Source organism: Sphingomonas lycopersici (assembly GCF_026130605.1).
Classification (GTDB): Bacteria; Pseudomonadota; Alphaproteobacteria; order Sphingomonadales; family Sphingomonadaceae; genus Sphingomonas; species Sphingomonas lycopersici.
Map to the genome: position 1 here is coordinate 57672 of NZ_JANFAU010000001.1, position 57671 is coordinate 115342.

Consider the following 57671-nt stretch of genomic DNA (forward strand, 5'->3'; position numbering starts at 1 on the left):
TGACACCCTCGTCCCGCAGCTTGTCGAATATTGCGGTCATCCGGCGGGAATCGATCTGCAGCAGCGCACCGGGAAGATGATGGATCAAACTGCGGTATCGTTCCTCACTCGCGCGCACTGCCCAGAAAGAGCGATCATCGGCGACAGTGCCGCCGACCGCGATGAAGACTATGTCGGGATGGGCTTCGTCGGTCGACACCTCCGCCCAACCATCCCGGAAGGCGATCGACGTGATCGGGCGGGACCTGGAGGCGCCCGGAGGGTAATCCGCCACAGCCGCGAGAATGAACTCAGCCCCGACCTGCCAGCTCTCGGGTGGGCAAAAGTCGGTGAAAGGTTGTCCGATCATCCGGGCGCGTCCTCCGGCGGGCCCGAGAAAATGGAGGTTGTTCTCGTCGATGTCGGCGATCGTCACGCCCGCCAGCAGCGCGTCAACCCAGTGGGTCGGACCATCGCCGCGCGAAATGGCCTCGATGACGGGACGCGCAGCTGACACATCGAGCGCCCACCACGCCGTCGTCTCGGCGAATTGCATTTCGCTATTCTCTGGCGGGACCAGGCGCCTGGTGACCTTATCGCCACTCCGATCGGCCTTCGCGGCCGAAACCCGTGCCGCCGTCATTATACGGCTCCCGGATCGCTAAGTGCCGTTCGCAGTTCGAACAGCAGCTCTTCATTGGCAACCGGCTTGGTAAACCAGGCGATCGCACCTTCTGACAACGCTCGCTCGCGAGTGACGTCATTAACCGAAGAGGTGATGAAAATTATCGGCATCGCGGAACCGCACGCCCGGAGCCGGCGCTGAAGCTCGAGGCCATCCATCACCGGCATCCGGACATCGGTGATGACACAGCGAAATTCCAGATGGTGTGCGTCGGCGAAGTAGGCCGCACCATTTTTGAACATTCGTGCCGACAGTCCCTCTACCTGCAGAAGATCGAGGAGAGCCTCTCCGACTGCCCGGTCATCATCCACGATTGCAATCACAGGCGGTTTGGACAAGCGAGCAGCCTTTACTGACACAGCCGGATCGGCTTTTACCGCATGTCGCTGACGCGTGGCCGGATTGGAACCATACCATGGTCTAGGTCCCCTTCTCGCGCAGCAGCGGCGAAAGCGTGTTCCAGACGCGGATGAGTTCGCCGATCGTTGTCACGTCCATCTTTTTCATCACGCTGCTGCGGTGCAGCTTGACTGTGACTTCGGTAATGCCGAGTTCGAACGCCACCTGCTTGTTGAGACGCCCCTGCGCGACGAGGCGGAAGACCTGGCGCTCACGCGGCGTCAGCGCCGCGTAACGATCCGCATATTCATTTCTTAGCCGGGCATCAGCACGTTGGGCGACGTCGCGTTCGATACCGGTGGTCACGGCGTCGAGCAGCGATTGATCCCGGACAGGTTTGGTCAGGAAATCAACCGCGCCGGCCTTCATCGCCTGCACCGTCATCGGAATGTCGCCGTACCCCGTCAAAAACACGATCGGCTTCGGATTCCCGGTTGCGGCGAGGTGCTGCTGCAGATCGAGCCCGCTCGATCCCGGCATGCGGACGTCGACGACGAGACAGCCTGGGCGTTCGGGCAATTCTGCTTCCAGCAATTCGCGCGTCGAACCGAAGGCTGCAGCCTCGATTCCAACCGAGAGCATCAATTCCTCGAGCGAGGTGCGGACAGCCTCGTCATCGTCAACGATCACGACCAGCGGACGGTCTTCATCGTCGGTCAAACCGTTCACGACGGATCCTCCTCACCGGCTGGCGCAGTTGGCGACTTCGCAAGACGTCCTTCGAGCCGGTTGCCGATCCAGGCCTGGACGTCGGACGAGAAGCCCGACGGCGCCTTCTCCGCAACCGCCTGACCGAGATCGGCAAGCGATTGTCCTGCCAGCGTATCACGCATCGCCTTTTCCGCGCGGAGCATGACGGCGTGCACCGAACACAGCCCCCTGGTCGCCCACCGTGGTGGCGATTGGTCGAAAAGTGCGCATCGTCCGCGGATCTCCTGGCAATCGAACAAGGGCTTCCTGCCTTCAATCGCGTCGACGATCTCGAGGAAGCTGATTTCTTCCGGTGGGAGCGCCAGAAGATACCCGCCCCGCGCGCCCTCCGACGCTCGGACGATCCCGGCCTTCTCGAGCTTCGGGAAGATCTTGGCGAGAAAGCTGTGCGAAATGCCCTGAAGGTCCGCGAGGTCCCGGCTGCTCAGCGGTTTGCCCGAGTCCACCAGCCACAACAGGCTGTGAATGCCGTATTCGACGCCGACCGTGATGTGAGCCATAACACGGATAATATCAGTCCGCGTTTCCATCTGCAATTCGAAACGCCGATGCGCCTCGACCCAGCCGCCTATCCTGGGCCTGCAGCACCGCCGCGGTGATCGACGTGGGTAGCGGCAAAGGCGTCTCAAAGCGCGCGACCAGGGGAAGAATGATAAGGAAGTGCACGAAATAATAGGCCGTCGCGACCTGCGAAACGATCAGGTTGAGCGGCTCGACCGGCGCGCCGCCACAATAACCGAGCGCGAAAATGCTGGGCATCAGGCCAAACCAGAAGAATTTCTTGAAGAGAGGGCGATAATGCCCCGATCGCACCGGCGAGACGTCGAGCCACGGCAGGAAAAAGAGCAGAAAGACCGACGAGAACATCGCCAGCACACCCCATAATTTAGCCGGCAAAATGAAATCAGCGGTAAACGAGCGCAGAATCGCGTAGAAGGGCCAGAAATACCATTCAGGGACAATGTGCGCAGGTGTCTGCAGCGGATTCGCCTGAGTATAATTATCCGGATGACCAAGAGCATTTGGCCAGAAGAAAATCAATGCGGCGAAAAGCAACATTCCAACGCCGAGGCTGAGTCCGTCCTTGGCGGTATAATAAGGATGGAAGGGAACAGTGTCCTGCGGCCCGCCGACCTCTACGCCCGTCGGGTTATTCGAGCCCGGAATATGGATCGCCCAAACATGGAGGGTCGCGACGCCCGCGATCACAAACGGCAGCAAATAGTGAAGTGCGAAAAAGCGATTCAAGGTCGCGTTGTCGGGGGTAAAGCCTCCAAGCAGCCAGGTCTGTATCGGCTTACCAACCAGAGGGATCGCTCCGAACAAGCCCGTGATGACTTGCGCCCCCCAATAGCTCATCTGCCCCCATGGCAAAACATAACCCATGAAAGCCGTGGCCATCAACAGCAGGAGAATAACGACGCCCATAAGCCACGCCATTTCGCGCGGCGCCTTGTACGATCCGAAATAGAGACCGCGGAGCATGTGAATGTAGACGGATATGAAGAATAGCGACGCGCCGTTCATATGGGCATAGCGGATCAGCCACCCGCTGTTGACGTCACGCATGATGTGAACGACACTATCGAACGCAAATCCCGTGTTCGCCGCGTAATGCATGGCAAGCACGATTCCCGTGACGATCTGTATGAGTAGCGCCGCGCCGTTGAGTGCGCCGAAATTCCAGAAATAGTTGAGATTTCTTGGAACGGGATAGCCCCCGCCAGTCGCATTGTAGATGAACCGCGGCAGCGGCAGCTTGCCATCGATCCAACGCATGACAGGATGCCTTGGCTGATAGTGTTTCGCCCAGGGAAAGCTCATCGGAACAGCCAATATTCCCGATTTTTCATTGATCAGGCCACCATCTTGCGCGGCGGCAGGAACGCGCCACCCGCTGCACCGGGCCACGGCGTGACCGTTTCGCCGCGTACGGCCCAGGTTCCGGATTGGTGGCGCAGCCGAAGTTCGTACATCACCGGCGGCGCTTCCGGACTCATCCGCCGATAGAGCAGAGCCACTGCATCGTCGCCCTGACGCTCGACATGAAGGATCCGATATTCCGTGGAGAGTGGAGCCTCTCCCGCGTCACGGCGCGACCTAAACTCGGAAAATACCTCTTCCCTGGTAAACCGCGTCACTTCACCCTCGCCGCTGAGGATCAGAAATGTCTGATCAGCGGTGTATAGCCGTTCCATACCGGCGAGATCATAAGCGCTTCCTATATTGACCACATCGGCAATGAAGCCCTCGATGGCAGGATCAATGATTGCGTCAACCACGATGAGTTACTCCAAATCGGATTCTAGTGATTTGATAATCCCCGGGATCACAGCAGTGCCATGCCGCCGTCGACACGAAGGTTGATACCGGTGATGAAACTGCTGGCGTCGGAAGCAAGAAATAGCGCGGCCTCTGCCAATTCCTCCGGTCGGCCGAAGCGGCCAAGCGGAATCGCGGCTGCCATTCCCGCTTCGAACTCCTCGAGCTTGTCCGGAGACACCCCGAGCTTGTTGACGATATCCGTGTCCGTCGGCCCGGGGCTCAGCACGTTGACGCGGATCCCTCGGGATTTGAGTTCGATAGCCCAAGTGCGCGCAAAAGCGCCCATCGCCGCTTTCGAGCCGGCATAGACGGCATGGCCGTCGAGAACCTTCTCGCTCGCGATCGAGCCGGTCAGGATGATTGAGCCCCCATCGCGCATCACCGGCAGCGTCTTCTGGACGCCAAAGAACGTACCGCGGGCATTTACCGCAAATTGCGCATCATACTCTTCCTCGGTCACTTCGAAGGAAGGGCGGATGGTGATGATACCTGCATTCGCCATGTAGATATCGAGACCGCCGAAAGTCGACGCGACTTGTGCCGCGACATGATCGTGGTGCGCGATATCCGCGACGTCGCCGACGATTCCGATCGCGCCTTCTCCGATCTCGGCGGTGGCTCTTTTCACGACGTCGCCGCGACGGCCGGTAATGGCAACCCTGGCGCCCTCCGCCGCGAAGCGCTTGGCGGCCATCAACCCGATACCGCTACTGCCGCCCGTGATGAGCGCTGTCTTGCCAGAGAGTAGTGCCATTTCTGGGGGCCTTTCAAGCTGTGAGCTCGAAAGATAGCGAGCGCCCTACCTCGCAAAACCTATGCGCAGGTCGAGCTTTTCTCCGATTAAGGACCAGGGCGCCTGCTCCTGATGGTCGCAATGAAACAGAACCTGTACGCGGTACGGGTCAATGCCGGCGCTCTACCTGTCGTTTGGCTGGCGGACGCGAAGCGACATTGCTGGACTGGCTGAAATTGGGGCAGGTGCTGCCGGGCAGCTATGCTTTGACCTGCGTGCCATCGTGGATGGCGTCGATTGCGTGCTCGACGATGAGATCGGCGGGATGCAACCACCCGAACACCTCGGTCACCCGTCGACGCTCATGCCGGTGGTGATATCCACCCAGGTCGCCTTGCTCCCAACCACCCTGGTCACGAACTGGCGCCGCTGATTATTGAAGAGAGCGCTCGGGGGAACCTTGAACGTCGGGTGCCTGCCGATGCGAAAGCGGATTGAGGGGCAAGGTCGGCATCGCAATTGCGGACCGAGCGTTTGAGCGGAGACGGCAAGGCGATCGAAAGGTGACGGTCATGGCGGAGCAGGATCGGCGAACGGCATTGGTGTCTGTCGCGAGCGTCGGGCTGGTGCTCGCTGGATGCGCGAAACATGACGCCGAGGACCGCGGCAAAGGCGGCGGTGACGAAGGCGAGGTCACCGCGAACGAGGATCTCATGCGTGAGCATGGCGTGCTGCGCCGCATCCTGATCGCCTATCGCGAAGTTGTACCGAAGCTGGTGGCGAATGCCGCGGCGGTCGATGCCGCGGCGCTCGCCTCCGCGACGACCTTGTTCCAGGCATTTGGCGAGCGCTATCACGAACAGATGCTGGAGGAGCAGCATATCTTTCCGATCGTGCGGAAGGCGGGCGGCGAAGCGGCCGGGCTGCTCGATACGCTGCTCGCACAACATCAGCGGGGTCGCGAGATCACCGCCTATATTCTCGACAAGACCAAATCCGGCCGGGTCGGCACCGGTGATGCCGAACCTCTGGCCAGAACGCTGACGGCGTTCGCCCGTATGTACGAGCCGCATGCCGCGCGCGAGGACACCATCGTGTTTCCAGCGTTCAAGAAGGCCGTAGGCGCCAAGGGCTATGAGGAGCTTGGCGACCAGTTCGAGGATATCGAGCGACGGACGTTCGGCGGTGATGGGTTCGATATGGCGACCGACAAGATCGGGGATATCGAGCGTCGACTCGGGGTCGGGAATTTGGGCTCGTTCACCGCGCCGAGTACTCGCTAGTAGCGTGCGCGTCTCTTTCCGCTGTGCGCCTAATTGCGGTCGTTCCGGCCTGGGACGCTCCTTCCCGAAACCGGGCCCCTTCCAGCGCATCCGCTCAAGCGTCCGGGGATTGAGGCCGATGTAATGAGCGACCTGCGCGGTGTTGAGAAAGGGATTTCCCCGCCGCGCGCGTTCCGCACGGGCATTGTCGTCGTCCATTTGCGCCTCCCTGGTATCACCAGCGCGGCGGCGACCCGCCGTCCGATCACCTTAGAGCGCACCTGGCAGGCCGCCGGGATGGTCGGATCTCACTCCCCTTCTGAAACCGACCGGATCAGATTTCACGCAATGCGCGGTCGAGATCAGGAGGCCGACCGACAACCAGGGCCCGGAATTGAACCACCGCTCGGACCACATTAGGTTCGCCAAGCGGGTGCCGTGAGATAGGGCCGCCCCTGTCGCCGGGGGTTCCGGCATCGAGAGCGGCCCGAAGTAGCGGGCTTTCTGTACAGGAAGATTCCAACACCCGCCCCTTCCTCCTGCGGCCACTCAGCCGGGGCGCCATTTCGCGAGGCGAATCCGGGAAAGCTTGCGCGGCGCCAGCATCCTCCTTGCGGGCGATCCCAAGCGACTCGATCGAAGGAATATAATTTCCCCTGAATTTACCAGCTTAGTAGGCGAAAACGACCCTTCGGCCGCCGGTCCCGCCAATCTGTCCTGGGTCACCGGGAGCGAACCAGATGAGGGCCACCCCGAACGGAGGCGAAAACCGCCTCATTGCGAGATCAGCGCAGGGCAGCGCAGTCGCGGACGTGCGCGAATTTGCGTGGGAGGTCCTGCGCAGACGCGAGGACTATCACGGCTCGAATCCGTCAGTGATGAAGGAAGGGTCGATCGACGTGATCGTCGCCGATCCTGCCCCGCTCAAATGGGGTCTGTGCTTTCGCCGAAGACCCGGCAACGCCAGCTGCGACGGCGCGACTGTTCTGGCGGCACGAGGTCGACCCCATGACCATTCGCGCGGTGGCATATCAGTGCGAGCGCGACGATCCTGACGGGTTCGACCTTCATAAACTCGGACTTCCCATTCAGGTCCTTCGCGGCGGCGGACAGGAAGAGATCGCAATCGACGCCGGGCGGGCAACCGTCCGCGTCAGTCTGGCAAGCGGGACCCTGCTCGATGGCCCCGTCCGTCTGGTCTATCGCCTTGAGGGTCGGCGCTTGCTGTCCCGGCGCCTTCTGGCGCTGCAGCAATTCGAGGCGGTGATGCGACTGGGGCGGGTCCCCTGCCTGCTGCAACAACACCTGTCAGAACGCAGCAGCGAACGCATGGCGTTGATATTGCGTACGCTCGACGCGCTTGCCCGCGCCAAGCCGGCGCGCGCCATCGCGATCGAATTGTTTGGCGCCGAGCAGGTCGAAGCGGATTGGGCGCATGAGTCCGACTATCTGCGGATGAAGACCAGGCGACTGATCGACGCTGCCAAGCGGCTGGTCAGAGGCGGCTATCTCACGCTGCTGCGTTAGGGTCAGGACTCACTGATTAGAGCCAGAAGATGACGGTTGCGGCGAGAGCGATCGCGGAGAAGAAGGCGGTAGGACATCGATCGTAGCGGGTGGCGACGCGACGCCAGTCTTTGAGGCGACCGAACATGATCTCGATGCGGTTTCGACGCCGGTAGCGACGCTTGTCGTATCTGATTTGCTGGTTTCGCGATTTCCGGCCCGGGATGCAGGGTTTAATGCCTTTGGCTTGCAGGGCATCGCGGAACCAGTCAGCATCATAACCGCGATCAGCGAGCAGCCATTGCGCCTTGGGTAGATCGTCCAGCAGCGCTGCTGCACCGATGTAATCGCTGATCTGCCCTGCGGTCATGAAGAAGCTCAAGGGACGACCATTGGCGTCGGTGACGGCATGGAGTTTGGTGTTCATGCCGCCTTTGGTCCGGCCGATCAGGCGGCCGAGATCCCCCTTTTTACCGCCAGGCTCGACGCCGTGCGGTGCGCCTTCAAATAGGTCGCATCGATCATCACCGTCTTGCGCTCGGCGCCAGCGGAAAGCCCTTCCATCATCCGGGTGAAGACACCCATCTGGCCCCAGCGCTTCCAACGATTGTAGAGCGTCTTGTGCGGGCCGTAATCCTTCGGCGCATCCCGCCAACGCAACCCGTTGCGGTTGACGAAGATGATCCCGCTCAACACGCGCCGATCATCGACCCTCGGCCTGCCATGGCTCTTCGGAAAATACGGCTCAAGCCGCGCCATCTGCTCGTCGGTCAGCCAGTACAGGTCGCTCACATTCGGTCTCCTTGCGGAGCCTGAATCAGATCGCGCCTCTCACATCAATGGGTCCTGACCCGAGTCAAAGCCGGCAAGCTCCTTGGCGTCGCCCCCGTGGCGGGGGCGATCGAGGCGCGCTGGCGGCCGCGCGGGTCCCCCACGATGCAAACCGCGAGGGTCCACCGGATCGTCAATTGCACCGGGGTCGATGCGGATCTGCGCCGCGCGGACGATCCGCTGACGAAGGCGCTTCTCGCGAGCGGCGCGATCGCGGCCGACCCGCTCGATCTCGGGATCGAGGTCGATGCGCAATGCCATGTCCGCGCGGCAAACGGCAGCATCCATCCCGAGCTTTATTGCATCGGGCCGATGACCCGCGGGACGTTCTGGGAAGTGACCGCCGTTCCCGATATCCGGCGGCAGGCGTGGGATCTGGCACGCCGGCTTTCAAATGCGCATTGGGTCGAGGGCGACGGCCTTTGATTAACCAGTCGCCAGGGCATCAGGGTGCGCCGCTCGCCTTCCACGTCACGACCAGCGCATCGCGATAGGCCGCCGCGGCGTTCGCGGTCACCCGGATCGGGGTCACCCCGTGCCGGATCCGGCGATCGTCGAGGAGAACCGCATCGCCCGGATCGAGCAGCGTGAACCGCCCCAGCCGGCGGCCGTCCGCTCCACCGATTTCGGTCACACCTTCTTCAACATTCTGACGCGCAACCAGAATTACCAGAACCCAGTCGACACCGTCGCGGTGCAGGCCTTCCGGCGTAGGGCGGCCAAGTTCTTCCGGTGACGTCTCGATCCTGAACTGGTGCATTTCGCTATGCCAGGGAGCGGTCGGCGCGCGGCGGTCGAGCGTCGCGAACAGCGGGGTCAACGACCGGAAGATCGACGCCACGATCGCGCTTTGCGCGATATCGGTCTCTATCGCATCGAACCAGCGCTGCACGTCTCCGTTCAGCGGGTTATAGTCGCGGCTCTGGAAATGAGGCTGGTCGGGCTTCCGTACCAGATCACCGCCGCGCACTTCGAAAGCGGCATGGCGCCGACGCCGGTATCGCCCGCCGTCGGCCATGTAACGGTCCTCGCCGAGCCGGTCCCACGAGGCTGCAAACGTCTGCCATTGTTCTCCGGTCCAGCCGACGATCTGCTGGAGCGCCGGCGCTGCCAGATGAATATATCCGCGACCCGCCAAGGCCTGGTCGATATCCTCGATCGTGATGATGGAGCCAGCCAATGCGCGAGATCCTTCCCAATCCCCAATGCGCCGCCCCTCTAGCACGGGACCGGACGGCCGCCCATTTCCATTCTTACGCCTGGCGGCAGCGGCAGTCGTGCGCTGAGGAGAGCTGCCGGTGCCCCATCATCGCCAAGGAAATTCGAGTTGCAAGGCAACGAACCCGGCGGTTCCTCTGCCATAGCGCGCCGCAATCGCCTCAAGCGCACGATCGAGTTGCGACGCCGGGGGAATGGCAGGGTCCAGGGACCGGGTCAGGTCCGTTTCACGCGCGGAACGCCCGCCCGTTGTGAGCTTCAAACCGTCGGCGGTAAGCACTGTCGCCTGCGAGGTCAGCGCCAGCGCCTTCGAGCGATAGGTGCGCGACCAGGCGTCCGCGGTGAGCGCGAGGGCGATGCCATCCACGCCGTCGGCAACCGGGATACCGATGGTTTCATGGCCCCAGACTGCCGCGCTGTTCGAGGCCAGTTGCCACACCCAACCGGCATTGAGATGGAAATCGCGGCTGTTATGCGCAGCGTCATAGCCCGACACCCCAAGTTGCGCAGCGAGCTTCTCGGCGCGCTCCTTCCCGCCGATCGCCTCCACCAACGCCAAGGAAACCGGAATCGACGCTGTTACCCCAGTTGTCGTGACGACGCCGCGGTCCACAACATAACGCCGGTCGCGCGCGTAACGCATCGCGGGATGCGCGCGCATCAGACCGTCGATCGCATACCAGTGCGTCGTCGCCATCCGTCCATCGAGCAGACCGGCGCGCCCCAGCACCTTCGCACCTTCGCAGATACCGATGATCGTCGCCCGCGATGCCGCCTGCTGCCTTATCCACGCAACGATCGGCCCCTCGCGCTCGTCGTGATGATAGGCCGGCACGATGACATAATCCGCGCCGTCGGGGTGCGCCTTGTCGAAACCGGCAAGCGTATCCTGCGGCTCGATCGAGAGCGCCGGCATCAACGCGATCGTTGCGTCTGTCGGTGCGATCACCGTCACGTCGACGAGCCCCGATCGCGTCAGGACAGCCTGCGGGATCATCAGGTCCGTCGTCTCCGCGCCGCGATTATCGGCGACGATTGCGACCAGGGGCCGCGCGCGCTTCGGCGGTTTCATCCCGGCGATGAGGCGCCGCTGTTCGTCGGCAGCGAGCGGCAGCGCGACGCTTCCCGCTTTCCCGCTGCACCCCGCCGCCAGTGTCGCAACGCCAAACCCGGCCGCGCCCGCCAGAAAGCCCCGGCGCCCCAATCGATCATCAATCCGCTCGTTCATGCAGACAAATCTATGCACAAAGCCTATCTGGCTTAAATGCCACAGACATCGGAAAAACAGCCAAAATCGCGACGTGACCGGCGGCGGCTGGTGATTTTGATCGCCTTCGAGGGCGTGGAGCCGCTGGACGTTACCGGGCCGATGGCGGTTTTCCATCGCGCCGAGGAACAGCTTCCGGGCAGCTATGATCTGCGCGTGGCGAGCCTCGGCAGCACCGCGGTCGTTACTGCGACCGGCTTGACGCTGGGCGGGACGGTCGCGCTCGACAGCATCGAGGCCGATCCCGACACGATCCTCGTCGCAGGCGGCAGCGAGGAAGCGGTTCGCGCTGCGGCAACCGACGCGCATCTTATCGACTGGCTGACCGAACGTGCGCCGCGCACGCGCCGAATCGGCAGCATCTGCACCGGTGCGTTCGTGCTCGGCGCAGCGGGGCTGCTCGACGGGCGCTGCGCCGCGACGCACTGGGCGGCAGCGCGCGCGTTACAGGCCTATTTTCCCCTGGCGCGCGTGGATGCCGACGCAATCTACCGGATCGACGGCCCGATTTGCACATCCGCCGGGGTCACCGCCGGCATCGATCTCGCATTGGCGCTGGTCGCCGCCGATCTGGGGCAAGGCGTCGCCGCGAAAATCGCGCGCGATCTGGTGCTGTTTCTCCACCGCCCCGGCGGGCAGCGCCAGTTCAGCCAGACGCTCGCCGCGCAATCTCATGCCAGCAACCGCTTCGCCGATATCCTGCCGTGGATCGCCGACAATCCGACCGCGGACTTGTCCGTATCGGCGCTTGCCGCTCGATCCGCGATGAGCGAGCGCAACTTTGCGCGACGTTTCGCGCAGGAGATCGGCAGGACACCGGCGCGCCATGTGCTGGAAGTACGACTCGATCATGCGCGGCGGGATCTCGAATCGACCGATTGGCCGCTCGACCGCGTGGCTGAGCGTAGCGGGTTGGGCGGGGTCGATACGCTGCACCGCCTGTTCCGCCGCGAGCTCGGCGCGACTCCGGGGGCATATCGGGCGCGTTTTGCGAAGCCGGGCAGCGCCCCTATGGCCGAATGAAGGCACACGCCCGCCTGGGCGTTGAAGACGACGCGATTTTCCTGCACTTTTGTGACGACTTGAGCAGCATTTCACCACGATAGGAGCAGGTTGTGCAGGATTCTGCCGACATCGACATCGATCAGATGGATTATCGACTCCTGCGGGAGCTGACGCGCGACGGCCGGGCATCCGATGTGGCGTTGAGCGAGCGGGTGCATCTTTCCAGCACCGCTGTCGGGCGGCGGCGAAAATTGCTCGAGGATCGCGGAATGGTCCAGGGCTACAGCGCCGATCTCAGCCTGTCGCGGCTTGGCTTTGGCACGACGGTGATCGTCGCGATTGAATTGAGCTCGCAAGCCGAACATGTCCTGAACGAATTCGAGCAAGCCGTCTCGCAATGCCCCTCCATGTCTTTCTGCAGTTTCGTATCGGGAGACACGGATTTCATCATGATGGTCCATGTGAAATCGTTCGAACATTATGACAGCGTCTATCGAAAGGAGCTTTCCACCCTTCCTCATGTCGCGAAGATCAGAAGCAGCTTCGTGATGCGCAAGGTGCTCGATCGCAAGGTGCCGGCGGCAGTGCTGGCGGTGCAACCGTAACGCGAACCGCCCGATACGCGATCGCAAGGGCACGTACCCCACGCTTGCGGGCGGAGGTATCACGCGCCCTTTCGCTATTTCACGCAGGAATCCTGCGCAGAAACCGCAATGCGGCTACGAATTTAGTGGGAACTCACCCCAAGCTTCTGTTAGCTTCCTATTCGAGTTCGAAGACGCCGCGCCCTTCCGGTGTGCGGCGATCGGTTGGCTCGGACCGGGATCACCCGGCCAGAACAGATGACCCCCGCGCAGGAACCAACGAGAGAGAGAAACCGACCGAGGTGAGGATTGCCCGAAGGAAAATAGAAAGGGGCAATCATGTCTGTTTTCCTGCTCTCGTCAGCGTTGCTGGCGCGCGGCCATCGTTTCCTGAAGCCTACCGCTCTCGCCACGACGGCGTTGGCGACGCTCTCCGCCGGCGGCGCATGGGCGCAAGAAGTTGCTCCGGTGCCGGGCGCGCCCCAGATCGGACCGATCCGCCAGGCGCCTGCCCAATCGGGCGGCCCGGTCAATACCTCCGGTGCGAAGCCCGCGCCCGCTGCCACCGGCATTCCCGGCGACGACCTCGGGGATGAAGGTGCGACGCCGAAGGGCGATATCGTCGTCACCGGCTCGCGCATCGTGCGCGACGGCTATGCCGCGCCGACCCCGGTCTCGGTGCTGGGCGCGGCGGAGATCGCAGCGCAGGCACCGGCCAATATCGCCGATTTCGTCAATACCCTCCCCTCGATCGCGGGGAGCGGCACCTCGGCGACCAGTTCGGGAAGCCTGTCGAACGGGATCGCCGGCATCAACTCGATCAGTCTGCGCGGCCTTGGCGTGGGGCGGACGCTGGTGCTGGTCGACGGACAACGATCGGTGGCCTCCTCGATCGGCGGCGTGGTCGACATCAACACGATCCCGCAGGATCTGGTCGAGCGAGTCGAGGTGGTGACCGGCGGCGCGTCCGCGCAATATGGGTCGGACGCGGTAGGGGGCGTCGTCAATTTCATTCTCAACAAGAATTTCAAGGGCGTCGAGCTCAAGGTCGACAATGGCGTCAGCACCTATGGCGACGGGATGAATTACCGGTTCAGCGGCAGCGCCGGTTTCTCCGCACTGGACGATCGGTTGCATGTCCTGTTCAATGCGGAATATTTCCACCAGGACGGCGTCGACACGATCAACCGCGGCTGGAACAACGCCGACTATTTCCAGATCAACAATCCGGCCTATACGCCGACCAACGGCCAGCCGCAGCGGCTCGTCGGATCAGGCTTCGGCGTCAGCACCTATACGACCGGCGGGCTGATCACCTCGGGGCCACTCGCCGGCACCTATTTCCTCGGCAACAATCAGACTGCGGCGCTCAATTTCGGCACGCGCAGTGCCGTTTCCTCGCCGTGGATGATCGGGGGCGATTACAAGGTCACGATGGCGGGGCACAGGGGCACCAATTCGCTCTTGCCGACCGAGGAGCGGATCGGCGTGTTCAACCGCGTCGCTTACGATCTCACCAACGATATCCAGATCTACGGTCAATTCTCGTGGAATCGATACGAGGGGCAAAGCTTCTATCAGCAAACCCCCAGCACCGGCGTGACGATCCAGCCGGACAATGCCTATCTGCGCACTTATTATCCCACACTGGCGGCTCAGGTGACCGCGCCTTTTACGATCGGCACCAGCAACAATGGCTTCCCCGCCCCGGGAAGCGACAACCGGCGTGAGGTCTTTCGCTATGTCGCCGGGGTTAACGGCAAGTTCCGGCTCTTCGGGCGGACCTGGAAATGGAATGCTTATTATCAGCACGGCATGACCAAGGCGCATGAGGAGCTGACCAATACCTGGAACGTCGCGCGAATGGCGCTGGCGCAGGATGCAGTGATCGTGACCTCCGCCAATGTCGGGTCATCCGGGCTGGCGCTCGGCAGCATTGCCTGCCGTTCGACGCTCACCGCGCCGACCAACGGCTGCGTACCGATCAACCGGCTCGGCATCCACGGCGGCCCGGACCCGAAGGCGCTGGCCTATATCTACGGGGCGGGGCAACCCTATCGCGACGAGACGATCAAGGAGGATGTCGCGGCGGCGAGCGCCAGCGGGGAATTGTTCAATCTCCCCGGCGGCCCCGCGGCGGTGGCGCTCGGCGCCGAATGGCGCAAGGAGCAGATCAGCGGCTATGTTCCGACCGAATATCAGCCCGTCCGCAATGCCAATGGAACCACCACGAACAACTGGCTCTACGGCAATTACCTGCCCAATTTCGGCGAATATAATGTCAAGGAAGGCTTCATCGAAGTCGACCTGCCGATCGTGAAAGGCATCAACCTCAACGCCGCCGGCCGCTATACGGATTATTCGACCTCGGGCGCGGTGCAGACCTGGAAGGTCGGCGGAACCTACACGCCGCTGCCCGATATCAAGTTCCGCGCCACCTACAGCCACGATATCCGCGCGCCGAACCTCCAGGAACTGTTCGCTTCGGGAACCGCGCGCACCAATTCGGTGATCATGCCGGCCAACTCGCCGCTCGGCGCGGGGGCCTTCCAGTTCGTCGAGAGCACGATCGGCAACCCGAACCTCAAGCCGGAGAAGGCGAATACATGGACGGCGGGCGCGGTTGCGACGCCGCGCTGGTTGCCCGGCTTCACCATGTCGTTCGACTATTATGATATCAGGATCACCGATGCGATCGGATCGATCACCTCCCAGAATACGGTGGATTTCTGCTATTCCGGGTCAACGGCCTATTGCAACAACATCGTCTATAACGGCGGCGCGTTGAGCCAGATCGTCATCCAGCCGTTCAACTTCGCCAGCCAGCATGAGACGGGATTCGACATCGATGCGACCTACCGCACCGATCTTTCCGCGATATCGGCCGATCTGCCCGGCAGTTTCAGCATCAGCACCGCGATAACCCATTACATAAAGAACGTGATCAACAACGGGATTTTCCCGATCGACTATGCCGGCGTGAACGGCGGCAGCCTGGCGGGCACCTACAACGCGCCCCATTGGGTCTATCGCGTCAGCGCCTTTTACAAGGTCGATCCGGTGACGATCAATCTGGTCGCGCGCGGCTTCGGATCGGGGGTCTATGGCAATGATTACATCCAATGCACCTCGGGATGCCCGGCCTCGACCAATCAATATCGCACGATCAACAACAACCACATTCCCGGCGCGACCTATTTCGACGCATCGATCAGCTTCAAATTCTCCGCCGGCAGCCATGACGGCAGCTTGACCTTCGTAGTCAACAATATGTTCAACAAGGATCCCGTGCTGGTGGGCAATGGGCCCGACGGCAACAATGTGCCGGCTTACGCCCAGACCAGCCGCCAGCTCTATGACGTGGTCGGTCGGGTATTCCGCGTATCGGCGGGCGTGAAATTCTAAGGGGAAAAGGAGGGTCGAATGAAGAATCGATTTGAACGCACAATGGCCGCCGCGCTGATGGCGAGCGTCTTGTGGTCGCCGCTCGCTTATGCGGCGACCGATGAGCAGAAGAAGGCGGTGGAGGCCGGCGTCGAGGCGCAGACCAAACAGATTCAGGTGATGGTCGATCAGGTCTTTTCCTATGCCGAGCCCGGTTTTCAGGAGGTGCGTACCTCGGCCTATCTCACCGACATCCTGGAGAAGAACGGCTTCAAGGTGACCCGCGGGGTCGCCGGCATCCCCACCGCCTTCACCGCGACCTGGGGCTCGGGCGGGCCGCTGATCGCGCTGGGATCGGATATCGACAATCTGCTCGGGGTTTCGCAATTTCCCGGCATCCCCAACGTCAAACCGATGGTCGCGGGCGCGCCGGGGCATGGCGAGGGGCATAATTCGGGCATGCCGCTGATCATCGCCGCGGCGATCGCGACCAAGGCGGTGATGGAGAAGAACCATATTCCCGGCCGGCTGATGATCTGGCCGGGCGTCGCGGAGGAACTGCTCGCCTCAAAGGCTTATTATGTCCAGGCCGGGCTGTTCAAGGACGTCGACGCCTGTATCTTCGTCCATGTCTCCAGTGAGTTCGGCACCGCTTACGGCGATCTCGGGCAGAACGGCATGGTCTCGGTGGAATATACGTTCCACGGCAAGACCGCGCATGCCGCCGGCGATCCGTGGGACGGGCGCAGCGCGCTCGACGCGGTCGAGCTGATGGATACCTCGTGGAACTACCGCCGCGAGCATCTGCCGCTGACCCAGCGGTCGCATTACGTCATCACTAACGGCGGCGGGCAGCCCAATGTCGTCCCCGATCTCGCCTCGGTCTGGTATTATTTCCGCGACCGCAGCTTCGGCGACGTGAAGACGCTCTACGATACCGGCAACGAACTCGCCGATGCCGCCGCCAAGGCGACCGGCACCACGGTCGAGCGACGCATCCTCGGCTATGCCGCGCCTAATTTCGCCAACAAGCCGCTGGCCGAGGCGGCCTTTCTCAACATCAAGGCGGTCGGCATGCCGAAATGGGATGCTGATGATCAGGCCTTCGCCAAGGCGGTGCAGGAAACCAACCACCGCAAGGTCGCGCCGCTCACCGATACCGTCACGCCGCTGTCGACCCCGGAAAACCGCCCGCGGTCGATGGGCGGCGGCTCGGACGATATCGGCGATATCATGTGGACGGTGCCGACGATCACCATCCGCTATCCGTCGAACATTCCCAATATGATCGGCCATAATGTGCTCTCGGCGATGGCGATGGCGACGCCGATCGCGCACAAAGGGGTGGTCGTCGGCGCGAAAGCGGTGGCGATGACGGTGCTGGACATGATGACCACGCCCAAACTGCTCGCCGACGCCAAGGACTATTTCAACAACGTGCAGCTCAAGACCGACAGCTACAAGCCGATCCTCGAGAAGCCCGCGATCTGGCTCAACGAAAAGACAATGCGGGAAATGCGCCCACAGATGGAAAAATATTATTACAACCCGAAGAAATACCCCACCTATCTCGACCAGCTCGGCATCAAATGGCCGACGCTGACCGCGAAGGAGTGATCGAAATGGCGCAAGCCCGGCCGAAAAGTAATTCGGCCGGGCTACCCGGTTTGCACTGCAAGCTTACACCGGCGGAGCCGGTGCTATGGGTTGTTCGTCGGTCGGCGACAGCTTGATCATCGTCTGTTGCGCCATCTTCCCGTTGGCAACGATGATCCGGCGGCCGTCATCGGTGCGCAACACCGTAAATCCCAACGAAATGTCCTCAACGACGCCGACGTCGAAATCATCCTTGGTCGGCGCGCTGATCTGGATGCGATCGCCTCGCCGGAACGGCTTGTAGAGGACGAGGCTTATCCCCGCGACAAGATTCCCCAGCGTCGTCTGGGCGGCGAATCCGATCACCACGGAGACGAGACTGACCCCGGCGAGCAGCGCGGTGCCGAAGCGGTTCAAGGCGGGAACGACGCGCGTATAAGCGACGATGAGGATGACCCACATCACCAGCACGGCAAGGTGGCTGAGGAAGGACAAGGTGATCTGGTCGATACGGTCCGACTGGTCGTGACGGAGCGCGGCGCCGACCGCATAGCGCAGCACCCATGAAAGGATCAGCCCGACCAACAGAAAGATAGCACCCGACAACAAGGCGCCAAGGATCGTATTGGGATCGAATAATTCGATCCTCATTCGACGCTGCCCTGCTCATCGGTGATGATCAAAGCCGAATCGGTGCGCGCGATCGCGACCAGCGTCAACCCTGCCCTCATCGCGCGTTCCACGGCGAGGCTGGTCGGCGCCGAGATCGTCACCAGCATCGAACAGCCTGAGCGAACCGCTTTTTCGACGAGTTCGTAACTGCATCGCGCGGAAAGCAGGTAAAAGCCCGTCGCTGGATCGATTGCGTCGCTGGCGAGCGCACCGATCAGTTTGTCGAGCGCATTGTGCCGGTCGACATCCTCCCGGACGCGCAGGATCGCACCAGCGGGAGAACAGAAGGCAGCAGCATGCGAGCCGCCCGTGGCGTGACCCAATGGCTGATGATCCCGGAAACCGGCCAGCGCGCGCATGATCGCGAGCCGATCGGTCGATATCTGTGCTTTTACCGGCGGGAGCGACCGCAACAGCTGCTCGACCTTCCCGACGCCGCAAAGGCCGCAACTGCCCTCCGCCTCGCGCCGGCGCGCGCGTCTGAACACGCGCTCAGCCCGTTCGGCCGGTAACGATAGCCGGATCGCCCAGCCGCCATCGACCCGCTGGATGTCGATGCTCTCGATCTGATCCGCCCGGTCCACAAGCCCGTCGCTGAGCGCGAAGCCCAATGCATAGTCGCGCAAGTCCGACGGCGTTGCCATCACCACGGTATAAGCGACCCCGCACACCTCGATCGAAACCGGGGCCTCGACCGGAATAGTGCGCAGCAGCGCCGCATCGCCGATCTCGGCGAAACCAACGCGGCGAACCGCAAGGTTGACGGCTTGTAGCTTATCGAGGGCCATGCTCGACTTTCAGTCGCTCGGCCTGCGGCCGAGCCTGAGCGCGGTGAACATCTTGAGCGCAAGGTATCCGGGCTTAAAGGGGGTCAAGGCGCGCGCTCCGGTTGATTCCACCATCGGCCCGGATGGAGCAATAGATGTGCCAGACGTGATGTCGTCTTAATTCAATGTCTTATTCATTGAGCGACAAGGGACGAAGACAAAAGGTCCAAACCGGTCGCGACAAATTGTCTTCGTTCCAGCCCACGCGGCCCGATGCGCTTCGTCGACTGCAATGGTAGCTGTAACCCGCGCGAACAAAGGACCGATTCGCGCGCGGCAACGCTCGGGCGTCCGATCCAGGGTAAGATCGGGTTTCGACGGACGAGGATAGCAGATGGAGGAACAGGGCGTGCCGGGTCAGGAGACAGAAGAGAATAACGGCGTCGACCCGGATTTCTGGCCCTGGCTTGCGCAAGCCTCGATCCTGGTGGTCGACGACGAACCCGGGATGCGGAATTTTCTCGTGCGCACGCTGCGACCGCGGTGCAAGCGGATCGACGAGGCGTCCGACGCGCGCGAGGCTTCGCGCAAACTCGATGCCCGGCCCTATGACGTCGTCATTCTCGATAATCTTCTCCCCGGCAGGACCGGGCTCGAATGGCTGACGGAGCAGCGCGCATCGGGCCTTTTTGCGGATGTCATCCTGATCACCGCGCATGCGGATCTCGATACCGCAATCGCCGCGCTGAGGGTCGGGGTCGTCGATTTCGTACTGAAGCCTTTCCGCTCCAATCAATTGCTCAGCGCCGTCGCGCGATGCCTCGATCGCGATCGGCTGCAGCGCGAGAATGTGGTTCTCCGTCAGGAACTCAAAGGTGCGTCGGGACGAGAGGGGCTTCGCAGCACATTGACGGGAAGGTCGCCCGCAATCGAGGAGATCCGGAAGATCATCGCGCGCGTCGCGCCGCTGCCGAGCTCGGTGCTGCTCACCGGCGAATCCGGAACCGGCAAGGAAGTGGCGGCGCGCTCGATCCACGCGCTTTCGGATCGCGGCGACAAGCTCTTCGTGCCGGTGAATTGCGGCGCGATTCCATCCGAACTTCTCGAAAGCGAACTATTCGGACATGTCAAAGGGTCGTTCACCGGTGCTCACGGCGCGCGCGAGGGTCTGATCCAATATGCCAAGGGCGGGACGATCTTTCTCGATGAGATCGGCGACCTTCCCTTGCCGATGCAGGTCAAATTGCTCCGGGTGATCGAAGATCGCCGGGTGCGCCCCGTCGGCGCGGAGCGGGAAACGCCGATCGACGTCCGTTTCGTCTTCGCGACCAACGCCGACCTTGCCGAGCGTGTGAACGAGGGACGGTTCCGGCAGGACCTTTTCTATCGTATCAACGTCCTGGAGATTCGCATGCCGCGGCTTGTCGAGCGCGGTGATGACGTGGAGGAGCTCGCTTCGGCCTTTATGAGCGACGTAGCGCTGCAGCTCGGCATGGCCCCGGTACCCATCGATCAAAATGTGCGTCGGTATCTCACGCGTTACGAATGGCCCGGCAATATTCGGGAATTGCGCAATTTCATCGAACGCGCGGTGATCCTGGGCCGGTTTCCCAATGCTTATGAACGGGCCGAGGAACCCCCCGGTCGCAAGCCCAGGACCCTGGCGGAGGTCGAGCGGCGGCATATTCTAGCCATGTTGAAGGAAACGGGCGGCGACCGCGAGGAGACCGCCCGGCGGCTCGGCATCTCGCGAAAGACCGTCGACCGCAAATGCGCGACCTGGAATGTCTGATGCCATAGCGGCGGGGATGAAGCGGCGGCATTCGGTGCGTTACCGGCTGCTAGCGATCGCGCTCTTGCCGATGCTGGTTATCCTGCCGATCTTCCTTGGCATCGCGATGAAGCGATGGAACGACCGGTTCGACGCGATGCTGCTGTCGAAGGTCGATGGCGATCTCACCACCGCAAACCAATATCTGTCCCGATTGCTGGCCGGTGATCAGGCCTCGCTTTCGTCGCTGGGCCAATCGGCGCGATTTTTGGATGTGCTTTACGGCAAGGCAAAGCAGGACGCATCGCTTGATATGCTGCTCGCGCGCGAAGCCGGCAAAACCGGCGCCGACTTTCTATATCTGGTTGACGCCGAGCATCGGGTCATCGCGTCGAGCCGCCCGTTTGCGTCGCGCGCGCCGAGCGCGATCAGATATGATTGGCCGATCATCACGCGGGCGCTGCGCGGCCAGCCGAAAACCGGAATCGATCTGTTTTCCCAGGCGGATCTGGCGGCGATATCGCCGCAACTGGCAGGCCGCGCGACGATCCATCTGATTGCTACCGAGAAAGCAGCCCCGACCTCCCGAACGATCGAGAATCGCGGCATGGTGGTCCATTCGGCGGTGCCCGTCACCTTAGCCGACGGCACATCGGCCGCATTGGTCAGTGGCATGTTGCTCAATCGCAATCTGCGCTTCATCGATACGATCAACGCTCTGGTGTATCACGATACCAGCGTTCCACGCGGGAGCCACGGCACAGCGTCGCTGTTCCTCGGTGACGTTCGCATCAGCACGAACGTCCGATTGTTCGAGGGCCATCGCGCGATCGGAACGCGAGTGTCGAGCGCGGTGCGGAGCGCGGTGCTCGGCGAAGGACGCACCTGGCTCGACAGCGCGTTCGTCGTCAACGATTGGTATATTTCCGCCTATCAGCCGCTCGTCGACACCGATGGCAGGCGTGTCGGGATGCTCTATGTCGGCTTTCTCGAAAAGCCGTTCACCGCGATGCGCCGCGAAATCGTCCTGTCGCTCGCCTTCGCCTTTCTGCTCGTCACGGGGCTGACAGTTCCCTTATTCCTGCGCTGGGCGAGCGATATCTTCAAACCGCTCGAGCGAATGGCGACGACCATCGCGCAGGTCGAATCCGGCGATCTCGCCGCGCGAACCGGATCGAGCGGCGATGCGGGTGAAATCGGCATGGTGGCCAAGCATCTCGATGGCCTTCTTGATGAAATTCAGGATCGCGATCGGCAGCTTCGCTCATGGAACGACGAACTCAATCGGCGCGTCGAAGAACGAACCGAGCACCTGGTCGCGGCGCGCAAGCAGATCGAAGATACCACAAAACAGCTCGTCCTGGCGGAGAAGCTCGCAACGCTCGGCGAGATCAGCGCCGGCATCGCGCATGAAATCAACAATCCGCTCGCGGTGATGCAGGGCAATCTGGAGATCATCCGGGCGGTGCTGGCCGGCCGAACCGACGATCTCGACCTCGAGTTCAGGCTGGTCGACGAGCAGATCGGGCGCATCAGCGAAATCGTGCGGAAGCTTCTGCAATTCGCCCGACCTGCGGAATATGCCGGCTATGAGGATCGGCAGGACATTGCGGCGATGATCTCCGACACCCTCCCGCTTGTCGGGCACCTGCTCAAAAGAGCGGCGGTCACCGTCGTGCGCGACGATCGGGCACGCCGCGAAGTACGGATCAACCGAACCGAGCTCCAGCAGGTTCTGGTCAACCTCATGGTGAACGCGATCGATGCGATGCCCAGCGGCGGCACGCTGACCTTGCGCAGCTATGATGCCGAGGGCGCAGGCGGTGAGCCTGGCGCCGTTATCGAGGTGCAGGATACCGGAATCGGGATGAGCGATAATGTGCTCGCCCGCATCTTCGATCCTTTTTTCACTACCAAGCAGCGCGACGGCAACGGGCTCGGCCTGGCGATCTGCCAAATGCTCATATCCCATACGGGAGGCACGCTTACTGCGTCGAGCACGCCGGACATCGGATCGACCTTCTTCCTGTGGCTTCCCGAAGCCGGCGATGACGGGACAAGGCGTGAAGGACATTCTGTCTAGGCGCCTGCGGACAGACTGTCCCCCACGGCCCCGCCAATCGACCCCAAGCTGCTTGATCCTCGTTGCTTAATCGCCGCTGCAGATACGGCATAGTTCTTGCTCCCTCCGCGCCGACACACGGAACGCTCGTCGAGGGCATCGAGCGCAGAGGAGCAGCGAAATGGGCAAAGCCATCGGAATTGACCTGGGCACTACCAATTCGTGCGTTTCGGTGATGGACGGGAAGAGCGCGCGCATTATCGAGAACAGCGAAGGCGCACGTACCACGCCATCGATTGTCGCTTTTACCAAGGATGGCGAACGCCTGGTGGGGCAACCCGCCAAGCGGCAGGCGGTGACCAACCCGACCAACACGATCTTCGCCGTCAAGCGACTGATCGGGCGGCGTTTCGACGACCCCGTGGTCGAGCGCGACAAATCGCTGGTCCCTTATAAGATCGTCGAAGGGCCGAACGGCGACGCCTGGATCGAGGCCGATGGAAAATCCTATTCGCCGTCGCAAATCTCGGCCTTCATCCTGCAGAAGATGAGGGAAACGGCCGAGGCGCACCTCGGCGAAACCGTGACGCAGGCGGTCATCACGGTGCCGGCCTATTTCAACGACGCGCAACGCCAGGCGACCAAGGATGCGGGAAAGATCGCGGGTCTCGAGGTGCTGCGGATCATCAACGAACCGACGGCTGCGGCGCTGGCCTATGGGCTCGAGAAGAAGAAGCAGGGCAAGGTCGCCGTCTACGACCTTGGCGGGGGCACGTTCGACATCTCGATCCTCGACATCGGCGATGGCGTATTCGAGGTGAAGGCGACCAACGGCGATACCTTCCTCGGCGGCGAGGATTTCGACATGCGGATCGTCAATTACCTCGCGGACGCCTTCAAGAAGGATCAGGGCATCGACCTACGCGGCGACAAGCTCGCGCTCCAGCGGTTGAAGGAGGCTGCCGAAAAGGCCAAGATCGAATTGTCGACGAGCAAGCAGACCGAAATCAACCTGCCCTATGTCTCGGCCGATGCCTCCGGCCCGAAGCATCTCCTGATCACCCTCACCCGCAGCAAGCTCGAGTCGCTCGTCGAAGACCTCATCCAGCGCACGATGGAGCCGTGTCTCAACGCGCTTCAGGACGCCGGGCTCAAGGCGGAGCAGATCGACGAGGTCATTCTCGTCGGCGGGATGACGCGCATGCCGAAAATCCAGGAAGTGGTGCAGAAAATCTTCGGCAAGGAGCCGCATAAGGGGGTCAATCCCGACGAAGTCGTGGCGTTCGGCGCGGCGATCCAGGCCGGGGTTCTTCAGGGCGATGTCGAGGATATCCTGCTGCTCGACGTGACCCCGCTGTCGCTCGGCATCGAGACGCTCGGCGGTGTCTTCACCCGGCTCATCGACCGCAACACCACGGTTCCAGCCAAAAGAAGTCAGACCTTCTCGACGGCGGACGACAATCAGCCGGCCGTTACGATCCGCGTCTTCCAGGGCGAGCGCGAGCTGGCGGCCGACAACAAGCTGCTCGGGCAATTCGACCTCATCGGTATCCCGGCCGCGCCGCGGGGTGTTCCGCAGATCGAGGTGACCTTCGATATCGACGCCAATGGCATCGTCAACGTCTCGGCCAAGGACAAGGGAACCGGGAAGGAGCAGACGATCCGGATCCAGGCGTCGGGCGGCCTTTCGGACGACGACATCCGGCGCATGATCAAGGATGCCGAGGAGCACGCCACCGAAGACAAGAAGCGCAAGGAAGTCATCGAAGCCAGGAACGTCGCCGAGTCGCTGCTCCATGCGACCGAGCGGGACATCGAGGAGCTTAAGGACAAGCTTTCCCCTGCCGACAAGCAAGCGGCGGAAAGCGCGATGAGCGATCTGCGCACGGCATTGCAGGGCAATGACGCAGCCGCCATCACGGCAAAGACTGCGGCGCTCAGCCAACAGGCGATGAAGCTGGCCCAGGCGCTCCATTCAGCCGCGCAGGCCGGCGCGAGCGCGGGACCTGGTTCGGGCGGCGATAACGACGATGATGTCGTCGATGCCGAATTCACCGAGCTCGCCGACGACGAGAAGGGATCAAAAAAATAGCGACGGTTCGCGAATGACGGCGAAAGATGCCGCGTTTCGTGGCATGGATCGGAAGATCGCGGCCGATTGCCGGCAATGACCTTCGGGCATTGTCACCGCAGCGAGGCGCCGGAAAGTGGCGGGGGCGAGAGTGAAGAATCCCTATGACATATTAGGTGTCGCGCCGGCCGCTTCCGCCGCGGAGATCCAAAGCGCCTATCGCAAGCTCGCGAAGAAGCTCCATCCGGACCTCAATCCCGGCGACAAGGGCGCCGAGGAAAAGTTCAAGGAGGTCGCCGGCGCCTATGACCTTCTCAGCGATCCCGAAAAACGCAAACGCTATGACGCGGGCGAGATCGACGAAAGCGGCGCCGAGCGGCCGCAGCACCAATATTATCGCGACTTCGCCGACTCCGACTTCGGTCACTACGCCAGCGACGGCGGCTTCGCTGATTTCGCCCAGGGCGACGATCCGTTCGCTGATCTGTTCCGGCGCAGCGCCGAGGCACGCGCCAATCGCCGCGGCCGCGATCTTCATTACCGGCTCGAAATCAGCTTCGTCGAGTCGATCACGGGTGGGTCCGAACGTATCACTTTGCCGACCGGCGGCACGCTCGACGTGTCGATCCCGGCGGGCATCGTCGACGGCCAGACCCTGCGCCTGAAGGGCAAGGGCACACCGGGTTCGGGCAAAGGCGGCCCCGGCGACGCATTGATCGAAATCGACGTGCGTCCCGATCCACGCTTCAAGCGTGACGGCGACGATATCACGATCGACCTCCCGATCTCCCTGTCGGAGGCGGTGCTGGGAGGAAAAATCCGGGTGCCGACGCCGACCGGCGACGTGACCATGACGGTTCCCGCCGGCGCCAACAGCGGCACCACGCTGCGGTTGAAGGGCAAGGGCGCACCACGTCGCGGCGGGGCGCGCGGCGATGAGTTCGTCAAGCTCAGGATCGTTCTCGAAAAGCCGATCGATCCCGACCTTCGCGCGTTCGTATCGAACTGGGAGGCGGGCAAGGCGTTCAACCCACGGGAGGATATCGCCAGATGACGATCGATACCGACGAATTCCTGGCCCGATCGGGCATCGACATGCGGTTGCTCCAGCAATGGATCGAACGCGAATGGTTGCGGCCCGATCGCCGCGACGCCGCGCTCATCCTCTCCGAGCTGGACGCCGCACGCGCGCGCCTCATTCGCGATCTCAAGGGAGACTTTGGCGTCAACGACGAGGGGGTCGAGATCGTGCTCCACCTCGTCGACCAGATTCACGGACTTCGCCGCGTGCTGGTGGAGTTGCGGCGCGACATGCAAACAACGCGGCGCTCGACGATCCGACGCACGAGGGTCCGCAAGGTCGGGCAAATCGCCGCGAAGCGTCGCCGGCCCTGATAGGATCACCCGACCGACGGATCGCGAACGCCGGCGAAAAGCAAATAGAAGGAGTTTAACGTGCCTCCAGAATCCCTCGCGCATCATGTCGTGATCGTCGGCGCGGGGTTCGGCGGGGTCGAGGCGGCGCGCGCCCTCGCCGACGCACCGGTCCGGATCACGCTCCTCGACCGGCGCAATTATCATCTCTTCCAGCCGCTCCTCTATCAGGTCGCGGGAACCGCGCTTGCGCCTTCCGATATCGCATGGCCGATCCGGAGCCTCGTCCGGGGTGCGAAGAACGCGACGACGCTGCTCGGCGAAGTGGTGAGCATCGACGCACGGCACAAGCGGCTGCTGACGAGTTACGGCGCGACGATCGACTATGACACGCTCGTGCTCGCGACCGGCGCCCGCCACGCCTATTTCGGTCACGACGATTGGGAGCCTTATGCGCCGGGCCTCAAGACGATCGAGGACGCGACGCATATTCGGCGCAATATCCTGTTCGCGTTCGAGGAGGCGGAGCGATCAAACAACCCCGCGGAGCGGGCAGCCTATCTGACCTTCGCCATCATCGGGGGTGGGCCGACAGGGGTCGAACTTGCCGGGACGATCGCCGAATTGGCCCATGAAACGCTGCGGGGCGAATTCCGAAACTTCAGCATGGATGAAGTACGCGTCATCCTGATCGAAGCCGGCCCGCGCATCCTGCCGAGCTTCAAGGAGCATCTTGCCGCTTATGCCAAGCGTGCGCTTGAAAGGCTCAAGGTCGAGGTGTTGACCGATCATATGGTGACCGAATGCGATGCGGGCGGCGTCCATCTCGGCGAAACGCACCTCGCCACCCGAACCATTCTCTGGGCGGCAGGCGTCCAGGCATCGCCGGCGGGCGCGTGGCTGGATCTGCCGTGCGACCGCGCCGGGCGCGTGCTGGTCAAGCCGGATCTCACCGCCCCGGGGTTTCCCGACGTGTTCGTGATCGGCGATACCGCGCATGTCGAGGATGACGAGGGAACGCTCGTTCCCGGTGTCGCCCCCGCCGCAAAGCAGGAGGGACGGTTCGTTGCCGAGGTCATCCGGGCGCGACTGGCTGGCACGACACCGCCCGAACGGTTCCGCTACAAGAATGACGGCAGCCTGGCCACGATCGGAAAACGCGCCGCGATCGTCGATTTCGGCTGGGTGCGGCTGCGCGGGCGCCTCGCGTGGTGGCTATGGGGCTTTGTCCATATCTTCTTCCTGATCGGCGTCCGCAACCGGCTGATGGTGGCGCTCAGCTGGCTGTGGATCTATTGGACCGGCCAACGCAGCGCGCGGCTCATCACCCAATCCGGATCGGAAGAGCGGGAAGTTTCCGATTAGGAAGCAGGACCGCCCGACGGACGCAGAAGATGCGGCAGGACACGCGCCGCCAGGCCGACCGCCGCGTCGTTCCGTTCATCGAGCATGTCGCGAATATAGGGGCCGATGACCGCGTCGCCGAATGCCATCAGTGTCATCATCAGCACGGCTTCATGGACCCCGCGCGCAGTTTCGACGTCCCCGGTCTGATCGACGATCGCCGCGACCAATGCCTTCACTGCGTTACGCACAGGTTCGAGACGCGCGGCATTGCCCGACAGAATGATCCATGCTGCGAGCGACCCGGCGCCACCCTTGCCGAACGCATCGAACATTTGGTCGACGACGATGACGGGGGCGCCCGCGTCTGCCCGGATCGTGTCGAGCGCAGCGATCAGGTCCTTGATCATCGATTCCATCAGCGTCGATTGAAGGTCCGCCGCCGATCCGAAATGGTAGATGACATTGGCATGCGTCATGCCGAGCTCATGGCCGACATTGGCGAGTGTTACCGCGCGCGGGCCGCGCTCCAGCAACAGCCGGCGGGCGATGACGAGTGCCTCCTCACGTACCCTCGGGCCATTCCGCTTGCTTCGCGCCCTGGGTGTCGGCGAACGCATGTTCAGGGTCCTTCTTTAATAGAAGACTGGACAGCGAGCGGCACGCTCATATTGCAACCCGTATTCGCGCTCGATATCCAGAAGCATTGCCGGTGCTACGTTGAGACAAGGTGAAAGATCGGCGCATTGCGCACGCGGTCGCGCATGTCCGTATCGAAGAATTGATATTTAAAAGGCGATGCATGCGCGGCGCGACTTTCGCTCTATTCTTGGTGGGGAGAGTTGGAGCGACGCCCGAAAGGCCGTTCCCCTTCCCCCGCCAGACGACGCCTATATTCCGGTCCGGCTGGATAGGGAGGTCGGCTTGGATCATCCTTTAACTGCTCTTCCTCTTGCTTCTCAGGAGCTGCAAGACAAGAAAAGACGCAAGGAAAAATGAAATATAAATTATCCAGGCAAACATCGGCGATGCGTTGCTGAACGTCAACCTAACGATGATCGCACACACAATTGCTATTAAAAATAATAGCAGAATGTACCTTGAAAGAGACGCCAAACTCATTAAATCCGCCAAAAATTGTAAGAAACTGCGCGGTAGCAGAATTTAACAATACTGTTAAAGTACCTAAAAACCTTCAATTTGGTTCTGATCGCAGTCAGCCGGGCGTCAAGGCGGACGAGGAGGATGCTGCGATGAACCGTGACATGCTGGCGGCGAATCGAGTTCGCCGGCCTGCGTCTCGCCCAAGGCTTGATCCTCGATCTACCGAGGGCGTGTCTTCGGCCACCTCGACGCGGCGCGGACGACGTCCGGCGACGATTGCAACGAAGTGCCCTATATCACCGACCACAATGGCGCCGCCCCGCTCCCGCCGTCGGCAGGAGCAGGGTCGGACGGCGCCTCCCCGATCGGGGAAGATTACGCGGCGATCAGCCTTGGCCGGCCCTGACGGCGCCGCATCGCGCCCGCCACCGCGCCAAAGCCGACGATCATCATCGCCCAGGTCGCGGGTTCCGGCACCCCGCCGACCGGCGTGCCGCTTTCCCTGGTGAAGAAGCCGACGGTATGATTGTCCGACTCATAGCCGGCATTCGCCAGATTCTCCGAAAAGGTCACCTTGTCGAAGGTGCCGTTGGTATCGAAGAAGTTGAGAAAGACATAGGGTTGGCCGCCGTTGTTGCCGCCGAACGGCGCGTCGGGATTGCCGAAATAGCCGGGCATATTGCCGACCAGCGCGAGCACGTCAGCCGCCGAGAAAGTGAAAAGCGATGTCCCAGCTTTTGAGAAGGTCAGGGTGTTGCCGCTGTCGAGCGCGGACAACCAGAAGCCGAAATAATTGATTCCGGCGGGATTGGTGGTGGCAAGCGAGAGCGAGAAACCCGCGCCGCTCGATGTGCTCGCGAAATTGCCCGCGCCGCCCGCGCCGCCATATTGGTTTGCCGGGACAACATCGACGCCGGCATAGCTGCCCGAGATCACGCCGCCCGACCCGAAATCGGTGGTGAACGACCGGTTGTAGCCAGAGACGATCGCATCGAACGTCTCGACACCCATCGAGGTGAATGCGGCGGTGGAATGCTCGACGCCGGGGTTTTCGATCGTCACATGGAAGGTGTCGGCATGAGCGACGCCTGACAGGGCCGCGCATAGGCCAGCGAAGAAGAATGCGGATCTTTTCATCGGTTCCCTCGTCCCCAAAAATGTCGTCCTCGGCGACGTGGCGAGATCGCCACGGTTCTGGCGTTCTCGCCGAAAATCCGTGGCGCCATTTTCGGTCGATCGGATCGGGGCAACAATCCCGCGTTCGCGGGGGTATGGATAATAAACCGACAATCCGCCGTCATCGTCTCAAAATGGCACGCGCTGGGTAAGGGCAAGTAACCGCGGCCAATTCAGGATTTGCGCTCGGCGACGGGGATGGTCAGGATCAGCCGCGCGCCCTCGCCCGGCGCGCTATCGATCGCGATCCTGCCGCGCATTTGCTCGGCCCGGCGACGGATGTTGGTCAACCCCCGTCCCTCCCCTGGCGAACCGACCGCCCGGCCAGGATCGAATCCGATGCCGTCGTCCGCCAGCGTTATACGGATCGCCTTGCCTTCCGCCGCTTCGATCGTCAGCGCGATCCGGGAGGCGCGGGCGTGTCGCACGCTGTTGGCAATCCCCTCTTGCAACAGCCGATAGAGACTGAGCAGCCGCCGCACGTCGAGGCTGGGCGCGGGGATCGGTAGCGTGCACCGATAATCGAAAGCGATGCCTGACCGCGCGATCCGCCCTTCGACACGCTCGCAGAACATCGCCAGCGCCTCGTCGATCGGTTCGTTCCCGGCATCGATCGCACTCGCCATATTGCGCAGGTCGTCGACCGCCGATTGCAATCCCTGCTCGATCTCTCCTTGCGTCAGCCGGCTGCCGCGCAAGTCCAGCAGCAGGTGGGTCAGCACGCCCCCTACCCCATCATGCATATCGCGCAGCAGTCGCTGGCGCTCGGCGTCGATCGCGATCAGTCGCTCCTGATGGCGCAGCAATTGTGACGAGCGCAGTAAACTGGCGTCCTGCTCCAGCACCTGCCGCTCAAGATCGCTGCGCGCCTCCTCAGCCTCCTGGTTGAGCAGCCGGCCTTGCAGCGCAATTTCGAACAATATCCCGAAGGTCGCCAGCGGCGGGGCGAGAACCGATGCCTGAAGCGTGAGATTGGGCGGGCGAAAGAACAGGTCGAAAGCGATCGACGCCAGCCCGGCAAGCAGCAATGCCAGCACACGGATCGCCGGCCCCGGCGCGGTGCGCGCCATCCGCAGCAAGGCGAGCAGGCCATAGCCGACCAGCAAGGTGAGCGCCGCTGCGTCGAGCCACGGCACGATCGTGGCGACCCCTTCTCCCAGCGCCATCGCCGCCAGCAGCGCAGCGAAGGCGGCCACGAAGCACGCAACCACCATCCGCGCCTCGCTCGCGCGCCAGCCGGCAAAGGCGTTCACGGCCAGCGCCGCTCCCGTCAGCATGAGATATTCGGTGCCGAACCGCAGGAGCGGAAACCAGCGATAGGGCAGGCTCGCGGCGCCAAAGGTGGTGAGCCACGCATCCGCGCCGACCAGGATCTGGAAAAGGCCGGTCACGGTTTGCAGCCGCGACATGCGATTGACCGGCAGCAGGACGAGCAACGCCGTTCCCGTCACCATCGCCACCGCGATCGCCACCCAGACCATGTCGAACCGCTGGAAGCTTTCCAACGCTGCCGCGCGACTCATCCGGTCGAACGGCCCGGCGTAGATCGCCGCCGGCTCGGGGCAATCGCCGTCGAGACAAGACAGGGACGCCGCCTCCCGCCCGCCGGTTTGCGCGGGCGACAGCAGGCTGGCGCGGGCAGGATGCAGCACGACGGGTTGCCAGCCGGGGAGACGCAGCACCGCCGGTCCCGGCAGATCGGCGACGTACGCGCCCATTCGCCCCGGCCCGACGGGCAGCGCCGCGCGCGCCGCCGTCCCCCGGTCCGCCTCGGGAGACTCGATCGGGCGCACGCCAAGGACGATCAGGGCGTAGATGCTCCAGAACAGCAGTTGCACGCCGAGGATGATGATCACCGCACGCCGCCAACCGGTCGGCCGCCGCATCGCCGTCACGGATGCAGCAACCCGTTGCGGAAGGCGCGGACCATCGCCTCGCCCCGGCTGCTCACCCGGAGTTTGCGATAAATCGATTTCACATGATCGCCGATCGTGTGCGGCGATATCTCCAGCACAACGGCGGCTTGTCGATTGCTGTAGCCGCGCGCCAGCAACTGCAGCAATTCGATCTCGCGCGGCGAAAGCCCCGGATCCCATTCCACCGTTCTCGCCTGCTCCTGCTGCTTGCGCAGATGGCGCAGCACATAAGCGGCGATGCTGGGCGAGAGCGGCGCGCCGCCGGTCAGGGCATCGGCCGCCTGCTGCCCGATATCGAGGCTGTCGAGGTCCTTCAGCAGATAACCGTCCGCCCCCGCGAGCACCGCTGCCAGCACCGTCTCCTGATCGCCGAGGACGGATAGGACGAGGATCTTCGGCTCTAGCCCGCCGCGCGCCCGAATATCGGCGATCAATTCGATCCCGCTACCGTCGGGCAGACCGAGATCGAGGATGAACAGGTCCACCGGGCGATCGAGCAGCGCCCGCGCCTGTGCCAGCGTGGCAGCCGTGGCGACCAGCGACAGCCCCTCATGCGCCTCCACCCCGCGCGCGACATGCGTAGCCACGAGCGGGTCGTCCTCGACGATGACGACGCTCGCCGTCAACCGCGTCCGTTTCGACTATGGGCCACCGCGCCTCCCGTCGAGGGCGGCCCGTGCCGGCCGGTGCCCTCCACCGCCAGATTGATCGGCCGGGGCTGATGATTCAATCCCCCGATCACGGGATGCCTCTCACGTCACGAACGACGATTGCCTTTGGTATCGCACTTAGACGACCGGCATCACAGCAAAATGGTGGAGCAATCTCTATATTCACTGTCGGAAGTTTAAAGAGTAACTACAACAATGTTTATAGGCTTCGGCACGATTTTACATCGCTGTTAAACCCATTCTACCGAGTCGATAGTTTCGATTGTCGCGATGGCATCTCGAATCGACAATCGCCTGTAAGCGAAGGAACTTGGCGCGGTTGGCAATCAATATTTTAACATCGATGTAACAATCGCTCGAAATGAACGAATTCATAACGATCTGCCAGCATAGGCCCGGCCGTTCACGTGTACGAATGGACGAATCGGAATGCGCTTTGCTTTGTGCCTGACCCAGGAGCACAATCTTTGGCTGGTCGGCCTGGCAGCGGTCATCTGCCTGCTCGGGTCTCACATCACTTTCCGGCTTTTGCAGCGCCTGCGGCACGCCGAAGAGGGCACGCGCGTCGCGTGGACCTTCATGGGCGCGGTCGCCACCGGCGCGACGATCTGGTGTACCCATTTCGTCGCGATGATCGCGTACCAGCCGGGCATCCCCGTGGAATATGAGCCGATCTTGACCGGCGCCTCGCTCGGCCTTGCGATCCTCGGGAGCGCGCTGGCGCTATGGGTCGCCAATCACGATTTCCGCGCCGCCGGTGCATTGGGCGGGATGATCTTCGGGCTCGCCGTGACGGCCATGCACTATACCGGCATGCAGGCATTTGCGGTACGCGGCGTGATATTCTGGTCCGCGCACTATGTTGCCGCATCGATTGCCGGCGCGGTCCTATTCGGCGCCCTGGCGTTCCATCGCGGTCATGCGGCGGGCCGAAGAGATCCGGTCTGGGCGCCGGCCGCGCTGATGGTGCTTTGCATCATCATCCTCCATTTCACGGCGATGGCCGCGATCGAGATCGTTCCGTTCGCGCCGCGCGACGGCGAGCTCACCGCGAGCGCGGCAAACCTCGCAATGGCCTTCGCGGTAACCGGCGTCGGCCTTTTGATCCTGGGCACGGCGTTGTGCAGCCACGCGCTCGAGGCACAATCGCTCGCGCAGGCGCGCCGCCGGCTGGTCGAGCTTTTGGAAGGCAGTGTGGATGGCATGATCGTCGAACAGGATGGACACATCGTCGCGACGAATGCAGCCTTTGCATCGCTCGCCGGGGTCGACCATGACGAGATTGTCGGCGGCGCGTTGAGCAAGTGGATTCCGGATATAGACAGAGTCCCGATCGGCGCGCTCACCCAGGCGACCCTCGCGGCCGGCGACCAGCGATCGATACCGGTCGAGGTCGCGCTGCGAAAAGATGATCAGCAGGCGCGGCCGAGCATGATCTATGCCGTTCGCGATCTGCGCCCGCGGCTCGCGCAGGAGCGACGCATCGCGCATCTCGCTCGCAACGACAGCCTGACCGGGCTGCCCAATCGCGCCTCGTTCCTCGAATGGCTCACCAGGCAGACCGATGAGAATGGCCCGTGCGCGCCGCTCGCATTGCTGTCGATCGATCTGGACCGCTTCAAGGAGGTCAACGACGTTCATGGCCATGCCGCCGGCGATCAATTGCTGATCACCATCGCAGAGCGGATGAAGGCGGCGATACGGCCGGGCGAATTCGTCGCGCGGCTCGGAGGCGACGAGTTCGTTGCGCTCATGACGCTGCAGGAACGCGAGGATGCGCTCGAACTGGTCGACCGCCTGCGCGACGCGGTGACTGCGCCGGTCGATCTCGACGGCAACCAGCTTTCCTGCGGGTTGAGCGCTGGCGTGGCGCTGTGGCCGCAGGATGCGCGCGAGATATCCTCGCTGATCAACAATGCCGATCTCGCCATGTATCGGGCCAAGGCATCTCTCACCACCGATGTGTGCTTCTACGAAGAGGCGATGGACAAGGCCGTCCGCGCGCGTCGCCGGATGGTGCAGGAGCTGCGCGAGGCGCTCGATCAAGGGCATTTATGCATCCATTGGCAAGTCCAGACCGCCGTTCGGACCGGCGATATTACCGGCTACGAGGCATTGGTGCGGTGGATTCGGGATGACGGGACGACGACCTCCCCCGAAGAATTCATTCCCATCGCCGAGCAATCGGGTCTTATCCTGCCGATCGGCGAATGGGTGCTTCGCACCGCCTGCGCGGAAGCGGCGGGGTGGCGGGAGCCTCACAAGATTGCGGTCAATCTGTCGCCGGTGCAACTCGGCCATGTCGATTTGCCGCGGCTCATCCATCAGATTCTGCTTGAAACCGGCTTGCCGCCGTCGCGCCTCGAACTCGAAATCACCGAAACCGCGATGATCGCCGATTTCGACCGGACGACCCATGTCCTCCGGCAAATCAAGGCGCTGGGCGTGGCGGTGGCGATGGATGATTTCGGCACCGGCTATTCGTCGCTCTCCACGCTGCGCGCCTTCCCCTTCGACAAGATCAAGCTCGACCGGTCGTTCATGACCGAACTCGACGGCGCCCCCCAGTCGGCAGCGATCATCCGTGCCGTTCTCGCCTTGGGAAGCAGTCTCGACATTCCGGTGCTCGCCGAAGGCGTCGAAACGCACGATCAACTCGTATTCCTGCGCGAACAAGGGTGCGACGAGGCGCAAGGCTATCTGCTCGGGCGGCCGCATCCGACCGTCGAGGGCGCGAAATCAAGCCGCCCCGTCGGAATCTGGCACGACGCCGCATGACGCGCCTGGGGACGGATTCTCGCAACGGGGATGAACTCCACCCCAAATTAGGTGATAATCGATGCGGTCGGGACTATTTCCCGTCGCCATTTATAAGAATCAGCGACGCCGAGCCGGGACAATTTGTCCACGTTGCGAGGACCTATTGTCCATAGCAAACCGCTATGGAACGCTCCTATAATGAAGCGATCATAGGCATCTTGGAATGCGTCGTTATGGCTGAGGACGCCCCCCGCTTCAAACCCTACGACCATCCTGCGGGTGGCTGGGGCGCTGCCGCCGCAACGGCGAAGGTGCTGCTCGAGCAGAGCGTCGTCACCAAGGGCTCGCGCGCGCTTCTGGCGATGAACCAGCCGGGTGGTTTCAAATGCCCGAGCTGCGCCTTTCCCGATGCCGATTGCAAGAAGACGCTCGAATTCTGCGAAAATGGCGCGAAGGCGCTGGCGCACGAGGCGACCAAATTCCGCGTCACGCGCGATTTCTTCGCGCAGCACACCGTCACCGAATTGATGGAGAAATCGGATTACTGGCTCGAGATGCAGGGCCGTCTTACCGAGCCGATGCGATATGATGCCGCGAGCGACTGCTATGTCCCGATCAGCTGGGACGCGGCGTTCGGTCTGATCGGGCAGCATCTGCGTGCGCTGGAAAGCCCGCATCATGCCGAATTCTACACCTCGGGCCGCACCCCCAATGAGGCGGCTTTCCTTTATTCGATCTTCGTCCGGCAATACGGGACCAACAATTTCCCCGATTGCTCGAACATGTGCCACGAGCCGACCAGCCGCGGACTTCCGCCCGCAATCGGGGTCGGCAAGGGCACGGTGGTGCTCGAGGACTTCGAACATGCCGAGGCGATCTTCGTCATCGGCCAGAATACCGGCACCAATTCGCCGCGGATGATGACCAACCTCGTCGAGGCGCGCAAGCGTGGCGCGCCGATCGTGGCGGTCAACCCGATGCCCGAGCGCGCGCTGATCCGCTTCACCGAGCCGCAGGACGTCCTGCAGATGGCGACGTTCGGCTCGACCGCGATCGCCAGCGAATTCGTCCACATCAAGATCGGCGGCGACCTTGCGCTGATCAAAGGCATGATGAAGGTGATGTTCGAGCGCGAGGCGAAGGGCGAGACCATTCTCGACCACGCTTTCCTTGCCGAGCATACGATCGGCATGGAAGCGGTGCGCGACGAGGTGATGTCGCTCGACTGGAGCGCGATCGTCGAGCATTCGGGCCTCGAGGAAGCGCAGATCCGCCGCTGCGCGGAAATCTATATCCGCTCGAAGGCGACGATCATCTGCTACGGCATGGGCCTCACCCAGCATCAGTTCGGCTCACAGCTCCTCCAGCAGGTCGCCAACCTCCTCCTGCTCAAGGGAAATTTCGGCAAGCCCGGCGCGGGTATTTCGCCGATCCGCGGCCATTCCAACGTTCAGGGCGATCGCACCGTCGGGATCGACGAAAAGCCGAGCCAGGAATATCTCGACCGCGTTCGCGATGTATTCGGCTTCGATCCGCCGCGTGAGCACGGACATCATACGATCGAAACGGTCGAGGCGATGCACGACGGCACCGCCAAAGTGTTCATCGGCATGGGCGGCAATTTCGTCCGCGCGATCCCCGATACCGAGCGCTCCTATGAGGCGATGCGCAAGCTCGCGCTGACCGTCGGGATCGCCACCAAGCTCAATCGCGGCCATCTCGTTCATGGCAAGGACGCGCTGATCCTCCCGGTGGTCGCGCGCTCCGAGCGGATCGAGACCTCACTGGGCGAGCAATTCGTCACGATCGAGGATTCGATGTCGAACGTGACCGCGTCGCGCGGCGTGCTCGCGCCCGCAAGCCCCGATCTCAAGCCCGAGGTTGAGATCGTCTGCCGCATGGCAATGGCCGCGCTGCCGGGAAGTGTTATCCCGTGGGATCGCTATATCGATGATTATTCGCTGATCCGCGACAAGATCGCCGAGGTCTATCCCGAAATCTACGCGGATTTTTCCGAGCGGATCAAGGATCCCAAGGGTTTCCATCTCGATATTCCGCCGCGCCGGCTGGTCTGGCCGACCCCCAACGGAAAGGCGAACTTCCTCCCTTTGCCGGGGCTCGACGTCAACGAGCCGGTCGCCGATCCCGCCATGCTACGGCTCGCGACGGTGCGCTCGCACGACCAGTTCAACACGACGATCTACAGCTACAACGACCGTTATCGCGGCGTGTACAACGATCGCATGGTTCTCTTCATGAACGAGGACGACCGGATCGCGCGCGGCATTGAGGCACGTTCGCAGGTCGCGCTCGAAACGATCAGCAGCGATGGCGTGCGCCGGCGGGTCGATGCGCTGACCGTGATCGACTATCCGATGCCGCGCGGCGCGGTCGCCGGCTATTATCCGGAACTCAACCCGTTGTTGCCGCTCGATTATTACGATCGCATCAGCGGGACGCCGGCGGCAAAGTCGATTCCCGTGCGCGTGGTGGCTGCCTAGCGCCACGCCCCGCCGCTCAGCTCTTTCGTCAATGGGGCAATGACGAACAAGGAACAGGGGGACAGAGCCTGTGATTGCGAACCTCGATCCCGTTACGCTGGCGCGTGCGCAATTCGCATTCACGATCTCCTATCACTTCATCTTTCCATCCTTCTCGATCGGGCTTGCGAGCTATCTCATGGTGCTCGAGGGGCTGTGGCTGAAGACCGGAAACGGCGTTTATGCCAATCTCTATCGCTATTGGCTGAAGATCTTCGCCGTCGTGTTCGGGATGGGCGTCGTCTCCGGTGTCGTGATGTCCTATCAGTTCGGCACCAATTGGTCGGCCTTCTCGACCAAGGCGGGTCCGATCGTCGGCCCGCTGATGGCCTATGAGGTTCTTACCGCATTTTTCCTCGAGGCCGGTTTTCTCGGCGTCATGCTCTTCGGCATCAGCAGGGTCGGCAAGGGGCTCCACTTCTTCGCCACCTGCATGGTCGCGCTGGGCACGCTCATCTCGGCGACCTGGATCATTTCGGTCAACAGCTGGATGCAGACCCCGGCGGGCTATGCGATCAACGTCAAGGGACAATTCGTACCGGCGGGATCGTGGCTCCCGATCATCTTCACCGCAAGCTTCCCCTATCGCCTCGTCCACACCGTGATCGCCTCCTATCTGACGACGGCGATGGCGGTCGGCGCGGTCGGCGCCTGGCATCTGCTCAAGGATCCGGCCAATCGCGGCGCCCGCAAGATGTTCTCGATGGCGATGTGGATGGCCGCGATCGTCGCGCCGATCCAGATTCTCGCCGGGGACCAGCATGGCCTCAACACGCTCGAACATCAGCCCGCCAAGGTGCTCGCGATGGAGGGGGACTATGAGCCGAGCCCCGATGGCGCGCCGCTGATCCTGTTCGGGTTGCCGAGCAACGACGAGGGCCGGGTCCGTTACGAGGTCGCGGTGCCGCATATCGGGTCGCTGATCCTCAAGCATGACCCCCATGCACCGCTTCCCGGGCTCAAGGACTATCCGCGGGACATCTGGCCGCCGGCACCGATCATCTTCTGGTCGTTCCGGATCATGGTCGCGCTCGGGTTCGCGATGCTCGGATTGGGGCTGTGGAGCCTGCTGGCGCGCGTGCGTGGCAAGCTCTACGACTGGCGCTGGCTCAAACGCGCTGCGATCCTCATGGGCCCCTCGGGCTTCGTCGCGGTCATCGCCGGGTGGGTCACGACCGAAGTGGGGCGGCAACCCTTCACGATATATGGACTATTGCGGACGGCGCAGTCGCATTCGCCGATCGGGGCGCCTGCGGTCGCGGTTTCGCTGCTCGCCTTCGTGATCGTCTATTTCACAGCCTTTGGCGCGGGCATCTTCTATCTGCTCCGGCTCATGTCCAAGCCCCCGCTCGCCGGTGAACCCGAACCCCAGCCGATACCGCAGCGGGCAGCGGGAATCACGCCGGCGGCAAGCGTTGCCGCACATCTTCCCGGGGAGGCATGAGCGATGGCGCACGTCGACCTCACGATCGTCTGGGCAAGCATCGTCGGCTTTGCCGTCTTCGCTTATGTCGTGATGGACGGATTCGATCTCGGGATCGGCATATTGTTTCCGATTTTCTCGGTCGGCGAGGAACGCGACCAGGCGATGAACTCGATCGCGCCGGTGTGGGACGGGAACGAGACCTGGCTGGTGCTGGGCGGCGGCGGGCTCTTTGCCGCCTTCCCGCTCGCTTATGCGATCATTCTGCCGGCGACCTATCCGCTGATGATCGCGATGCTGCTCGGGCTGGTCTTCCGCGGCGTGGCGTTCGAATTCCGCTGGCGTGATCCGCGCCACCGCCCGTTCTGGGACATCGCCTTTTCGCTCGGCTCGGTCACCGCGGCATTCGCCCAAGGGGTGACGCTCGGCGCGATCCTCCAGGGCATCGAGGTCCGCGGCGACGCTTATGCCGGCGGCTGGCTCGACTGGCTGAGCCCGTTCAGCCTGCTCACCGGCGTCGCGGTCGTTTTCGGTTACGCGCTGCTTGGCGCGACCTGGCTGATCTGGAAGACCGAATTGCGGTGCCAGCAGCGTGCGCGGCATCTAGCGCTCCCCGTGGGCGTGGCGACCTTGATCGCGCTGGCGGCGGTAAGCGCGGCGACGCCGTTCCTCCAATATGATTATTGGCATCGCTGGTTCGCATTGCCCGGCGTGCTCCTCACCGCGCAGGTTCCGTTGCTGGTGGCGATCTGTGCCGGCACCTTCTTCTGGAGTTTGAGACGCGGCGCCGAGCGCCTGCCGTTCTTCATGGCGCTGGCATTGTTCCTGCTGGGGTTTGTCGGGCTGGGGATCAGCATGTTCCCCTATGTCGTCCCGCGCGCCGTCACGATCTGGGATGCCGCCGCGCCCCCGCAGAGCCAGTCCTTCATGCTGGTCGGCTCAGTCATCATCATCCCGATCATTCTCGCTTACACCGGCTGGGCCTATTGGGTGTTTCGCGGCAAGGCCGGGACCGAGGGCTATCATTGATGGCCGAACAAGCGCCTTTGTCGAAGCGGCTCGCGTGGATGGCCGCGATCTGGTGCGGCAGCGTCCTCGCGCTGGGGGCGGTCGCCGGCCTCATCCGCCTCGTGCTCAAGCCCTAGCCAGGAAGGCGATAAGGGCCGGTAACGGAAATCCCCCTCAACCGGTATCGGCAAGGCAATGTTCGAGCGCCGCCCTCACGTGATGGGGACGGAACGGCTTGTTCAACGTGCCGCCGGCCCCCGGCAGCAGACTGCCGTCGTCATACCCGCTCGCCAGGACGAAGGGGATCCGCCTGGCCTGCAGCAGCGCGGCGACGGAATGGCTGGTCCGGCCCTCGACATTGAGATCGAGGATCGCGGCATCGATCGCTTCGCTGCGCGCCAATCGCTCCGCTTCGGGGATATCGAAGGCGGGGCCGACGATCACGCAACGAAGGTCGGCAAGGATATCCTCGAGCAGCATCGCGATGAGCGGTTCGTCGTCGACGATCAGGATCCGCTTGCCGTCGAGGGCGCTCACGAGACGCGCTCGACCTTGGGCTTGATCAGGCGGCGGACCAGCGCGCCCAACGCATCCATCGAATAAGGCTTGCGCAGCAGCTCGACATCGCCCGCCCCTTCGTCGGCGAGGACGTCGCTGTAGCCGCTGGTCAGAATCACCGGCAGGTCGGGATAGCTTCGCGCGAGCGTCCGGGCCAGTTCGACGCCGCTCATCCCGCCCGGCATCACGACATCGGTCAGCACCAGATCGAACGGCTCGTCTGCTTCCTCCAAAAGATGCAGCGCCTCGTGCGCGTCCGGCGCGAGCACGGTCTGATAGCCAAGATCGGACAGCAGCTGCGAGGCATGCTCGCCGACGTCCTCATTATCCTCCACAACGAGAATCCGGCCGCGCCCGCCCCCTTCGACGCTTTCCACTTCGGGCGCCGGCTCGACCGCCAGGTCCGTTTTGGAAGCGCGAGGCAGATAGAGCGTGAAAGTAGCGCCGTGACCCGGCGTGCTTTCTACCCGAACGTCGCCGCCGGATTGTTTGGCAAAGCCATATACCTGGCTGAGGCCAAGCCCGGTCCCCTTGCCGATCGCCTTGGTGGTGTAGAACGGTTCGAAGATCCGCGCGATCTGATCCTGGGCGAGGCCGACCCCGCTGTCCATTATGCTGACCATGATGAACTCGCCCGGCAGCGCCGCCTGCCCGGATGTCGCCGGAATCTGCCGACATGCGTCGACCGTCAGGGTGATCGTGCCCTCGCCGCCCATCGCATCGCGCGCATTGACCGCCATGTTGACGAGCGCGGTTTCGAACTGAATGACGTCGGCCTTCACGGGCGCAGGCGAGAGCTTCAGATCGGTGCCGATCCGGATCCGTGACCCCACCACGCTGGCGAGCATTTCGACGATGCGGCCGACTTTGTCCGCCGCGTCGAACACGGTCTCGCGCAACGGCTGACGCCGGGCAAAGGCGAGCAGCTGGGAGGTGAGCTTTGCCGCCCGATCGGCCGTCTCGGCGATCGCGTTGATATAGCGGGACCGGCGCTCCTCGCTCATGTCCGGCCGGCGCAACGCATCGACCCCGGACATGATCACCGTCAGCAGGTTGTTGAAATCGTGCGCGACGCCCCCGGTGAGCTGCCCGATCGCTTCCATCTTCTGCGATTGTCTCAGCGCTTCTTCGACGCGCTCGCGCTCCGCCGCCTCTTCTTCGAGCTGGGTGAGCGCGCGTTGCAGGTCGATCGTGCGCTCCGCGACCCGCGCTTCGAGCGCGGCCTCGACCTCTCGCTGCTCGGTGATGTCGGCATGCGTGCCGCACCAGCGGAAGACCTGCCCCGTCTCGTCCCTGATCGGCACGATCCGGCAGAGAAATTGGCGATAGACCCCGTCGTGCCGCCGCATCGGAAAGATCATCTCGAACCGTTCGCTGGTTTGCAGCGCATGGCGCCAGCGCCTGCGCACCTCCGGCAGAACCAGCGGATCGTGCGCGGACTCCCAGCCGAAATCGCCTCCCTCGCGCGCGCCGGTGAATTCGTACCACCGCAAATTGTACCAGAAGATCGTGCCGTCGCCGTAGGCGAGCCAGCACAGCGACGAAATGTTGTTCGCCAGCGTCAGGAACTCGTCGCGCTGGCGCTGCAACTCCGCTTCGGCGCGCCGCCGCTCCTCGAGCTCGCGCTGCTCGGCGATGAACAGGCGAACATTGTCGATCGACGTTGCGGCCTGGCCGGCGACGCCCGCCATCAGTTGCTCGGCCGATTCTCCGAAAACATCGGGTTCGGAGTGGCCGAGGAACAGGCCCCCAAGCACTTCCCCGCTGCGCGAGACGACGGGAACCGCCAGATAGCTGCGAACCGGCAGGTGCCCCTCGAGCATCCCCGAATAAGGCGCATTCCGCCCGTAGCGGGGATCGCGGGTGATGTCGTCCGAGCGCACGATCCCCTCGCCGGAGAAGGTTGGCGCGAACACCGCGGTGTTGCGCGGCATCGGGAAGGAGTCGAACCGGCTCCGCGGCGCGCCGGACAAGGTGTAAAGCGTGTAGGATTCGCCCTTCTCGTCGACGAGATTGTAGAAGAACGCGCCGAATTCGGCGCCGGTCAGCGCGACGCCCGCGTCGGTCGCCGCCTGCACCACGCGTTCGAGATCGAGCTCGGCACTCAGCGTCGCGCCGAGCTGGTTGAGAATGCCGAGAGTCCGGGTTTCCTCGGCGAGCGCGCGGCGCATGCGCAGTTGCTCGGCGAGATGCTCGCCCGCCTGGAATTGCCGCATCCGCGCGCGGCGCGCCGAGCCGACGGCGGAGATCAGCGTGGTCTGATTGACCGGCCGCTCGAGCACCGTCACGTTGCCGAGAAGCGCGACCATGCGGCGGTCGATCACGCCGCCGCGATGCGACAGCAGCACGAACGGAAAATCCGACCAGCTCGGCTGGCCCTTGATCCATTCGTCGACGCGCGCGAAGTCGGCGCCGAGCAGGCCCTCCTGCGCAATGACCGCGCCGGCGGCTTCATCGAGCCCGCGCAGCAGATCATCGATTCCCTCGCACGCCCGGCTCGCGATCCCCGCATCGCCGAGCAGCCGCTGGATGACCGGGCCATCGCGTCCGACCGGGGCCCAGATCAGGACGGGCGGCGCAGCGATCATCAAGGCGCCTCGTTGAGGAGATCCGCTTCCGCGCCGGTATAGGTCGGCACGCCGGTCAGGACGCCCTGGAATTCGGTCAACGCGTGGCCGACCGAAACCCCGTGGGCGCTGATCCGATATTCACGGATCGTTTCCTCGTGATGGCCGGTGCGCTTCTTCAGCACCGAGAGCGCCCGCCTGAGCTTGCCGCCCGCTTCGAAGAAGCGGAGCATGATCACGGCGTCGCTGAGATAGGTGAGGTCGACCGGGCTCGCCATCTGTCCGACCATGCCGTGCTGGGCGAGAACCAGGATCGTCACGATCCCCTGCTGGTTCAGGTAGGAGAGCATTTCGTGCATCTGCAGCATCATGAAATGCTCTTCGGGCATCGCGTTCAGATAGCCGCTCAGGCTGTCGAGGACGACGATCCGCGCGCCATGCCCCTCCACGGCGTCGCGCACGCGGGCGGTAAGCTCGCCCGGCGTCAGCTCCGCCGGATCGATCTGCTTCAGCTGGAGCAATCCCTGGTCGACGAAGGGCCGAAGTTCGAAGCCCATGCCCGCCGCGCGCCGCAGGAACACGCTGCGTATCTCGTCGAACACCAGGGCGAGCGCCGGCTCGCCGCGTTTGAGCGCGGCATAGACGAATTGAAGCGCGAGCGACGATTTCCCCGAGCCCGACGGGCCGATGATCAACGTGCTGGTGCCGCGATCCAGCCCTCCGCCGACGAGCGAATCGAGCTCAGGCACATCGCTTCCGATCACCCCGGCCGCATAATCGACATGATGGTCGGCGGCGACGAGCCGAGGATAGACGTGAACGCCGCCGCGCTCGATCGTGAAGTCATGATAGCCGCCACGAAATTTGACACCGCGCATCTTGATGCAGCGCAGCCGCCGCCGCTCGGCGCCGTAGAGCGCGACGACCTGTTCGAGGCGCAGCACCCCGTGGCTGATGCTGTGCAGGTTGAGGTCATCCTGCTCCGAGGTCAGATCGTCGAGCATCAGCACGGTGCACCCCAGCTTCAGGAAGAAATGCTTGAGCGCGAGGACCTGACGCCGATAGCGCAACGAGCCTTGCGAGAGCAGCCGGATCTCGGAAAGGCTGTCGAACACGAGCCGCTTGGGCTTGACCCGCTCCACCTCGGCCATGACCATCTGGACCGTTTCGCCGAGTTCGAGCTCCGAGGAATAGAGCACCGTCTGCTGGGCCTTGGGATCGAGCGAAAGTTCGGGCGGCATCAGTTCGAAAAGCTCGATGCCGTCGAAGGTCCAGCCGTGGCTGGCGGCCACCGCATAAAGCTCGGCCGCCGTCTCCGAGAGGGTGATATAGAGGCCAAGCTCCCCCTGCTTTGCGCCGTCCATCAGGAACTGGAGCGCCATGCTCGTCTTGCCCGATCCAGGCTGCCCTTCGATCAGATGGATGCGGTTTTCCGCATAGCCGCCGCTGAGAATCGGATCCAGGCCCGGGACGCCCGTCGGAATCAGGGCCGTGGGGCGATACGCCAGTTCCATAGGTGCGTCCCTCAATGAACAAGGGCGCGCTATAATCGGCTACGCTCGCGCGTTGTGTTTGATACCGAACAGAAGCGCGCGATTGAGTCCGCTATGCTGATAGGATGCCGCGGTTTTCTGCTATCGTTTTGGGGGACCTCGGCTTCGCGGCCCCGATGCCTGCTAATCATTGGACGCAGCACCACCTTCGAGAGGTTGAACCGGCACGCCTCCTGCTTGCTCGATCGCCAGCTCCGCGGCCGCGACCAGCCGCCGCGCCGTCTCGGTCGCTGCGCTGGGCCGCAACGCAATGGCGACGCGCGGCCCGGTCATGACCACCTCGCCGTTGAGCACGTCGACCTTGAGAGGCTGCTCTTCCGCATTGAGCGTCATGCGTTCCGTCTCCGCTGCCGGTCCGTGATTGCCATCGCCTAAAAGCGCCCGCAGGCTGCCGGGTTCCAGCGGCCGCAAAATCGAACGGGTCGAGAGCCGGGACCTGATCTCTCTTCAGTTACGTTCCGGAGCGGCGCCGGGTGCTTGCGGAGGAAAATGACCTTCAATCCAAAAAACGAGATCCTGGCGGAGATCGAGCCGGCGGTCGCGATGAAATTCTCGCCGTATCTCGAAAGCGTCGAACTCGTGCGCGGTGACGTTCTCCAGGAGACCGGTGAGGAAGTGATCTGGGTCTGGTTTCCGGACAATGCGCTGATCTGCATGGCCTCCGAAAGCATCGAGGGGGAAAGCGTCAGCGGCGGCATGGTGGGGCGCAACGGTGCCTTCGGCGCCTTCGAGGCCTGCGGCAGCCGGCTGAGCTACGCCAGGGCGCTCGTCCAGATCGGCGGCGCCGCCTGGCGCATCCGGGCCTCGCATTATCGCGCGCTGTTCGATCACTCGCCCAATCTCCGCGTGGCGATCCACAAGCACGTCGAAGCGCTGCTGATCGAGGCCCGGCAACTCGTCGCCTGCACCGCGATCCATCGCGTGGAAAACCGCTTGTGCCGGGTATTGCTCGACGCATCGGCACGCAGCCACCAGGGCAGTCATTTGACGCTGACGCAGGAGGAGCTTGCCAACATCCTGGGCGTGCAACGATCGACGATCGCGGTCACCTCGTCCGCGCTCCAGCGCGGGGGACTCATCCGCAGCCGTCGCGGGGGCGTCGACATCATCGATTTCGACCGTCTCGAAGCTGCAGCCTGCTCGTGCCGCCGGACGATCGCTTATGCCCGGCAGGAGATCGATCGCGCGCCGGACGACGTCTGCGACGGGTGACCGCCGACGGCCGGCTGGCCGCTATCCGGACGCCGACCGCTGGCGATCCGGCGTGGTCCAGATTTCGTCCTTCGCCAATGCGAGGCTCACCCGACAATCGCAGGCGACCTGCTCCAGCCGCGCCACGTCGAGCACCTCGATCGCGCCCCGGCTGCTGCGGATCAGGCCGCGCCGCTGCAGCTTGGCGATGCAACCGGACACCGACGTGCGCTGCGCGCCGAGCATCTGGGCGAGTGCTTCCTGCGTGAGCGGCAAGACCCGATCGAGGCAGCTGCGGTCCAGCGCGTCGAGGATCGAACGGCTCAGCCGGCCCTCGATCGGGTGCAGCGCGTTGCACGCCATCAGTTGACGAGCCTCGGTCACCAGCATCTCGAGATGCTGCTCGACCGCCGCCTGGAGCGCGGGGGAGGAATGCACCATCTCGCGATACCGCCCGACCCCCACGCGCAGCGCCGTGCCGGGAATCTGCACCTCGCCGCGCGAGCGGAAGCGGCCGCTGCCGAACGCTTCTAGCACGCCGACGGCGCCGTTGCACCCGATCATCCCGGTCTGGACGCTCTCGCCGGCGATCGTCTGGGTCAACACCGCGACCAGCCCGGTCAGCGGGAAATAGACCCATTCCACCATCTGGCCGTCGCTGTGGATCACATCGGCGCGGCGCAGGTCGACGCGCTGGAAATAAGGGAGAAAGCGCGCGCGCACGGTGGGTTCGAGTTCCGCCAGCAGCGCATTCGATTCAACATTGGCGTCCGCCATATTTGCCTCCTCGCCGCGAGAGGTCGCAGCGAACGAGGCACGCGCTTTCAGGCGCCAAAGATCATCCGCAACCAGTCATCGCAGCCAAACACAAGTTGACTAACGTCTTTCGATCATAACACCAACGGAACCATCGGGTTCCAAGAAGACTAATTCTCGACCCGCTTTCAGTAGCCGTTCATCTTATAGCAATGCAATCAGTTGAAACGGACGACATGACGCCTATATCAAAAAGGTTTCACGAGTTAACTTGATTTTATTTTGATCGTTTCTTTATCATAACGAACCCACATACGGCCTGCGCAGTTTACAACCACCTTGATTATCGGCGGTGTTGTCGACGGACTCGAGATGGGTCTTCGGGCAGGACAATTTGTCGGAGGCCGCGCGGACATCCTGTCCGTTTGAGGCGCGCTTGGCGCCGCAACATATTGAATCCACATCTATCTTCACTTGGCACGTGGCTTGCTCCCGCCGACTGGCAGGCAGTGCCGGGCGGCGGGATAGGGGGGAATGGATTTCTGACGGATGATCGAGGGCAGCGAGAACCCCCAGCCCCCTGCCCAAGATCGAGCCAGCCGGGCCGGACCCCATCCTCCCGACGATCCGGCCCGGCTGGCGCATGATGTGATCGGCGCGCTCTGGAGCGGATCATCCATGCCCGCGATCTGCGTGCGCGGAGAAAATATGGTGCCGCAATTGCGAGGAAGACCATGAATCTCGAGCGACCAATGGCATCGACGCGCGTGACAACGGGGCTGCCTTCCCCCGGCCTGCTCGATCGGGAAAATATCGTCGCACGCCCCGGCTATAATCGCTGGCTGGTCCCGCCGTGCGCGCTGGCGATCCATCTTTGCATCGGCATGGCCTATGGCTTCAGCGTCTTCTGGCTCCCGCTCTCCCGCGCGATCGGCATCAGCGATCCGGTCGTCTGCAAGGATATGATGCCGATCCAGGCGCTGACGAGTACGAGCTGCGACTGGCGGGTGAGCGATCTCGTCTGGACCTATTCGATCTTCTTCGTCGTGCTGGGAACCGCAGCCGCGCTGTGGGGCGGCTGGCTCGAACGCGTCGGCCCCCGCCGGGCGGGGGTGGTCGCGGCATGCTGCTGGTGCGGGGGCATCGCGCTCGGCGCGCTCGGCGTCTCGCTCCACCAGCTCTGGATATTATGGCTCGGCACCGGACTGCTCGGCGGAATCGGGCTCGGCATCGGTTATATCACCCCGGTTTCGACGCTGATCAAATGGTTCCCCGATCGCCGCGGCATGGCGACCGGGATGGCGATCATGGGCTTCGGCGGCGGCGCGATGATCGGCAGCCCGCTCGCCGACCTGCTGATGCGGCATTTCGCCTCGGCAAGCGATGTCGGGGTATGGCAGTGCTTCCTCGTGCTCGCGCTCGTCTACGCCGTCTTCATGCTGGTCGGCGCCTTCGGGTTTCGCGTTCCGCCCGAACATTGGGCGCCCGCCGGCTGGGAGGGGCCGGGAGAGGAGCGCGCAGCGATCAGCCGGCACAATGTGCATTTGCGCGACGCGCACAAGACGCCGCAATTCTGGCTGATCTGGGGCGTGCTCCTGCTCAACGTATCGGCCTCGATCGGGATCATTGGCGTCGCATCGCCGATGCTCCAGGAGGTGTTCGGTGGCCGGCTGATCGATAAGCCGGCAACGCTGTTCACCGCCTTCTCGCCGGCCGACAAGATCGCCGCTGCCGCGGTGGGCGCGGGGTTCGTCGGCATCATCAGCCTTTTCAACATCGGCGGCCGGTTCTTATGGGCGACGTCATCGGACCGGCTCGGGCGGCAGCTCACCTTCGGGGTGATGACCGCATTCGGCGCGCTGCTCTACGGCTTCGTCGCCCCGGCGCTGATCGGCGGGTCGATCGGCCTGTTCATCCTTACCTTCTGCATTTGCGCCTCGATGTATGGCGGCGGCTTCTCGACCGTCCCGGCCTATCTCGCCGATCTCTTCGGAACCAGGTTCGTCGGCGCGATCCACGGTCGGATCCTCACCGCCTGGTCGACGGCCGGCGTGCTGGGCCCGTTCATCGTCACCACGATCCGCGACAGCCGGATCGCGGCCGGCGTGCCGCGCGATCAGGTCTATCAGCCCATCTATTGGACGCTCGCCGCGCTTCTGGTGGTGGCGTTCATCCTCAACCTGCTCATCCGGCCGGTCGATGCGCGCTTCCATATGCCCGAGGATGCGCCACCGACCGCCTCGGGCGCGACAGCCCCCGCGGCGGCACGGCCGCAGATCGCGGCGCAGCGCGATACGGGCGGGATCGCCCTTCTGGCATGGGCCGCGGTGTGCATTCCGATTGCCTGGGGCATTTACGAGACCGCCGCCAAGGCCGCGGTGCTGCTCAAATGAGAAGAGCCGTACGGATCATCCGACTATGATGACCGGTAACCGCCGACCGCGACAAGCGACCGTCCCGGCGCAACTTCACGCGCCCGCTCCCGTTCGACAATGACAAAACTCGCCATCAACAGGGAGAGTTGGAATGAATGACGATAAGCTCGCCAATCTTTGGAGCGTGACGCATCCCGTATCCGGCAAATGGGGCTGGATATTGATCTATGGGCTTCTCCTGATCGCATTCGGCATATTCGCGTTGCTCAACCCGCTTTCGACCGGCCTCGCCGCGGGGCTGGTCTTCGGGGTCGCGCTCGTCGCTTATGGCGTGTTCGCGATCGCGGCCGGGATATCGGCGCTCACCACCGGCGCCAAGGTGCTGGAGATCCTGCTTGGCGTAATCGCCATTCTGGCGGGTCTCTTTTCACTGTTCGATCCGTTGCAGGGCGCTGCATCGCTCGCCTGGGCGATGGGGTTCTGGCTGGTCGTGTCGGGTATCTCGCAGCTTGGCTACGGAATCACCGGCGCATATCACAAGGCCTGGCGGGTCCTGCTAGGTGTCCTGGATATCGCGCTCGGCGCCTATCTCGTCTTCAGCGGCCCCGTGTCCGGGCTTGTCTTCGTTGCCGCGATCGTGGGGTTCAGCTTCCTCTTCCGCGGCCTATTCCTCACGACCCTTGCGTTCGCCCTCAGGCGGCAACCCGCGGCCTAGCGCCAGACGAAAGACGAAGAAGGAGCAAAAAGCAATGTCCGAAGATCATGGCAAAGGCTCGTTTGGACGGCAGGAAGAGGGCCGGCTCAAGCTCAATCACGAGATCCGCAACCAGTGGCTCGACAAGGACGAGACGCTGAACGCGCTCTGGCATAAATCGGGGATGACGCGCGACGCGTTCATCGAGCACAAGATACAGCAGATCGACAAGATCATCGCCGAGCGCTCGGGCAACACTGGCTGAAATGCCGTGCCCGCCTCACCCGCTACCGGGCGACAGGGGCACGCCTATCATCTCGTTCAGGGGCCTAAGCGCATATGATCGTACGATCGCAACCGAGTTTCAGAGACATTGCGATCGCCGTCAACGGATCGATCCTGCCGCGCATCACGCGGCGGCTGTGCGTCATCGCATGCGTCAGCGTCGTGGCGATTATCGCGGCGCAGGCCCATCCGGGCATCTTCGCCCGCATTTCCGCGATTCCCTTCACCTTGATCGGCATTGCGCTTTCGGTTTTCATGAGCTTCCGCAACAACGCCTGCTATGCGCGCTGGTGGGAAGGCCGCCAGCTGTGGGGCGAATTGATCGTATCCGGCCGCTCGCTCGCGCGGGTCGTTTCGCAACTCGACGAGCCGGATCGCGTGGCCTTCCTGCGCGGCGTCTGCGCGTTCGCCTCGGGCCTCGTCGCAAAGCTTCGCGGCGCGGACGACGTGGCGGCGATCAAGCTGTGGGTGGATATCGGCCAAGGCGCGAAAGGCCCCAATCCAGTCAATGCGGTGCTGGACCAAATGGGCCAGCGCGCGCTCGGCCTGATGCGCGACGGCACGGTCAATCCGATCCATTATTCGGTGATCGACGCCGAGATCGGCAAGTTCGCGAAAATCCAGGGTGCGTGCGAGCGGATCGCAACCACGCCGGTTCCCTTCGCTTATTCGTTGCTGCTGCAGCGCACCGCCCTGGTCTTCTGCGTGATCCTGCCGTTCGCGCTGGCGGGATCGCTCGACTGGTGGACGCTGCTCCCGGTGCTGCTCGTCGCTTATACCTTCTTCGGCCTCGACGCGCTCGGCCACGAGCTCGAAGATCCGTTCGGCATGGATCCCAATTGCCTGCCGCTCTACGCTTTGCGGCGGACGGTCGAGCGGGAGATGCTCTCGCTGCTCGGCTGCGAGGAGCTGCCGGCGCCCCAGGAACCGCGCGACGGCATATTGCGATAGCCGGCCAAGCATTGAGCGCTTGAGGACGGCGAATATCGAACCGGGCCGAAACCCTCTATTCCTGTCCGATCAGACGGCGCCAAGAAAAGGGTCAGTCGAAAGCCGGGCGACCCGATTTTTCTTCCTCGAACGTGATCGCCACATTCGCATTGGCCGACAGGCGGACGGTGTTGCCCTCGACCGCGGCGACGAGGCCGACATCGATATAGTGATGGTGACCGGCATGGCTTCCGGCGCTGTCGTGTTTCGCGAGCTTGATCCGCTTGCCTTCGAAACGATCGACGGTGCCAACATACACACCATCCGCGCCGATCACTTCCATCCCTTCGTTGATACCGCGATCCATAAAATCTCTCCCCTTGGCTGGCTGCTTCGCAAATTCGCAAACGCAACTCTCATGCCAAGTACGGTTCTCTTTATTGTCAGCCAGTTACGATAGGATTCGGCCCGGCGACACGACAGCTTGTCGGGCGAGACTCGGTCATTCTGTCCGGCTGACTGAAGCGGCGAGTTATGACGGGCGACCGCGCGAATGAGCCAGCCCATCACCGTGCCGCCGGCTTCATCCGAAGCCCGTCGGGGAGGAATCACCCTACCAATTCGATCGAACGGACCGTAGCGCGAGTCCACACCGCCACCACAGGCCACCCTAGGCAATGGTCACGCGATCCATCACTCGGCGTTGCGGGAAATAGTCGCTCGTCGCATAATGCTGCATCGAGCGATTGTCCCAGACGGCGACTGTCCCCGGATGCCAGCGCAGCCGGCATTGCACTTCCGGAATACGGATCTGATCGAGAAGATATCCGAGAAGCGTGGCACCGTCCTTCTCGTCCAATCCGTCGAAACCTGTCGTATAGGCCTCATTCACGAAAAGAATCTCCTCACCTGTTGCCGGGTGCACCTTCATCACCGGATGCCGGGTCGGTGGGGCTGCCGCGCGAAGCTCGGCGGCGCAGGTTGCCGGCGCGCATTTGGCGATATCGTGCACCGCCTCGAGCCCGCGAAGCACAGTCTGAACCGCCTCCGGCAAACGGCGCCAGACTATTCTCATATCAGCGAATAACGTGTCACCGCCGGCGGTCGGCAATTCGATCGCACAAAGAACCGCCGCGCGCGGCGGCGCCGGGCTGAAACTATGATCGACATGCCATATGTTCTCGGTCGGCGGCCGGGTCTCATCATGGACGATCTCTACCACGTCCGGGTCCGCGATCAGGCCCAGCGGCGAGCGCACTATATCACCGAAAATGCGCGCGAAATCAGCCTGATGCCTGCGGGTCATGGCATTCTGGTCGCGGAATATTAGTACACCATGCCTGTGCAGCGCCTGTCGCAACGGTCGCGCCACCCGGTCACCGATCGGCGCTGCGAGATCGATTCCCTCGATCTCGACCCCCACGGCGGCCGTTATCGGCTGGATCGAAAATGCCGTCATGAGCAACTCATGCCGTGACCGTTCGGGACCAGCTCCCGGATTACGCCCCGGTCTGTCAATATTGCACCGACCGCCGCCGAATGCCCGCCCTGTGCCGTGGTATTGCTATCGACCCAGGCCCGAAGGTCGGTCTCGCTATGCGCCTCCGCATAAGCGACAGTTGCGACGAGATGGTCGTCGGAACGAAGTAGCGCTTGCGCCTCGATCAAGCGGACGATTGCCGCGTCGAGCTCGGCATCCGAGGCCATCGCGTGGAGCCTGCGACTGAGTTGTTCGGTGCTGGTCACGCCATCGGCGAGCACGAAGACGAGCGCATCGAGATCACGCAGCACCGTTCGCGACCGTCCATCGGCATCAGCCTTGAGCAATTCGACAAACGACCGCCCCAGCCGCGCCCGACGCTCGATCGGGCCGCGCTTCCACTCTTCCATCAGCGCGTCGATTTCGGCGATCTCCTTCTCGAACTCGTCGAGATGCGATTCGTCATGATCGAAAAAATAGGCGAAACATTCCGCCGCGGCGATATCCGGGGGGATCAGATAGCGATAAAAGTCGGCAGCACGCAGGTCGCGGATGCCAAGGTCTTCAGCGTTATCGAAGAATGGAGAGAAGCGATCGACGCGAACCTTGATGGCCGAGCCGTTTGGCGCCGGGAGATGCACGATCTGGCGAATGTTCTTTATGATTTCACTATAGTCATGCCCGGTCTCGCCGGGGAATCCAACCAGCAGATTATAGTCGATTGCGATATCATGCTCCTGCAGCCACTTCAGCGCCTGCACGTTCTGGAGCGCGGTCACCCCTTTGTTCATGAGCCGCAGGACGTGATCGGAAAAGCTCTCAATCCCGGGCTGCACGCGTTTGACACCAGCGCGGCGCAGCGCGGCGACGTCGCGACGCTTGAGATTGGCTTTGATCTCATAGAATAGGTCCAGATCGACATCGAGCCGCTCCAGCTCGCTCAGCAACTCACCATAAGCCTTGAAATCCAATATGTTATCGGCCGCCATAAAATTGGTGAGCCCATGTCGCTCCGCTTGAACGGCGATTTCGGAAATGACGCGCGGCGTGGATTTGCGGCGGAATTGCAAGCCGGCATTATTGAGCCCGCAGAAAGTGCAATGATGCTTCTCGCCCCACCAGCAGCCGCGCGAGGATTCGTACGGGAGATGGCGGACGTGTCGCATCGTCGCGCCTTGTGCTTCCAGCGCTTCGCGCTGCGCGAACCAGGCACCGTAATCGGGGATGGGGATGCGATCGAGATTGTGCGTCAGCCGCGCGGGCGTCCCGCCGCGACGTCCGGCAACGCCGGCGACCGGACGATCGGGCTCGCCTTCGGCAAAGGCGCGGAGCCAAGCCGGAAAGCTTTCGTCCGCCTCGCCGGTGAAGACATGATCGACAAGATCCGGAAAAATCTCCGCATAGGCCTCGCCCATCACGCCATGCACACAGGCGCCCCCGAACAGCACCGTCAGATCCGGTCGAGCCGTCTTCAGCCGCGCCGCAAGCGCAAGGCTCGGCAGCACCTGATTGAACGTGCAACTGAAACCGACGATATCGGGCTGATAGCCGGCGATCGCCTTGGCCGCGAGGTCGAGGAATTCAGGAACGACGCTGTCGCGCAGCACATGCAACGGGTCGGGAGGCTCGCCCGCGACCGGCTCCTCGCCGCCGAACCGGGCGAGATAGGCTTCCGAATCCAGCCTCTCCCGGCCGAACAGATCGACCGCGAAAAAATGCTCACCGAGCGGGAACAATTCGATATTTTCCGCGAAAGCGTCGAACGCCGCGCTGCCCATCCGGGCCGCCAGCTCGAGATTGAGGTGCTGCGCGATACAATCGAATCCCGCCTCACGCGCAATTGCGACAAGCGTGCCGATCGCGAGGCTGGGCCGCGACGTCGATTCCCAGGGCATGCTCACCAGCACGATGAGCGGGCGGCGCGCGCCGGTCATGCCGCCACCTCGCCGGACAACCGCGTGCTGACCGTGATGAGGCAGTTCGCAAGCGCCGAGGTGACGCGGGTGGACAAATCGTCGTTGCCAGCCGCCGCCTCCCGCTCCTTTGCCAGCATGCCGGCGCCGACCCCGCCTCCCGCGAGGAACTGACACGCCAGGAAATCCGCGCCAGCCTGAATTGTCGGGGTGGCTGTTCCTGCAACCGCCGCGCGCCTCAGCGCCTCGGCCAGCCGAGGCAGGTCATAATCCTGCGCCGCCAGAATGATCGCGGCGTCATTGGCCATCGCCTGCACCGTCGCCTCGCCGACTCCCTCTCCCGTCCAATCGCTCGACAGCGCATCGAGATCGCCATCGTGACCGGTCCATTTCATCTCGGCGAGCGCCGCCTGCGCCAGCGCGGAATCGATCCCCAATGCGCACGCCAAATGCCGCGAAGCTTCGGCGATCGCGCGCCCGACCGAGGCGGGTTCTTCAAAAGGATCCGCGCGGGACGGCGCTTCCGGCGGTGCAACGCGCTGGTCGAGCAACGCCAGCGCGACAAGCCCTCCGACCAGCATCGTATGATACATGTTGTGAAACGCATATTGTCGCCGCTCTTCGGCTTCGCCGAACGCGACGAAGGCATCGGCGGACAGGCTCGGCGAGGGCAGGAAGCCCAACGAATCCCACAATCCGCGGCTGCGCCGCCAGGCGACCACGCCATAAGGCGAAAACCGGCGCCGCAAGAACAATTGGGAGAGCAGCAATTCCGCCAACAGATCGAAATCGCCCGCCGCCAGGCACCACGCCACCGCAGCGTCGATCGTCTTCCATAGCGCGTCGCCGTCGAGCGCCGCTGGTGCGGGCCGCGCGCCAAAGTCCGTGGCGTACATCACCGCATGGGTAATGGCATAACCATCATCGCGGCTCATGTAGATCGGATGCGTCGTCCGACACGCGGTCGAGAGGTGGAGCGCTTCCGGTAGCGAGGGGATTTCGGATTGTGCCAAACTCCATATCCAACGGCGATCGAGCAATCGGAACGGTACATGTTCGCTCGATTCCAGATACGGACTCTCCAAGGCCCGATGAACCACCGACACTTCCCGCTCAGTCGCCAGGCCGAACCGCTCCAGGACCAGCAACAAAGCGCCGATCGATGTCGCAAGCCGGGGATGCCGCAAGATGCACGCGATCGCCGGGCCCGAATCGTAGTTTTTGCGAATGGCACGCGCCAGCGACCAGGCCGCATCCTGACAATATTCGGTCCGGGCGACCAGCAAGGCAAACAGCCCCGCTTCCATCATCATCTTGTAGAAACCGCTGACCTGCCCGAGGTCAACCTTCCACATCGGGTGCAGCGGATCGGCGCACTCGACCGTGCGCTGCGCGAAATCGAGGCTCGCGGCCAGACGATCGCGCAGTTCGTCGGTTGTTCCATAGGCGTTCGCGCGCGCACTCGGTTCCATCGTCACATATCCCCTCTCGCTCGCAGGCCGGATCATCGGCGCGAGCCACGCCCTGTCCAAGGCACGCAACCGATCAGGCCGCCTGCCTTGGAACCGGGAATCAGCCTTGCAGGCGAGCGATCCACGCCCGCCGGACAAAGAGCCTGGATGTTATTGTTTCGGCGTGGTGGTGATCGTCCGCAGCTGGTCGGCGACATTGCCCAAAGCGGCGACGTTCGCGACATTGCCCTTGATCACGACACCATAGCCGTCCCACGCGATCACCGAGGTCGCGACGGTCTCGCCCGGCGTCAGCCGGCCGAGCGCCTGATTTGCGGAGAGCATGTCGTTTACACTCTTGTCGAGGTTGACGACGCCGGACTTGTGCAATTGAGTGAGGACATCGTGTACTTGATTGAACTGCGTAGGCATGACTTACCTCCTTTATGTTGAGATAAAGTCAGCAAGCATATTTAGACTCAACCGGAATACTCCACCCGGGCAGAGCCTCAGCGACCGCATTATTCGCTGATTATCTTGATATCGCCCATTTTCTTGAGCGCCGGTGACGGTATCACCGTGCCCATCTGCGGTCAATTAAGATTCAATATTAACGACCGGTTTAACATCGTGTTACTCTGCAACCCTTGCTCTTCCTCGATCCGACATTCCTATTCCTGGAGCTCGATCCGTTCCAGCAATTCAAAAAGTATTTGCCGTTCGCCGTCGCTGAACGAACGAAGCATGCGCCGCTCATGCTGCTCGATGCGTCGGCGACTGTCCTCAAGCGCCGCTGCGCCCGCCGCGGTGACATTCAATTCGAAAGCGCGGCGGTCACTGGCAGACGCCTTGCGCTCGACCAGGTCGCGGTCGATGTGATGCCGAGCCGAGTCAGGCGGCGAAGGTCGGCGATATAGCCGTCGCGCAGCGCAGACGGGGAATCGGGTGGCACGAGAGATACATAGATATTGGTGCGTTCACGAATGATGCGGTTCAACTCACCGTCGCAGCACATACGCACGAACACCGAACACATTCCGGCAAACTGCCGTGTCGATCCAGCAATCATGGCAATCTCCAAAAGATCGACAGGCGTTAGCCGCGGCACATCCCCGCCGGATCCGAACAAGCCGACGATAGCGAAAAATGAAACCTCATACCGGCAAATGATCGAGCCCATGATCCTCGCGGCCGTCCGAAACGCTGGTCGACAGCTTTTCGCCGCGGAAGAATGCCGGTTTCCATATCGCCATCGCCGTCATGATGACGATGCCGATCAGGATGATGCCCATGCCGAGGATGAAGACGAGCCCGATGCCGTGGACCTGCGAGCCGCTGCCGAACGCTGGATCCATGCTGTCGACAATCGTCGTGCAGAACAGCGCCGCCAGCGCGATCCCGCCGAGCAACGGGCAAATCAGCTGGTTGAAGAGATTTGCCGGCGATACGAACCACTGCCGCCTGAAATACCACACCGAGGCAAAGGCCGTCAGGCTGTAGTAGAAACAGATCATGATGCCGAGCGCGGTGATCGTATCCCAAAGCACATGCGCCGATAGGAAACGCATCACCGCATAGAATAGCGACGATATAAACGTCGACGTAAAGATCGCATTACTCGGCGTGCGATATTTGGGATCGATCCGGGTCAGCGCGTCGGGCAGGGCGCCATAATGGCCCATCGCCAATAATGTCCGCGAAGGACTGACGATCGTCGACTGCAGCGAGGCGGCGGAACTGGCCAGGACGCAGATCGAGATAAGGATCGCCGACG

Annotated in this window: 53 protein-coding genes (2 of these 53 cut by a window edge); 25 read left to right on the plus strand and 28 right to left on the minus strand. The window is 62.9% G+C overall.

Annotation, left to right across the window (positions count from 1 at the left end):
• From NED98_RS00195 to NED98_RS00225, 7 genes are all read right to left on the minus strand, one after another.
• Positions 1-535: the 5' end (the start) of a PAS domain-containing sensor histidine kinase gene (locus NED98_RS00195; protein ID WP_265311370.1), read on the minus strand. 1073 nt of this gene lie to the left of the window's left edge; 535 of the gene's 1608 nt are visible here — the first part of the coding sequence; the start codon lies at positions 533-535; the stop codon falls past the left edge of the window.
• An 86-nt stretch (positions 536-621) separates the two neighbouring features.
• Positions 622-1002 (minus strand): response regulator transcription factor, encoded by a 381-nt coding sequence (locus NED98_RS00200; RefSeq protein ID WP_265311371.1) that lies wholly within the window; start codon positions 1000-1002, stop codon positions 622-624.
• Between the two features lie 82 nt (positions 1003-1084).
• A complete protein-coding gene (locus NED98_RS00205; protein ID WP_265311372.1) occupies positions 1085-1732 on the minus strand; it encodes a response regulator transcription factor in 648 nt (215 codons plus the stop codon).
• The gene (locus NED98_RS00210; protein WP_265311373.1) at positions 1729-2274 is read right to left on the minus strand and encodes an RrF2 family transcriptional regulator; all 546 of its coding nucleotides are present in this window, start codon (positions 2272-2274) and stop codon (positions 1729-1731) included. Before NED98_RS00210 ends, NED98_RS00205 begins: the two co-directional genes overlap by 4 nt.
• A 13-nt stretch (positions 2275-2287) precedes the next feature.
• Positions 2288-3598 carry a cytochrome b gene (locus tag NED98_RS00215; protein WP_265311374.1) on the minus strand — a complete coding sequence of 437 codons (1311 nt, stop codon included), beginning with the start codon at positions 3596-3598 and terminating at the stop codon, positions 2288-2290.
• Between the two features lie 32 nt (positions 3599-3630).
• On the minus strand, positions 3631-4056 hold the full coding sequence (locus NED98_RS00220) for a hypothetical protein (protein WP_265311375.1): 426 nt from the start codon (positions 4054-4056) through the stop codon (positions 3631-3633).
• Positions 4057-4103: 47 nt separating this feature from the next.
• A complete protein-coding gene (locus NED98_RS00225; protein ID WP_265311376.1) occupies positions 4104-4853 on the minus strand; it encodes a glucose 1-dehydrogenase in 750 nt (249 codons plus the stop codon).
• A 151-nt stretch (positions 4854-5004) separates the two neighbouring features.
• Here NED98_RS00225 and NED98_RS00230 point away from each other — a divergent pair, with 151 nt between their 5' ends.
• The 4 genes from NED98_RS00230 (at position 5005) to NED98_RS00240 (ending at position 7621) form a co-directional block, all read left to right on the plus strand.
• Positions 5005-5265, plus strand: coding sequence for a hypothetical protein (locus NED98_RS00230; RefSeq protein ID WP_265311377.1), 261 nt, complete (start codon positions 5005-5007; stop codon positions 5263-5265).
• A 139-nt stretch (positions 5266-5404) separates the two neighbouring features.
• Positions 5405-6115 (plus strand): hemerythrin domain-containing protein, encoded by a 711-nt coding sequence (locus tag NED98_RS00235; RefSeq protein WP_265311927.1) that lies wholly within the window; start codon positions 5405-5407, stop codon positions 6113-6115.
• A 719-nt stretch (positions 6116-6834) separates the two neighbouring features.
• Positions 6835-7149, plus strand: coding sequence for a transcriptional regulator domain-containing protein (locus NED98_RS23345; RefSeq protein ID WP_432423278.1), 315 nt, complete (start codon positions 6835-6837; stop codon positions 7147-7149).
• Positions 7103-7621: a DUF2285 domain-containing protein gene (locus tag NED98_RS00240; protein ID WP_265311378.1), complete on the plus strand. Its 519-nt coding sequence runs from the start codon at positions 7103-7105 to the stop codon at positions 7619-7621. The genes NED98_RS23345 and NED98_RS00240 overlap by 47 nt, the downstream gene beginning before the upstream one ends.
• 16 nt (positions 7622-7637) lie before the next feature.
• Here NED98_RS00240 and NED98_RS00245 read toward each other — a convergent pair.
• A protein-coding gene (locus NED98_RS00245) for an IS5 family transposase (protein WP_265311379.1) occupies positions 7638-8392 on the minus strand; the annotation gives its coding sequence in 2 pieces (ribosomal slippage) (positions 7638-8062 and positions 8062-8392; 756 coding nt in all).
• A gap of 144 nt (positions 8393-8536) precedes the next feature.
• Here NED98_RS00245 and NED98_RS00250 point away from each other — a divergent pair.
• Complete coding sequence (locus NED98_RS00250) at positions 8537-8857, plus strand: FAD-binding protein (RefSeq protein ID WP_265311380.1); 321 nt, start codon at positions 8537-8539, stop codon at positions 8855-8857.
• Between the two features lie 19 nt (positions 8858-8876).
• Here the strand turns inward: NED98_RS00250 and NED98_RS00255 are convergent, their stop codons facing one another.
• Together NED98_RS00255 and NED98_RS00260 are read right to left on the minus strand one after the other, a co-directional pair.
• Positions 8877-9611, minus strand: coding sequence for a 2OG-Fe dioxygenase family protein (locus NED98_RS00255; protein WP_265311381.1), 735 nt, complete (start codon positions 9609-9611; stop codon positions 8877-8879).
• A gap of 126 nt (positions 9612-9737) precedes the next feature.
• On the minus strand, positions 9738-10877 hold the full coding sequence (locus NED98_RS00260; RefSeq protein WP_265311382.1) for a DJ-1/PfpI family protein: 1140 nt from the start codon (positions 10875-10877) through the stop codon (positions 9738-9740).
• 90 nt (positions 10878-10967) lie between these two features.
• On the opposite strand from NED98_RS00260, the gene NED98_RS00265 reads away from it, so the two are divergent.
• From NED98_RS00265 to NED98_RS00280, 4 genes are all read left to right on the plus strand, one after another.
• The gene (locus NED98_RS00265) at positions 10968-11939 is read left to right on the plus strand and encodes a GlxA family transcriptional regulator (protein ID WP_265311383.1); all 972 of its coding nucleotides are present in this window, start codon (positions 10968-10970) and stop codon (positions 11937-11939) included.
• A gap of 92 nt (positions 11940-12031) precedes the next feature.
• On the plus strand, positions 12032-12526 hold the full coding sequence (locus NED98_RS00270; protein WP_265267964.1) for an Lrp/AsnC ligand binding domain-containing protein: 495 nt from the start codon (positions 12032-12034) through the stop codon (positions 12524-12526).
• Between the two features lie 318 nt (positions 12527-12844).
• On the plus strand, positions 12845-15910 hold the full coding sequence (locus tag NED98_RS00275; protein ID WP_265311384.1) for a TonB-dependent receptor plug domain-containing protein: 3066 nt from the start codon (positions 12845-12847) through the stop codon (positions 15908-15910).
• 18 nt (positions 15911-15928) lie between these two features.
• On the plus strand, positions 15929-17506 hold the full coding sequence (locus NED98_RS00280; RefSeq protein ID WP_265311385.1) for an amidohydrolase: 1578 nt from the start codon (positions 15929-15931) through the stop codon (positions 17504-17506).
• 63 nt (positions 17507-17569) lie between these two features.
• On the opposite strand, the gene NED98_RS00285 is transcribed toward NED98_RS00280, so the two are convergent.
• Positions 17570-18136 (minus strand): mechanosensitive ion channel family protein, encoded by a 567-nt coding sequence (locus tag NED98_RS00285; RefSeq protein WP_265311386.1) that lies wholly within the window; start codon positions 18134-18136, stop codon positions 17570-17572.
• On the minus strand, positions 18133-18945 hold the full coding sequence (fdhD, locus tag NED98_RS00290) for a formate dehydrogenase accessory sulfurtransferase FdhD (protein WP_265267960.1): 813 nt from the start codon (positions 18943-18945) through the stop codon (positions 18133-18135). Before fdhD ends, NED98_RS00285 begins: the two co-directional genes overlap by 4 nt.
• Positions 18946-19432: 487 nt before the next feature.
• On the opposite strand from fdhD, the gene NED98_RS23350 reads away from it, so the two are divergent.
• The 6 genes from NED98_RS23350 (at position 19433) to NED98_RS00325 (ending at position 27567) form a co-directional block, all read left to right on the plus strand.
• A complete protein-coding gene (locus NED98_RS23350) occupies positions 19433-20716 on the plus strand; it encodes a sigma-54-dependent transcriptional regulator (RefSeq protein WP_284699347.1) in 1284 nt (427 codons plus the stop codon).
• A gap of 136 nt (positions 20717-20852) precedes the next feature.
• On the plus strand, positions 20853-22778 hold the full coding sequence (locus NED98_RS00305) for a sensor histidine kinase (protein ID WP_265311387.1): 1926 nt from the start codon (positions 20853-20855) through the stop codon (positions 22776-22778).
• A 160-nt stretch (positions 22779-22938) separates the two neighbouring features.
• On the plus strand, positions 22939-24849 hold the full coding sequence (gene dnaK / locus NED98_RS00310) for a molecular chaperone DnaK (RefSeq protein ID WP_265311388.1): 1911 nt from the start codon (positions 22939-22941) through the stop codon (positions 24847-24849).
• Between the two features lie 130 nt (positions 24850-24979).
• Positions 24980-25882, plus strand: a complete 903-nt coding sequence (locus NED98_RS23245; protein WP_265311389.1) for a J domain-containing protein — start codon at positions 24980-24982, stop codon at positions 25880-25882.
• Complete coding sequence (locus NED98_RS00320; protein WP_265311390.1) at positions 25879-26223, plus strand: chaperone modulator CbpM; 345 nt, start codon at positions 25879-25881, stop codon at positions 26221-26223. Before NED98_RS23245 ends, NED98_RS00320 begins: the two co-directional genes overlap by 4 nt.
• 60 nt (positions 26224-26283) lie before the next feature.
• Positions 26284-27567, plus strand: coding sequence for an NAD(P)/FAD-dependent oxidoreductase (locus NED98_RS00325; protein WP_265311391.1), 1284 nt, complete (start codon positions 26284-26286; stop codon positions 27565-27567).
• Here NED98_RS00325 and NED98_RS00330 read toward each other — a convergent pair.
• The 4 genes from NED98_RS00330 to NED98_RS00345 form a co-directional block, all read right to left on the minus strand.
• On the minus strand, positions 27564-28166 hold the full coding sequence (locus tag NED98_RS00330) for a TetR/AcrR family transcriptional regulator (protein ID WP_265311392.1): 603 nt from the start codon (positions 28164-28166) through the stop codon (positions 27564-27566). The two genes, NED98_RS00325 and NED98_RS00330, sit on opposite strands and share 4 nt — an antisense overlap.
• 859 nt (positions 28167-29025) lie before the next feature.
• On the minus strand, positions 29026-29787 hold the full coding sequence (locus tag NED98_RS00335; protein WP_265311393.1) for an Npun_F0296 family exosortase-dependent surface protein: 762 nt from the start codon (positions 29785-29787) through the stop codon (positions 29026-29028).
• Between the two features lie 212 nt (positions 29788-29999).
• Positions 30000-31712 (minus strand): sensor histidine kinase, encoded by a 1713-nt coding sequence (locus NED98_RS00340; RefSeq protein ID WP_265311929.1) that lies wholly within the window; start codon positions 31710-31712, stop codon positions 30000-30002.
• Positions 31713-31717: 5 nt separating this feature from the next.
• Positions 31718-32368, minus strand: coding sequence for a response regulator (locus NED98_RS00345; protein ID WP_265311394.1), 651 nt, complete (start codon positions 32366-32368; stop codon positions 31718-31720).
• Positions 32369-32842: 474 nt separating this feature from the next.
• On the opposite strand from NED98_RS00345, the gene NED98_RS00350 reads away from it, so the two are divergent.
• The 5 genes from NED98_RS00350 (at position 32843) to NED98_RS00370 (ending at position 40281) form a co-directional block, all read left to right on the plus strand.
• Positions 32843-35191, plus strand: coding sequence for a bifunctional diguanylate cyclase/phosphodiesterase (locus NED98_RS00350; protein ID WP_265311395.1), 2349 nt, complete (start codon positions 32843-32845; stop codon positions 35189-35191).
• Between the two features lie 215 nt (positions 35192-35406).
• Positions 35407-37674: an FdhF/YdeP family oxidoreductase gene (locus tag NED98_RS00355; RefSeq protein ID WP_265311396.1), complete on the plus strand. Its 2268-nt coding sequence runs from the start codon at positions 35407-35409 to the stop codon at positions 37672-37674.
• A gap of 70 nt (positions 37675-37744) precedes the next feature.
• Complete coding sequence (locus NED98_RS00360) at positions 37745-39157, plus strand: cytochrome ubiquinol oxidase subunit I (protein ID WP_265311397.1); 1413 nt, start codon at positions 37745-37747, stop codon at positions 39155-39157.
• 3 nt (positions 39158-39160) lie between these two features.
• Entirely contained in the window at positions 39161-40165 is a 1005-nt protein-coding gene (cydB, locus tag NED98_RS00365) for a cytochrome d ubiquinol oxidase subunit II (protein WP_265311398.1), read from the plus strand.
• On the plus strand, positions 40165-40281 hold the full coding sequence (locus NED98_RS00370; RefSeq protein WP_265311399.1) for a DUF2474 domain-containing protein: 117 nt from the start codon (positions 40165-40167) through the stop codon (positions 40279-40281). Before cydB ends, NED98_RS00370 begins: the two co-directional genes overlap by 1 nt.
• Positions 40282-40318: 37 nt before the next feature.
• Here NED98_RS00370 and NED98_RS00375 read toward each other — a convergent pair whose 3' ends face one another.
• The 4 genes from NED98_RS00375 to NED98_RS00390 all read right to left on the minus strand — a co-directional run bounded on the left by NED98_RS00375 (position 40319) and on the right by NED98_RS00390 (position 45155).
• Positions 40319-40681 carry a response regulator gene (locus NED98_RS00375; RefSeq protein ID WP_265311400.1) on the minus strand — a complete coding sequence of 121 codons (363 nt, stop codon included), beginning with the start codon at positions 40679-40681 and terminating at the stop codon, positions 40319-40321.
• Positions 40678-43290: a GAF domain-containing hybrid sensor histidine kinase/response regulator gene (locus NED98_RS00380; RefSeq protein ID WP_265311401.1), complete on the minus strand. Its 2613-nt coding sequence runs from the start codon at positions 43288-43290 to the stop codon at positions 40678-40680. The genes NED98_RS00375 and NED98_RS00380 overlap by 4 nt, the downstream gene beginning before the upstream one ends.
• On the minus strand, positions 43290-44783 hold the full coding sequence (locus NED98_RS00385; protein WP_265311402.1) for an ATPase domain-containing protein: 1494 nt from the start codon (positions 44781-44783) through the stop codon (positions 43290-43292). The genes NED98_RS00380 and NED98_RS00385 overlap by 1 nt, the downstream gene beginning before the upstream one ends.
• A gap of 162 nt (positions 44784-44945) precedes the next feature.
• Complete coding sequence (locus NED98_RS00390; RefSeq protein WP_265311403.1) at positions 44946-45155, minus strand: hypothetical protein; 210 nt, start codon at positions 45153-45155, stop codon at positions 44946-44948.
• Positions 45156-45311: 156 nt separating this feature from the next.
• On the opposite strand from NED98_RS00390, the gene NED98_RS00395 reads away from it, so the two are divergent.
• Positions 45312-46034, plus strand: a complete 723-nt coding sequence (locus NED98_RS00395) for a Crp/Fnr family transcriptional regulator (RefSeq protein ID WP_265311404.1) — start codon at positions 45312-45314, stop codon at positions 46032-46034.
• 21 nt (positions 46035-46055) lie between these two features.
• Here the strand turns inward: NED98_RS00395 and NED98_RS00400 are convergent, their stop codons facing one another.
• Complete coding sequence (locus NED98_RS00400; RefSeq protein ID WP_265311405.1) at positions 46056-46790, minus strand: Crp/Fnr family transcriptional regulator; 735 nt, start codon at positions 46788-46790, stop codon at positions 46056-46058.
• Between the two features lie 731 nt (positions 46791-47521).
• On the opposite strand from NED98_RS00400, the gene NED98_RS00405 reads away from it, so the two are divergent.
• The 4 genes from NED98_RS00405 to NED98_RS00420 all read left to right on the plus strand — a co-directional run bounded on the left by NED98_RS00405 (position 47522) and on the right by NED98_RS00420 (position 51074).
• The gene (locus tag NED98_RS00405; protein WP_265311406.1) at positions 47522-49162 is read left to right on the plus strand and encodes an OFA family MFS transporter; all 1641 of its coding nucleotides are present in this window, start codon (positions 47522-47524) and stop codon (positions 49160-49162) included.
• Positions 49163-49295: 133 nt separating this feature from the next.
• Positions 49296-49859 carry an HdeD family acid-resistance protein gene (locus tag NED98_RS00410; protein ID WP_265311407.1) on the plus strand — a complete coding sequence of 188 codons (564 nt, stop codon included), beginning with the start codon at positions 49296-49298 and terminating at the stop codon, positions 49857-49859.
• A gap of 34 nt (positions 49860-49893) precedes the next feature.
• Positions 49894-50103, plus strand: a complete 210-nt coding sequence (locus NED98_RS00415) for a hypothetical protein (protein WP_265311408.1) — start codon at positions 49894-49896, stop codon at positions 50101-50103.
• A gap of 74 nt (positions 50104-50177) precedes the next feature.
• A complete protein-coding gene (locus tag NED98_RS00420) occupies positions 50178-51074 on the plus strand; it encodes a bestrophin family protein (RefSeq protein ID WP_265311409.1) in 897 nt (298 codons plus the stop codon).
• Positions 51075-51165: 91 nt separating this feature from the next.
• On the opposite strand, the gene NED98_RS00425 is transcribed toward NED98_RS00420, so the two are convergent.
• The 7 genes from NED98_RS00425 to NED98_RS00455 all read right to left on the minus strand — a co-directional run.
• A complete protein-coding gene (locus NED98_RS00425; RefSeq protein ID WP_265311410.1) occupies positions 51166-51396 on the minus strand; it encodes a DUF2171 domain-containing protein in 231 nt (76 codons plus the stop codon).
• 327 nt (positions 51397-51723) lie between these two features.
• The gene (locus NED98_RS00430) at positions 51724-52512 is read right to left on the minus strand and encodes a TauD/TfdA dioxygenase family protein (protein WP_265311411.1); all 789 of its coding nucleotides are present in this window, start codon (positions 52510-52512) and stop codon (positions 51724-51726) included.
• The gene (locus tag NED98_RS00435; RefSeq protein ID WP_265311930.1) at positions 52509-54467 is read right to left on the minus strand and encodes a RiPP maturation radical SAM C-methyltransferase; all 1959 of its coding nucleotides are present in this window, start codon (positions 54465-54467) and stop codon (positions 52509-52511) included. Before NED98_RS00435 ends, NED98_RS00430 begins: the two co-directional genes overlap by 4 nt.
• Complete coding sequence (locus NED98_RS00440) at positions 54464-55918, minus strand: DUF6895 family protein (protein ID WP_432423283.1); 1455 nt, start codon at positions 55916-55918, stop codon at positions 54464-54466. The genes NED98_RS00435 and NED98_RS00440 overlap by 4 nt, the downstream gene beginning before the upstream one ends.
• A gap of 150 nt (positions 55919-56068) precedes the next feature.
• Positions 56069-56329 (minus strand): hypothetical protein, encoded by a 261-nt coding sequence (locus NED98_RS00445; RefSeq protein WP_179513980.1) that lies wholly within the window; start codon positions 56327-56329, stop codon positions 56069-56071.
• Between the two features lie 382 nt (positions 56330-56711).
• Positions 56712-57077, minus strand: a complete 366-nt coding sequence (locus NED98_RS00450) for a hypothetical protein (RefSeq protein ID WP_265311413.1) — start codon at positions 57075-57077, stop codon at positions 56712-56714.
• Positions 57052-57671, minus strand: partial view of an APC family permease gene (locus NED98_RS00455; RefSeq protein WP_265311414.1) — the end only. It continues 925 nt past the right edge of the window; 620 of the gene's 1545 nt are visible here — the last part of the coding sequence; its start codon lies beyond the right edge, outside the window; its stop codon occupies positions 57052-57054. Before NED98_RS00455 ends, NED98_RS00450 begins: the two co-directional genes overlap by 26 nt.

Bases quoted from the DNA above. Each gene is read 5' to 3' on its own strand.
- NED98_RS00210 (WP_265311373.1), bottom strand. From the start codon at position 2,274: ATGGCTCACATCACGGTCGGCGTCGAATACGGCATTCACAGCCTGTTG.
- NED98_RS00215 (WP_265311374.1), bottom strand. From the start codon at position 3,598: ATGAGCTTTCCCTGGGCGAAACACTATCAGCCAAGGCATCCTGTCATG.
- NED98_RS00225 (WP_265311376.1), bottom strand. From the start codon at position 4,853: ATGGCACTACTCTCTGGCAAGACAGCGCTCATCACGGGCGGCAGTAGC.
- NED98_RS00230 (WP_265311377.1), top strand. From the start codon at position 5,005: ATGCCGGCGCTCTACCTGTCGTTTGGCTGGCGGACGCGAAGCGACATT.
- NED98_RS00235 (WP_265311927.1), top strand. From the start codon at position 5,405: ATGGCGGAGCAGGATCGGCGAACGGCATTGGTGTCTGTCGCGAGCGTC.
- NED98_RS23345 (WP_432423278.1), top strand. From the start codon at position 6,835: ATGAGGGCCACCCCGAACGGAGGCGAAAACCGCCTCATTGCGAGATCA.
- NED98_RS00240 (WP_265311378.1), top strand. From the start codon at position 7,103: ATGACCATTCGCGCGGTGGCATATCAGTGCGAGCGCGACGATCCTGAC.
- NED98_RS00250 (WP_265311380.1), top strand. From the start codon at position 8,537: ATGCAAACCGCGAGGGTCCACCGGATCGTCAATTGCACCGGGGTCGAT.
- NED98_RS00260 (WP_265311382.1), bottom strand. From the start codon at position 10,877: ATGAACGAGCGGATTGATGATCGATTGGGGCGCCGGGGCTTTCTGGCG.
- NED98_RS00275 (WP_265311384.1), top strand. From the start codon at position 12,845: ATGTCTGTTTTCCTGCTCTCGTCAGCGTTGCTGGCGCGCGGCCATCGT.
- NED98_RS00280 (WP_265311385.1), top strand. From the start codon at position 15,929: ATGAAGAATCGATTTGAACGCACAATGGCCGCCGCGCTGATGGCGAGC.
- NED98_RS00285 (WP_265311386.1), bottom strand. From the start codon at position 18,136: ATGAGGATCGAATTATTCGATCCCAATACGATCCTTGGCGCCTTGTTG.
- fdhD (WP_265267960.1), bottom strand. From the start codon at position 18,945: ATGGCCCTCGATAAGCTACAAGCCGTCAACCTTGCGGTTCGCCGCGTT.
- NED98_RS23350 (WP_284699347.1), top strand. From the start codon at position 19,433: ATGCGGAATTTTCTCGTGCGCACGCTGCGACCGCGGTGCAAGCGGATC.
- NED98_RS00305 (WP_265311387.1), top strand. From the start codon at position 20,853: ATGCTGCTGTCGAAGGTCGATGGCGATCTCACCACCGCAAACCAATAT.
- dnaK (WP_265311388.1), top strand. From the start codon at position 22,939: ATGGGCAAAGCCATCGGAATTGACCTGGGCACTACCAATTCGTGCGTT.
- NED98_RS00320 (WP_265311390.1), top strand. From the start codon at position 25,879: ATGACGATCGATACCGACGAATTCCTGGCCCGATCGGGCATCGACATG.
- NED98_RS00330 (WP_265311392.1), bottom strand. From the start codon at position 28,166: ATGCGTTCGCCGACACCCAGGGCGCGAAGCAAGCGGAATGGCCCGAGG.
- NED98_RS00335 (WP_265311393.1), bottom strand. From the start codon at position 29,787: ATGAAAAGATCCGCATTCTTCTTCGCTGGCCTATGCGCGGCCCTGTCA.
- NED98_RS00340 (WP_265311929.1), bottom strand. From the start codon at position 31,712: ATGCGGCGGCCGACCGGTTGGCGGCGTGCGGTGATCATCATCCTCGGC.
- NED98_RS00350 (WP_265311395.1), top strand. From the start codon at position 32,843: ATGCGCTTTGCTTTGTGCCTGACCCAGGAGCACAATCTTTGGCTGGTC.
- NED98_RS00355 (WP_265311396.1), top strand. From the start codon at position 35,407: ATGGCTGAGGACGCCCCCCGCTTCAAACCCTACGACCATCCTGCGGGT.
- cydB (WP_265311398.1), top strand. From the start codon at position 39,161: ATGGCGCACGTCGACCTCACGATCGTCTGGGCAAGCATCGTCGGCTTT.
- NED98_RS00370 (WP_265311399.1), top strand. From the start codon at position 40,165: ATGGCCGAACAAGCGCCTTTGTCGAAGCGGCTCGCGTGGATGGCCGCG.
- NED98_RS00380 (WP_265311401.1), bottom strand. From the start codon at position 43,290: ATGATCGCTGCGCCGCCCGTCCTGATCTGGGCCCCGGTCGGACGCGAT.
- NED98_RS00385 (WP_265311402.1), bottom strand. From the start codon at position 44,783: ATGGAACTGGCGTATCGCCCCACGGCCCTGATTCCGACGGGCGTCCCG.
- NED98_RS00390 (WP_265311403.1), bottom strand. From the start codon at position 45,155: ATGACGCTCAATGCGGAAGAGCAGCCTCTCAAGGTCGACGTGCTCAAC.
- NED98_RS00395 (WP_265311404.1), top strand. From the start codon at position 45,312: ATGACCTTCAATCCAAAAAACGAGATCCTGGCGGAGATCGAGCCGGCG.
- NED98_RS00400 (WP_265311405.1), bottom strand. From the start codon at position 46,790: ATGGCGGACGCCAATGTTGAATCGAATGCGCTGCTGGCGGAACTCGAA.
- NED98_RS00405 (WP_265311406.1), top strand. From the start codon at position 47,522: ATGGCATCGACGCGCGTGACAACGGGGCTGCCTTCCCCCGGCCTGCTC.
- NED98_RS00410 (WP_265311407.1), top strand. From the start codon at position 49,296: ATGAATGACGATAAGCTCGCCAATCTTTGGAGCGTGACGCATCCCGTA.
- NED98_RS00415 (WP_265311408.1), top strand. From the start codon at position 49,894: ATGTCCGAAGATCATGGCAAAGGCTCGTTTGGACGGCAGGAAGAGGGC.
- NED98_RS00420 (WP_265311409.1), top strand. From the start codon at position 50,178: ATGATCGTACGATCGCAACCGAGTTTCAGAGACATTGCGATCGCCGTC.
- NED98_RS00425 (WP_265311410.1), bottom strand. From the start codon at position 51,396: ATGGAAGTGATCGGCGCGGATGGTGTGTATGTTGGCACCGTCGATCGT.
- NED98_RS00430 (WP_265311411.1), bottom strand. From the start codon at position 52,512: ATGACGGCATTTTCGATCCAGCCGATAACGGCCGCCGTGGGGGTCGAG.
- NED98_RS00435 (WP_265311930.1), bottom strand. From the start codon at position 54,467: ATGACCGGCGCGCGCCGCCCGCTCATCGTGCTGGTGAGCATGCCCTGG.
- NED98_RS00440 (WP_432423283.1), bottom strand. From the start codon at position 55,918: ATGGAACCGAGTGCGCGCGCGAACGCCTATGGAACAACCGACGAACTG.
- NED98_RS00445 (WP_179513980.1), bottom strand. From the start codon at position 56,329: ATGCCTACGCAGTTCAATCAAGTACACGATGTCCTCACTCAATTGCAC.
- NED98_RS00450 (WP_265311413.1), bottom strand. From the start codon at position 57,077: ATGGGCTCGATCATTTGCCGGTATGAGGTTTCATTTTTCGCTATCGTC.